This is a genomic window from Thiomicrorhabdus immobilis, assembly GCF_021654855.1.
Lineage (GTDB): Bacteria > Pseudomonadota > Gammaproteobacteria > Thiomicrospirales > Thiomicrospiraceae > Thiomicrorhabdus > Thiomicrorhabdus immobilis.
On sequence record NZ_AP024202.1, the window covers coordinates 57,672 to 115,342 of the forward strand.

43 protein-coding genes (2 of these 43 cut by a window edge) are annotated in these 57,671 nt (G+C 44.0%); 11 read left to right on the forward strand and 32 right to left on the reverse strand.

What is annotated here, in order from left to right:
- The 3 genes from arsJ to L6421_RS00265 form a co-directional block, all read left to right on the forward strand.
- On the forward strand, positions 1-231 hold the final stretch of the coding sequence (arsJ, locus tag L6421_RS00255) for an organoarsenical effux MFS transporter ArsJ (RefSeq protein WP_237261971.1). The gene continues 957 nt to the left of window position 1, outside the view; 231 of the gene's 1,188 nt are visible here — the last part of the coding sequence; its start codon lies beyond the left edge, outside the window; its stop codon occupies positions 229-231.
- A gap of 39 nt (positions 232-270) precedes the next feature.
- A complete protein-coding gene (locus L6421_RS00260) occupies positions 271-690 on the forward strand; it encodes a secondary thiamine-phosphate synthase enzyme YjbQ (protein WP_237261972.1) in 420 nt (139 codons plus the stop codon).
- A 103-nt stretch (positions 691-793) separates the two neighbouring features.
- On the forward strand, positions 794-2,845 hold the full coding sequence (locus L6421_RS00265) for a M3 family metallopeptidase (protein WP_237261973.1): 2,052 nt from the start codon (positions 794-796) through the stop codon (positions 2,843-2,845).
- Between the two features lie 111 nt (positions 2,846-2,956).
- Here the strand turns inward: L6421_RS00265 and L6421_RS00270 are convergent, their stop codons facing one another.
- From L6421_RS00270 to L6421_RS00280, 3 genes are all read right to left on the reverse strand, one after another.
- Complete coding sequence (locus L6421_RS00270; RefSeq protein WP_237261974.1) at positions 2,957-4,324, reverse strand: porin; 1,368 nt, start codon at positions 4,322-4,324, stop codon at positions 2,957-2,959.
- A 62-nt stretch (positions 4,325-4,386) separates the two neighbouring features.
- The gene (locus tag L6421_RS00275) at positions 4,387-4,899 is read right to left on the reverse strand and encodes a DsrE family protein (protein ID WP_237261975.1); all 513 of its coding nucleotides are present in this window, start codon (positions 4,897-4,899) and stop codon (positions 4,387-4,389) included.
- A gap of 28 nt (positions 4,900-4,927) precedes the next feature.
- A complete protein-coding gene (locus L6421_RS00280; protein ID WP_237261976.1) occupies positions 4,928-5,386 on the reverse strand; it encodes a DsrE family protein in 459 nt (152 codons plus the stop codon).
- Positions 5,387-5,595: 209 nt separating this feature from the next.
- On the opposite strand from L6421_RS00280, the gene L6421_RS00285 reads away from it, so the two are divergent.
- The 4 genes from L6421_RS00285 (at position 5,596) to L6421_RS00300 (ending at position 10,534) form a co-directional block, all read left to right on the forward strand.
- Positions 5,596-6,168 (forward strand): RNA polymerase sigma factor, encoded by a 573-nt coding sequence (locus L6421_RS00285; protein WP_237261977.1) that lies wholly within the window; start codon positions 5,596-5,598, stop codon positions 6,166-6,168.
- Positions 6,169-6,170: 2 nt separating this feature from the next.
- Positions 6,171-6,863 carry a zf-HC2 domain-containing protein gene (locus L6421_RS00290; RefSeq protein ID WP_237261978.1) on the forward strand — a complete coding sequence of 231 codons (693 nt, stop codon included), beginning with the start codon at positions 6,171-6,173 and terminating at the stop codon, positions 6,861-6,863.
- Positions 6,864-6,991: 128 nt separating this feature from the next.
- Positions 6,992-8,317 (forward strand): MFS transporter, encoded by a 1,326-nt coding sequence (locus tag L6421_RS00295; protein ID WP_237261979.1) that lies wholly within the window; start codon positions 6,992-6,994, stop codon positions 8,315-8,317.
- A 54-nt stretch (positions 8,318-8,371) separates the two neighbouring features.
- Complete coding sequence (locus tag L6421_RS00300) at positions 8,372-10,534, forward strand: AMP-binding protein (protein WP_237261980.1); 2,163 nt, start codon at positions 8,372-8,374, stop codon at positions 10,532-10,534.
- A 97-nt stretch (positions 10,535-10,631) separates the two neighbouring features.
- Here the strand turns inward: L6421_RS00300 and L6421_RS00305 are convergent, their stop codons facing one another.
- The 11 genes from L6421_RS00305 to L6421_RS00355 form a co-directional block, all read right to left on the reverse strand.
- Entirely contained in the window at positions 10,632-12,407 is a 1,776-nt protein-coding gene (locus L6421_RS00305; protein WP_237261981.1) for a BatD family protein, read from the reverse strand.
- A gap of 5 nt (positions 12,408-12,412) precedes the next feature.
- Positions 12,413-14,509, reverse strand: a complete 2,097-nt coding sequence (locus L6421_RS00310) for a VWA domain-containing protein (RefSeq protein WP_237261982.1) — start codon at positions 14,507-14,509, stop codon at positions 12,413-12,415.
- Positions 14,509-15,534: a VWA domain-containing protein gene (locus tag L6421_RS00315; RefSeq protein WP_237261983.1), complete on the reverse strand. Its 1,026-nt coding sequence runs from the start codon at positions 15,532-15,534 to the stop codon at positions 14,509-14,511. Before L6421_RS00315 ends, L6421_RS00310 begins: the two co-directional genes overlap by 1 nt.
- Positions 15,534-16,043, reverse strand: a complete 510-nt coding sequence (locus tag L6421_RS00320) for a DUF4381 domain-containing protein (protein ID WP_237261984.1) — start codon at positions 16,041-16,043, stop codon at positions 15,534-15,536. The genes L6421_RS00315 and L6421_RS00320 overlap by 1 nt, the downstream gene beginning before the upstream one ends.
- A 13-nt stretch (positions 16,044-16,056) precedes the next feature.
- Positions 16,057-16,992, reverse strand: a complete 936-nt coding sequence (locus L6421_RS00325; protein WP_237261985.1) for a DUF58 domain-containing protein — start codon at positions 16,990-16,992, stop codon at positions 16,057-16,059.
- Between the two features lie 74 nt (positions 16,993-17,066).
- The gene (locus tag L6421_RS00330; RefSeq protein WP_237261986.1) at positions 17,067-18,047 is read right to left on the reverse strand and encodes an AAA family ATPase; all 981 of its coding nucleotides are present in this window, start codon (positions 18,045-18,047) and stop codon (positions 17,067-17,069) included.
- A 210-nt stretch (positions 18,048-18,257) separates the two neighbouring features.
- Positions 18,258-21,263, reverse strand: coding sequence for a methyl-accepting chemotaxis protein (locus L6421_RS00335; protein WP_237261987.1), 3,006 nt, complete (start codon positions 21,261-21,263; stop codon positions 18,258-18,260).
- A 379-nt stretch (positions 21,264-21,642) separates the two neighbouring features.
- Entirely contained in the window at positions 21,643-23,322 is a 1,680-nt protein-coding gene (locus tag L6421_RS00340; protein WP_237261988.1) for a formate--tetrahydrofolate ligase, read from the reverse strand.
- Between the two features lie 205 nt (positions 23,323-23,527).
- Entirely contained in the window at positions 23,528-24,739 is a 1,212-nt protein-coding gene (gene glcF / locus L6421_RS00345) for a glycolate oxidase subunit GlcF (protein ID WP_237261989.1), read from the reverse strand.
- 26 nt (positions 24,740-24,765) lie between these two features.
- On the reverse strand, positions 24,766-25,740 hold the full coding sequence (locus tag L6421_RS00350) for an FAD-binding protein (RefSeq protein WP_237261990.1): 975 nt from the start codon (positions 25,738-25,740) through the stop codon (positions 24,766-24,768).
- Complete coding sequence (locus L6421_RS00355) at positions 25,740-27,176, reverse strand: FAD-linked oxidase C-terminal domain-containing protein (RefSeq protein WP_237261991.1); 1,437 nt, start codon at positions 27,174-27,176, stop codon at positions 25,740-25,742. Before L6421_RS00355 ends, L6421_RS00350 begins: the two co-directional genes overlap by 1 nt.
- Positions 27,177-27,277: 101 nt before the next feature.
- Between L6421_RS00355 and L6421_RS00360 the strand changes: the two genes are divergently transcribed.
- On the forward strand, positions 27,278-28,393 hold the full coding sequence (locus tag L6421_RS00360; RefSeq protein ID WP_237261992.1) for a pyridoxal-phosphate-dependent aminotransferase family protein: 1,116 nt from the start codon (positions 27,278-27,280) through the stop codon (positions 28,391-28,393).
- A gap of 159 nt (positions 28,394-28,552) precedes the next feature.
- Here the strand turns inward: L6421_RS00360 and L6421_RS00365 are convergent, their stop codons facing one another.
- The 3 genes from L6421_RS00365 to L6421_RS00375 all read right to left on the reverse strand — a co-directional run bounded on the left by L6421_RS00365 (position 28,553) and on the right by L6421_RS00375 (position 34,935).
- On the reverse strand, positions 28,553-32,521 hold the full coding sequence (locus tag L6421_RS00365) for an EAL domain-containing protein (RefSeq protein ID WP_237261993.1): 3,969 nt from the start codon (positions 32,519-32,521) through the stop codon (positions 28,553-28,555).
- Between the two features lie 20 nt (positions 32,522-32,541).
- Complete coding sequence (locus L6421_RS00370; protein WP_237261994.1) at positions 32,542-33,474, reverse strand: ABC transporter substrate-binding protein; 933 nt, start codon at positions 33,472-33,474, stop codon at positions 32,542-32,544.
- A 306-nt stretch (positions 33,475-33,780) separates the two neighbouring features.
- Positions 33,781-34,935, reverse strand: a complete 1,155-nt coding sequence (locus tag L6421_RS00375; RefSeq protein ID WP_237261995.1) for a sensor domain-containing diguanylate cyclase — start codon at positions 34,933-34,935, stop codon at positions 33,781-33,783.
- A gap of 223 nt (positions 34,936-35,158) precedes the next feature.
- Between L6421_RS00375 and L6421_RS00380 the strand changes: the two genes are divergently transcribed.
- Positions 35,159-36,256, forward strand: a complete 1,098-nt coding sequence (locus tag L6421_RS00380; RefSeq protein ID WP_237261996.1) for an HD-GYP domain-containing protein — start codon at positions 35,159-35,161, stop codon at positions 36,254-36,256.
- Positions 36,257-36,344: 88 nt separating this feature from the next.
- Here the strand turns inward: L6421_RS00380 and cmoB are convergent, their stop codons facing one another.
- The 6 genes from cmoB to L6421_RS00410 form a co-directional block, all read right to left on the reverse strand.
- Positions 36,345-37,337, reverse strand: a complete 993-nt coding sequence (gene cmoB / locus L6421_RS00385) for a tRNA 5-methoxyuridine(34)/uridine 5-oxyacetic acid(34) synthase CmoB (RefSeq protein ID WP_237261997.1) — start codon at positions 37,335-37,337, stop codon at positions 36,345-36,347.
- Positions 37,338-37,382: 45 nt separating this feature from the next.
- A complete protein-coding gene (gene cmoA / locus L6421_RS00390) occupies positions 37,383-38,120 on the reverse strand; it encodes a carboxy-S-adenosyl-L-methionine synthase CmoA (RefSeq protein ID WP_237264504.1) in 738 nt (245 codons plus the stop codon).
- A gap of 147 nt (positions 38,121-38,267) precedes the next feature.
- Positions 38,268-39,467 carry a murein transglycosylase domain-containing protein gene (locus L6421_RS00395; protein ID WP_237261998.1) on the reverse strand — a complete coding sequence of 400 codons (1,200 nt, stop codon included), beginning with the start codon at positions 39,465-39,467 and terminating at the stop codon, positions 38,268-38,270.
- A complete protein-coding gene (locus tag L6421_RS00400) occupies positions 39,442-40,062 on the reverse strand; it encodes a cation efflux transmembrane domain-containing protein (RefSeq protein ID WP_237261999.1) in 621 nt (206 codons plus the stop codon). The genes L6421_RS00395 and L6421_RS00400 overlap by 26 nt, the downstream gene beginning before the upstream one ends.
- 91 nt (positions 40,063-40,153) lie before the next feature.
- Positions 40,154-41,041, reverse strand: a complete 888-nt coding sequence (locus L6421_RS00405; RefSeq protein ID WP_237262000.1) for a DNA/RNA non-specific endonuclease — start codon at positions 41,039-41,041, stop codon at positions 40,154-40,156.
- Between the two features lie 99 nt (positions 41,042-41,140).
- Positions 41,141-41,971: a methyltransferase domain-containing protein gene (locus L6421_RS00410; RefSeq protein WP_237262001.1), complete on the reverse strand. Its 831-nt coding sequence runs from the start codon at positions 41,969-41,971 to the stop codon at positions 41,141-41,143.
- Between the two features lie 112 nt (positions 41,972-42,083).
- Here L6421_RS00410 and L6421_RS00415 point away from each other — a divergent pair, with 112 nt between their 5' ends.
- Entirely contained in the window at positions 42,084-42,437 is a 354-nt protein-coding gene (locus L6421_RS00415; RefSeq protein WP_237262002.1) for a putative quinol monooxygenase, read from the forward strand.
- A 166-nt stretch (positions 42,438-42,603) separates the two neighbouring features.
- Entirely contained in the window at positions 42,604-43,971 is a 1,368-nt protein-coding gene (locus L6421_RS00420) for an APC family permease (RefSeq protein WP_237262003.1), read from the forward strand.
- Here the strand turns inward: L6421_RS00420 and L6421_RS00425 are convergent.
- The 9 genes from L6421_RS00425 to L6421_RS00470 form a co-directional block, all read right to left on the reverse strand.
- Positions 43,968-47,069 (reverse strand): efflux RND transporter permease subunit, encoded by a 3,102-nt coding sequence (locus L6421_RS00425; RefSeq protein WP_237262004.1) that lies wholly within the window; start codon positions 47,067-47,069, stop codon positions 43,968-43,970. The two genes, L6421_RS00420 and L6421_RS00425, sit on opposite strands and share 4 nt — an antisense overlap.
- A 2-nt stretch (positions 47,070-47,071) precedes the next feature.
- On the reverse strand, positions 47,072-48,178 hold the full coding sequence (locus L6421_RS00430; protein WP_237262005.1) for an efflux RND transporter periplasmic adaptor subunit: 1,107 nt from the start codon (positions 48,176-48,178) through the stop codon (positions 47,072-47,074).
- Between the two features lie 281 nt (positions 48,179-48,459).
- On the reverse strand, positions 48,460-49,206 hold the full coding sequence (locus tag L6421_RS00435) for a copper resistance protein B (protein ID WP_237262006.1): 747 nt from the start codon (positions 49,204-49,206) through the stop codon (positions 48,460-48,462).
- A 28-nt stretch (positions 49,207-49,234) separates the two neighbouring features.
- The gene (locus L6421_RS00445; RefSeq protein WP_311195285.1) at positions 49,235-51,268 is read right to left on the reverse strand and encodes a copper resistance system multicopper oxidase; all 2,034 of its coding nucleotides are present in this window, start codon (positions 51,266-51,268) and stop codon (positions 49,235-49,237) included.
- 64 nt (positions 51,269-51,332) lie between these two features.
- Complete coding sequence (locus L6421_RS00450; RefSeq protein ID WP_237262007.1) at positions 51,333-51,788, reverse strand: hypothetical protein; 456 nt, start codon at positions 51,786-51,788, stop codon at positions 51,333-51,335.
- Positions 51,789-51,929: 141 nt separating this feature from the next.
- Positions 51,930-53,933, reverse strand: coding sequence for a putative bifunctional diguanylate cyclase/phosphodiesterase (locus L6421_RS00455; protein WP_237262008.1), 2,004 nt, complete (start codon positions 53,931-53,933; stop codon positions 51,930-51,932).
- On the reverse strand, positions 53,934-54,830 hold the full coding sequence (locus L6421_RS00460; RefSeq protein ID WP_237262009.1) for an ABC transporter substrate-binding protein: 897 nt from the start codon (positions 54,828-54,830) through the stop codon (positions 53,934-53,936).
- A gap of 68 nt (positions 54,831-54,898) precedes the next feature.
- Positions 54,899-57,283 carry an HD domain-containing phosphohydrolase gene (locus L6421_RS00465; RefSeq protein ID WP_237262010.1) on the reverse strand — a complete coding sequence of 795 codons (2,385 nt, stop codon included), beginning with the start codon at positions 57,281-57,283 and terminating at the stop codon, positions 54,899-54,901.
- Positions 57,284-57,466: 183 nt separating this feature from the next.
- Positions 57,467-57,671, reverse strand: partial view of an ArsR/SmtB family transcription factor gene (locus L6421_RS00470; protein WP_237262011.1) — the end only. 446 nt of this gene lie beyond the right edge of the window; only the last 205 of its 651 coding nucleotides appear in the window; its start codon lies beyond the right edge, outside the window; it ends in the stop codon at positions 57,467-57,469.

Consider the following 57,671-nt stretch of genomic DNA (forward strand, 5'->3'; position numbering starts at 1 on the left):
AATTCAGCGGTACACTCTTATCTGATAGTCTCTGCGGCGACGCATGACGGTACCTCTAAAGATGTCGGTTTTTACTATATGGCCAATGCTGGCGGACGTTTATTGGGCACGGTTTTATCGGGATACATCTATCAAGTGGCCGGAATGGAAGCGTGTTTGGTGGTTGCGGGTGTTTTTGTCTTGATTTCCGCGGTGCTTGTTAATCAAATAACCAAGATAGAACAGGCTTGAATTGTGGCAAAATGCCATTACAACAATGAGGAGTGATTTATGTGGTTGCAGAAAACCATCACCTTGAAACCTAAACCACGAGGTTTTCATTTGATTACCAATGAACTTATGGCGCAGCTACCCGAATTGCGGGACATAAAGATTGGTCTGATGCATGTGTTCATCCAACACACTTCCGCATCTCTCACCATTAACGAGAACGCCGATCCCTCAGTACGGGACGACTTTGAGAGCTTCTTCAATGAGGTGGTCGCTGAGAACAAGCCTTATTTCACCCATACCTATGAAGGCTCTGACGATATGCCCGCACATCTGAAAGGGAGTCTTTTGGGGTTTGAATTGACGCTACCTGTCACTGACGGTTACCCCAATGTAGGTACATGGCAGGGACTGTATTTGTGTGAGCACCGTAATCATGGTGGTGCAAGAAACTTGCTTGTGACCATACAGGGCGAGTAGGTTTGCTGATAATCGCGTTTAAATTCACCAGGCCTGGTTACGTTATAATGTTAGGCATTCAGCAATACAATCAAGTTAATTAAGAAATATAAAAGAAAGAACTATGACAAATACCGCTACAAACCCATTATTGATGGATTCACAATTTCCAAAATTCGACTTGTTTCACGTGGAACATATTGAACCCGCCGTTACCCAATTATTGGCGGACAATCGCCAAATAATCGCCGATTTGGTGGCGGAGACCACCGTACCTACCTGGCAAAATTTTGTGGAACCTTTAGAGGTGATTGATAACCGTTTTGAGAAGGTTTGGGGTCCGGTCGGGCATTTGGATGCGGTCATGAACAGTGATGAATGGCATGAAGCCTATACCAACTGTTTGGAGCAGGTGACGCAGTATTACACTGAAACAGGTCAAAACGCAGGCCTGTATCAAAAGTTTAAAACACTGGCCGAAAGCGAAGAGTATCAAACCTACAGCTTGGCGCAAAAGAAAGTGATCGAGAATGCATTGCGTAATTTCCGTTTAAGCGGAATCGCTTTACCAAGGGATAAACAGGCTGTTTATAAAGAGCTAAAACAGCGTTTGTCGCAGAACACCAGCCAGTTTGGTAATAATGTTCTCAAGTCTACCCAGGCCTGGTCCAAACAGATTGAAGATGAATCAGAGTTGGCTGGTTTGCCAGAATCGGCCATGGGATTGTTGCAGCAATTGGCACAGCAGAAATCATTAGAGGGTTGGTGTGTTACTTTGGATTTTCCATCCTATTTAGCGGTGATGACACATGCGGATAACCGTGATTTACGTGCCGAAGTCTATCGAGCGTTTGCTACACGCGCTTCCGACCAAGCCGACAATACCGGGTTTGATAACAGCGAATTAATTGAAAAGATTCGAGCGGACCGCCACCAGTTGGCGACGTTGTTGGAATTCAATAACTACGCTGAATACTCGTTAGCCACCAAAATGGCTGAAACAACGGATCAGGTATTAGGGTTTTTGCGCGACTTAGCGGCTAAATCAAAACCGCAAGGAGAAAAGGAGCTAGCGACCCTGAAAGCCTTTGCTAAAGATAAGTTAGGGATCGAGGATTTTCAGCCGTGGGATGTGACCTACGCCTCTGAAAAGCTTAAGAATGAAACCTTGTCTTTATCGCAAGAGAAGTTGCGCCCTTATTTTCCTGTTGAAACCGTATTAAGCGGGCTGTTCACGATTACCGAAACCCTGTTCAATATCAAGATTGCGGTTAAACAAGGGGTCGAAACCTGGCATGAAGATGTACGTTTCTTTGAGCTTACCGATGAAAACAACCAGGTGGTGGGGCATTTCTATTTGGATTTATATGCACGTGAAAATAAACGTGGCGGGGCTTGGATGGATTCGGCGATTACCCGATGGAAACATCCGCATGGTGTAATTCAAACGCCGGTAACCTATTTGGTTTGTAATTTCACACCGCCCATTGGAGATAAGGAAGCGTGTCTGACCCATGATGAAGTGACTACTTTGTTCCATGAGTTTGGGCATGGTATTCATCACCTGTTTACCAAAATGGAACAGCTGGATGTTTCTGGCATAAGCGGTGTGCCTTGGGATGCGGTGGAGTTGCCATCACAGTTCATGGAAAATTTCTGCTGGGAACGAGAAGGTTTGAATTTCATCTCATCCCATACTGAAACGGGCGAGCCTTTGCCTGATGCCTTATTTAATGCGCTTAAAAAGGGGCGTGGTTTCCAATCCGCGATGATGATGTTGCGACAATTAGAGTTTGCTTTGGTGGATTTTGAATTGCATGCACATTATGATCCTGCACAACCGCAAGATATCCTTCAGATTGCGCAAAAAATTCGTGATGAAGTGGCGGTGGTTCAGCCGCCAAGTTATAGCCGCCAGCTACATAGTTTTAGCCATATTTTCGCTGGTGGCTATGCGGCCGGTTATTACAGCTACAAGTGGGCGGAAGTATTGTCTGCAGATGCTTTTAGTCTGTTTGAAGAAACGGGAATATTGAACCCGGAAACGGGTATGAAATTTAAGAATACGATTTTAGCGGCGGGTGGTTCTATCGACCCAATGGAACTATTCAAAGCGTTTAGAGGTCGTGAACCTGAAATCGATGCATTGTTGCGTCATAGTGGGATTGCGGCGTAAGCCATTTTTGACATAAAAAAAGCCTTTACCCATAAATGAGTAAAGGCAAGTTGGTTAACGGTTAAGTTAACCAAAACAACGAAAATTCTTTGGCAATGGTTAATTGTGTAATTAGAAAACCATCATTAACTGAGCAGATAGACGGTTATCCAGTACTTTCGCAACCCGTGTTGGGTTTGAACCAGCTAATGCCGTTGGTGCATCCAAATCACGAATTTCATAGTTCAAACGTACAGAGGTCTTTTTATTAAAGAAGTACTGTGCACCTAAAGTTGTAGTCGTAAATACACGCTTTTTATCTATACCAGTACCAGTGTTAGCATCTGATTTAGTCGCGCTATTCAAGACATCGTAACGTGCGTTCAGTTCTATATTTGGTTTAATGCGGTAGCCAAGGTCTAGTTGATAGGCATCCGCTTTTTGATCGGTGAATACGGATAATGGAGTATTTGTTGCACCAGCAACAGGTCCCCCCCAAATCATGCCATCAGCGGTAAAGTACTCTGCGGCTGCTCGGTACTTACCATCAAAATAGGTCATACCTACACCCGCTCGGTCACGTTTATGTTCAGTAGAATCAACAGTACGTTTACCGGTTTGTGACCAAGCATACATTTTCATGCTGTGGCGTCTTGGACCTTGTGAATTATCAAAAACCTTTTCCGCTGAACCATAAAGATATAAATCTTTATTTTTATCATTATCGGTTAAAGCTAAGCCATTACCATTACCAATCATAACGGCATAGCTGTATTCCCAGTCATTGTTTTTGAAGGTATCGAAAATCTGAATACCGGTATCTCTTACCGCAAAGGCAGGATCTGTTCTTGTGCCATAGATGGTATTTTCCTGTCTTGCTGGTGCTGGTACACCATCAGGAAGAGCACCAACAGGAGTTGAGTTATCAACTTTTTTCTCGATCAATAGTCGGTCAGTACCATTGGTGAAGTTGACATAGTTGAATACCGGAATCCCTTTAAATGATTCTTCCGAACCCGGTGTTTTGAATAAACCTACACGGATGCGAGCACCTTTAATATGGTTTAGCGTAATACTGGCATCAGTCAATTGTCCCTGAGAACCACTACCACCTGTAGTGATGCCGTTATTACCCAGTTCCGTCATCAGAAAGTAATTCACATTCTTATCTAAAGGAAAGTTTGCCCCACGGACACCGATACGAGCACGTTTGATATTGAACCCTGACGAGGTGCTTAATTGTGGTGCCATTTGGTTGAATGCTGCAGAGTCTCCTGATAAACCAGCGGCTGCGCCACTAAGAGTGGGTAGTTTTGTATCATCAGTTTGTTGATAATCAATCTGGGCAAAACCCCATACCTTGGCACGTGGTGCTTGATCGGGTTTTTCAGTCCCTTGAATCATCAGCCAGTTTGCGGCTAGCACTGGTTGGGTGGTTATTGCACCGGCCAAGGCGAGTAATAAGGCGCTTTTTTTAAATTTCAGCTTTTTGTTAAACATAAGTATCCTCTTCTCATTTTTTATGAGTTTATATTGTTTTATATTGATTATTTATTTGGGAATTAAGGTCGGATATAGGTAAATCCTTGACCTTGTAGGTGAGCAAGTTCAGCGACACCGCTAGGCACGACATCGTCTTTGGCGGCATCGTATAAATCTTCTTCTAAATTGACGTTTCTGCCTTTTAGGGTATTGGCACAAACATTAAAATGAACACCTTGTAACTTCAAACGGTCTACACGTTGTGTGATCTTATCTACCGCATTTGCAGATTTGAATTTTGGTACTTTTTTCAGTGATTCAGGCTTAAGAAGCAGTGATAAGCCGTCACCATGCAATACCACGTGAATATCCATGTTTTCTGCCCCTACGGCATTGATATGGTTTTGAATATTTCTTAAAGCCCCAAATTGCTTTTTAGCATCGTCATAATTAATGTGGTAAACCACTTTTTGGTGGCCGTATCGGTCAGCATTATCTGACGCGATAGCAAAATTAGGCACTAAAGAAGCTAAACCGAAAAAGACAACTAAGCCAAACATGACTGAGGATAAAAGGTGAGTAATTGTTTTCATAAAAGTCTCGAATTTGATAAATAAGGGATTAAGGCTTTAGAATTTGCCAACCTGCTTTGTTGAGTTGCAATATGCGTCCCGCACCCGCAGGTACAATGCTGACAGCTGGTTGAATTTTTGGCTTGTAACCCAGTTTCTTTGCCATATTGTTAATGGTGTTTTCGCAAGCACTAAAACGAACACCATTGGCGATTAGGTTGTTGATTCGGTCTGTATTGGTATTGCCTTCGAACATCAGACGAACGCCTGGTCCAAAGCCTACGATTTCAATATCAATGTTTTGCGCTTCGTAGTATCTTTGTAGGTTGGCGGCCACATTGAGCACAAGGGTTTGTTTGAAAGGATCTCTATCGCTAATTTGCAGTACCACCTTATTCTCAGCAAAGGTATCGGGTAATGGGGCTTCTGTTTGCGCAGCATAACTGGGTAGGCAAAACAACAGGCCTATCAATAGAGCCAGGTATTTTTGTATGATTAATTTTTGCATTAAGTTTTCCTTTAAAAATGGTTCAAGAATTTTGCGCGCTTACCCTTTAAACGAACGACCCCTGTGATTTATTCCATTTATTTTTCACAAATAAACTTATTGGCCTAACAAGTTTGCTAATATCGTAAATTGCTAATATTTAAAGGGTTTTACAAATCATTGGTTTTGAATTAGTATCGAAAAAAGGCAAATTTTAAAAGACAGGTTCAATGACATTAACCACAAAGGTTGCTAATTTATTTAGCGAGACCAAGAAAAGACGGCAGCTGAATGCCTTATTTGAGAAAAAGTATCGCAATCTATATCGGTTGGCTTATGCTTGGTGTCATCAGGCATTACAAGCAGAAGATTTAGTGCAAGAAACTTTTTTAAAAGCCTTGGAAAGTAATAAAGAACTCGACAGTTTGGAGCATTTGGATGCTTGGCTTGCTAAGATCATGCATAATAAGTTTTTGGATATTATGCGTTTCAATCGCCGTTGGCAGTTGGCGGATGAGACTGAAATCGATAATTTTTATATGCAAGAATGTTCGGAAACAAAGTTGATTGAGCAGCAAACATCGGAATGCCTATGTAAGGCAATGGCACGTTTGTCATTTGAACAACGTGAGGCGATAGCGTTAGTGGATTTACAGGGTTTTAGTTACCAACAGATTTCAGAAATCACGGAAACTCCGATTGGAACCGTGATGAGCCGAATTTCTCGTGGTCGAGAGAATTTGGCAAAAATGATGCAACAGATGGAAAAGGGCAAATCTAAGGTTGTGCCTTTACGGAGATAGAGATGAGTCATTCAATTGAAACTTATCATTTACATGCCTATTTAGACGGCGAATTAAGCCATGATGAGTGTGTGGAAGTTGAAAAAGCACTTGAAAAAGATGCCGATCTACGACAAGAATTTGAAAAATATAAGTTACTAAAAAGCAATATGCTCAAGGCGTATAACGATATTACTGTGCCACCAAAAAATCACCCGAAAGCAAACCAAAAAACACGAAAATCACTATGGAACATCCCTAATACGGCGGTGGCTTCGTTGGTTTTTGGATTGGTTATCGGGGCTGGGCTTTATAAGATTGTTTTGTTTCAGAATCAAGCAATGCCTGCCTTGCAGCAAGCCATGTCTGAGAATTATTTAGTGCATATCGATTCGGATTCACCAGATAAACAAAAACAGGCGGTTAAAGAAATAGAAGCATTGTTGGAAACGGTAGGGGCTAACGCAAAAGTAGATCTGATCTCAAACTATAATGGGGTGCAGCTTTTCGATGTGAACAACCCCAACAGCCCTGAGTTGAGCCGTTTGCTGGAAAAATACGATAATTTGACCTTATTTGCCTGTAAACGTGCCTTGGATAGAGCTCGGAAACTCGGTAAACCGGTTAAACTCATGCCGAATGTCAAACATGAACAGCCGGCGATTGATGCCGTTGTCGAGCGCTTGAATTCTGGCTGGAGTTACATCAAAATCTAGTGTTTTGGAAGATTCTAAGTTATAAAAACCATATTTTATTGGTAGTTGGGTAAACTGCACAGTTTACTTAATTATTTGGCGTTGCCAGAATCAATCTAGGGTTAAATGAGGAGCCCTCATGTGTTTTTATGCAGAATAAAGCGGTGTTAACACAATCCAACTTATTGTTCTCCAAACGGTTTTATCCCATCTTTTGGGTACAGTTTTTAGGGGCGTTCAACGATAATCTATTCAAGAATGCCTTAGTCATGCTGATTACCTTCAGGTTATCCAGTTCCGCTGGCGATACCGGCTTATTGATTACCTTCGCCGCCGGATTATTTATTTTACCTTTCTTTCTGTTCTCCTCTTTAGCAGGGCAAATCGCCGATCATTATCCTAAGCAGCGTCTTATCAAAAAAATTAAATTGGCCGAAATCTTGATTATGGGTCTGGGAGCGATTGCTTTACTCAGTCAGGAGTTGATATTACTGTTCTTAACCCTGTTTTTAATGGGCAGTCAGTCCGCTTTTTTCGGGCCTATCAAATATTCGGTTTTACCGGAAATTCTGCCGGAAAACGAACTTCTAAGAGGTAATGGCTTATTCAGTGGCTCAACCTTTATCGCCATTCTTTTAGGCACCATTTTGGGCGGCATAGGGGTGTTGGCAGAAGAGGGTCTTTGGATTATGTCCTTAGCAATTTTAGTGGTTGCCATTGTCGGTTATCTGTTTAGTTTGAAGGTGGTCAGTGGTACTTCAGCCAATCCACAATTGGCTATAGAGTGGAATCTTTTCAAAAGTACTAAATTGATGGTTTCTGCAAGCGTCAAGCATAAAACCGCTTTCTTCTCGGTATTGGCCATCTCTTGGTTTTGGTTTATCGGTGCGGTTTTATTGAGCCAAATACCCGCTTTGGTCAAATATGATCTGCAGGCTGATGACAATGTGGTGATTGCCTACTTAACCTTGTTTTCGATTGGTATTGCGTTGGGTGCGGGTGTAGTTGGTCGCTTTATGGCCAATCAAGCCCATATTAAGTGGCATTGGTTGATGTTGCTTGGGATGTCCACTGCTTTGGCGGTAACGGTTTTGAGTATAGAGTTTACCGACTTTAGCCAATTGGCCTTGTTGCAAAATGTTTCACATGAAACACTTTTAAACTTTTATGACTTTATGAGCGTTTGGCCTGCTAACAGCTCGTTTATCGCATTAGGGATTCTGTCGGTATTAGGCGGAGCTTTCATTGTGCCCCTGTATACCTTATTGCAAACCCATACACCAAGTGTGGTCCGTGCTAGAATGGTTGCCGTTAATAATATTATGAATGCTTTCTTGATGGTGTTGTCCGCGGTCTTGTTGATGCTCGGCTTCGCTTTAGATTTAAGTTTGCTTAACATGTTGATGGTTTTAGCGCTGATGAACGTGGTGATGGTTGTCGTATTATTTAAAAAACGCTTTATTGCGGTTGAATAAAACAAGACAGTTCACTTAATCCGCGCGGAAAATGGATAAAGAATAGGGTTTTGGATGAAGTGGTTATTTAAACTTGTCGTTAAGGGATTATTTAAATTAGTCTACCGTGTTGAGGTAAGTGGCTTAGAGCATTATCGTAATGCGATAGAGGGTGAACGACCGGTTTTGATAATCGCCAACCACGTTTCATTGCTCGACGGCCCTTTATTGGACCTGTTTCTCCCTGGTGAAACGACTTTTATGGTCGATAAATCCCACACCAAAAAATGGCATGAACGTTTTCTGCTTTCTATGAGCCATTTCTTTACGGTGGATATCCATAGCCCTTATGCCGCCAAACATATGATTGACGAGCTTAAAAAAGGCCGTCAATGTATGATTTTTCCTGAAGGAAGGATTACCACCACGGGTGCCTTGATGAAGGTCTATGAAGGTACCGGTTTGGTTGCCGATAAAACTAACGCGGCTGTTTTACCCGTCCATATTGGCGGGGCGATTTACAGTCGTTTTTCTTACTTGGACGGCACTAGATTCGCTTTTATAAAGCGTCTATGGTTCCCTAAAATCACCCTTAGCATTCAGCCAAGTACCCAGATTAAATTAGATTCGGCCATTAAAGGCACTAAAAAGCACAAGCATTACAAGAGGTTGGTGTTCAACTTATTGCGTGATGCCAGTTTCTATGGCTCGGTTACCCCACAATCCATTTTTGCCAAATTGATAGATGCGAGAGAGACTTATCAATCGAAAGAAATCGTGGTCGAAGACATTAATCACGCGCAATTAAGCCTCAAAAAAATCTCTCAAGCAGCGGTTATTTTGGGTAAAGCGTTGCAAAACCAGCTGAAAGATGAAAAACGGGTTGGTTTGATGTTACCCAACGTGTCTGGTATGCCGGTTAGCTTTTTTGCGTTACAGGCTTATGGTTATGTACCGGCAATGATTAACTTTACGGCTGGACAAGGGGCGATTCAGTCGGCCTGTGAAACGGCTGAAGTGCAAACCATCGTGACCTCTAAAAAGTTCGTTGAAGCTTTTGAAATCCAACCTTTGGTAGACGCTCTTTCTGAAAAAGTAAGATTCATTTATCTGGAAGAGGTTCGTGAACAAATCGCTTTATTTGATAAGTTGGCAGGCCTGGTAACTTCTACCAAAAGTTTGCCTGGTTACAAAATAGCGGCTGAAAATGAAGCGGTTGTCTTGTTTACCTCAGGCTCGGAAGGGGTGCCAAAAGGGGTAGTGCTATCGCACAACAACCTGGTAAGCAATATCGAACAAATCAATGCGATGCTGAACCTTTTGCCAACCGAAAAGATTTTTAACGCTTTGCCCACCTTCCACTGTTTTGGATTGACCGCAGGCATGCTTTGGCCGCTTTTAAAAGGGGCTAAGCTGTTCATGTATCCGTCACCGGTGCATTATGGAATCGTACCGGAGATGGTTTATCAAACCAATTCACATTATGTGTTCGGAACCGATACTTTCTTTAGCGGTTATGCACGTAAAGCCGATAGTTTCGATTTTTATAGCATCCGCGCCTTAATTGCCGGTGCGGAACGTTTACGTCCTGAAACTCGTGAGATGTATGCCAATAAGTACCATCAGCCTATTTTTGAGGGGTATGGGGTTACTGAAACCACGCCGGTTTTGGCGGTGAATATTCCAACCGCTTTCAAGCATGGTTCGGTGGGTCAATTCGTTCCGGGTGTTGAATATCGCCTAGAACCGGTACCCGGTATCGAAGAGGGCGGCCGTCTATATGTGAAAGGGCCAAATATCATGCTGGGTTACCTTATGCCGAATCAACCGGGCGTTTTGCAACCACCGCTTGACGGTTGGCATGATACCGGTGATATCGTCGATGTCGATAAAGACGGCTACGTCTGGATTAAAGGTCGTGCAAAACGTTTTGCTAAGATAGGTGGCGAGATGGTTTCTTTAACCGCCGTTGAAAACTACATCAACCAAGCAAGCCCTGAAGGTCACCATGTGGTGGTGGCCGTGCCAGATGAACGTAAAGGCGAGCAATTGGTGTTGGTGACAGATGATGTCACCCTAAGTCGTCAAACGGTCACAGATGCCGCTAAAGCCGCTCTGGTTTCAGAATTGATGATTCCTAAAACCGTTATCCTGGTCGAAAAAGTTCCTGTGTTAGGAACCGGAAAAACCAATTATCCAGAAGTTCAAAAAATTGCGGAAAGGCATTTTAAAAGTTAACTCTAATTGAGCTTTGACTCAAAACAGAAAGGCGTTCAATTGAACGCCTTTTTTATTGCTGGAAAACGACCAGGCCTGGTCGTTTTGTACAACGCGGTTATTTATTGTTATATAACTCGCTTAACTCACCTTTGTTTTTGAGTTTTTCATGCGGTTCGCTGAAAAGGGATGCCCAATTGTCACAGATGATTTGTTTGGTATCGTCATTGAGTTGTTCTCCGGCAAAAAGGTGCGCTTCAAGTTGGAAGATGGCCTTCTTTAGCGGTTCATTTGGAATCGAATCGACGTTTTTGATATTGATGTCATCATGTAGCTGTCTTAATAAATCTTTGTAGAACTCGGTTGGCGGCATGTCGCACCATTTATTTTTCAGAACGGAAGCCGTTACCGCATTTTCTTTAGCATCATGCAAGCTGTCACCAGCCTGTTTTATCAAGCTGAGTTGTTTACGTGTGTGTAACAACAGCCAGAGGGTAATGAGCCATAAGACGATAAACAAACCAGCAATAATCCAAACCCAGAATGGGCTGGTAGCTTGGCTATTTTTAGCTTGTTTTTGGTTATCAACCGCTGGGTTGTATGTGTCCTCTTGCTGGCCATTGAGCGGATTTTCAACAGGGTTTTTCAGCGTTTTGTTATCTGCTTGGTCAGCCGATTGAGTGCCAATCTGGGATTCAGGATGAACAGCGGATGTAGCTGTTGGCTCTGCCGGCAGAATGGTCAATGGCTTGCTTTTCAAAACACGGGTTTCAAAGCGGTTGGTTGCCGTGTTCCACCAGGTGATTTTTTCATCCGGTAGTGTCAAGGTTCCAGCTTGGGTCGGTACAATCGCCTGAGATATTAGTTTGCTACTGTGCACCCCTTTTTCCGATAGGGTTTGTTTGTTGACCGCTTCATCGGCATACACCTTATAGTGATCGCCATTATGAGAGGTCATGTTAGGTAATTGGCTATCTTTCAAGCCATCCACTTCCAAAGTGATAATCCGGCGTAAACTATCGCCGACCCGAATTTTATCCGGAAGGTTTTGCCATTGTTGGCTAAGAGATAATGAGGTGGCAGGCAACCAGTAAGCCGCCTCTCCCTTAACGGCAGGTCGAACCTGTATTAAGGTATCTTTTGCGATGGATTGCACCCCTTTCTGTTTACCCTTTAGATGCAGAATACCGGTAAAAGAGGGGCCGGAAACTTTGAGCTCGCCGCTTGATTGCGGAAATAGCGCATATTGCCATTCATAGACGGTGTATTGCTGACCGTTGATGGTTTTGCCATATACGGATTGCTCTTTTAGCGATTCAACCAGCGCACTGTCGAATTTGGGTGGGCGGATATTGCCGCTAATCAAACTACCCTTATGGTAAAAACGTAAAGTGTAAATCAGCTGTTCTTGTACATAAACCTGGCTCTTATCTACTTCAGCCTCTAGGAAGTAAGGTCTATTCGCATCGGTGTATTGAGCCACCTTAACCGTAATCGGGTAAGGTTGGCTTTTGACGCCGTTGATTTCAAAAGGGGGTATGACCAGTTTTCCAGCTTGTTTTGGTAAGATTTGGATTCGCCAAATGGTATGAGAGTTATAGTGACCGTTAACGATTGAGATTTGGTTGCTCTGCTGTTTATTCAAGACATCGAACTGTTGTTCTAAAAGGCTTAAATCCAACTTGCTGTCGGTTGTTTGAAAATCGGTTTCAATCGCTAAGGTGATGATATCGCCCATTTCGACGTTTTGGCGGTCGGTTTCCACGGTAATGGAATCGGCCAAAACCCGATTGGAGCCGAGCATCAGCAACAATAAAAACAGTAGCGTCAACAATAGGCCTGTTGATTTACGGAATTTGGCGTGACTTCGAAGGGGTAAAAGGTGCTGTGTCATGATGGCTACCACTGTTTTTCTGCTGGTTTATCGTTACGCGGATTTTGTTGAAATTGATATTCAAACTTACGTTTTAAGAACAGGCCTGGTTGATCCGGAATCTGCTTCAACCAGTTCTGTCTGGCCTGTTCGTCTTCAGTCAATTTAGGCTGATTTCCGGTACCATCTGCATTGACGGATTGCTGATCCGGGTTGTTTGGAGAATCAGAATTTAACTTAGAAGGCGCGGCATTTTTCTGTTCTTTAGCGGACTGATCCGTGTGGTTCTCATCCTGATTTGAAGATTGACCATCTTCCGCCAGCGCCGGCTGGTTTAAATCATTGTCAGCGGTATTTGAGTGATTGGCTTGAGTTGCCTGATTATGCTTTTTGCCGTCTTGATTATCCTTTGAAAGGTTATTGTCGGCTTTGCCATTACCGTTGGGTTGATTGCTGTTCTTGCCATTCATTGATGGCTCGGAGTTCACATCCTTTTTACCCTGCTCGGACTGCGAAGCTTGGTCTGTATTTTGTTGTTTGGAGGCGTTTTCCTGGTTGTTTCCCGTATTGTAAGAGGGGGAGGATTGTTGGTTTTGTTTGTCCGAAACGGTGTTTTTTTGTGGTTCGCCAGGTTGTTTGTCTTGGGTGTTGTCAGCTTTTTCATTTTGTTGACCTTGCTGGTTTTGCCCGTTATTTTGAGGTGATTGTTGGTTCAACAAGTTGTTCACCACGGCTAGATTACTCTGCGCTTCCTTAAAATCAGGGTCAAGCTGCAGGGCTTTTTCATAGGCTTTTGCTGCCTCTTGTAGGTTTCCAGAAAGTGCCAAAGCATTCCCTTGATTGTAGTGACCAACCGGGGATTTATCCAAAGCAAACAGTTTAGCCGCTTCAGCATATTTTCCCTGGCGGTAGAGTGCACTGGCACGCCATTGGGCGTTTTCAAACAAGGCACTGGCCGCTTCATATTTTTTCTCCTCCCAGGCATCGTAACCCTGTTGATCGGGCGATTTGAACATTGATGATAAGGCCGGCAATTCAGAGAGCCACTCTTTCGCATAACTCGGTTGAGGGGTGAATAAGGAGGCGGGGGTGACCACGATTAAGGTTAAGCTCAGTAAAGTACCGCGTCTGAAAATAAAAGCCACCAGTGGAATAATAATAAACAAGAAATAAGCACCGATATCTAGAGGGTGTTTTACCTCTTTTTTGTGCTGGTCATCGGCACTATCTTCCGTGCTTGCCAGTTTGGGAGGCAGTAACGCTTGCACATCCTGCTCACCGGGAATCAACCTTACCCATTTGATGTTGGTTTCTTGGCTGAGTTTTTCAAAACGTTGTATCGGTAGCTTAGGCATAATCAGCTTATTTTCATTGTCTTTCAACAAGCCATAGTTAGGTATTTGGACAACGCCACCGGTATCGGTGCCGACAGTCATTACGGTCATGCTATAAGAGTGGGATTTGACCCAGTCGCTGACCTGGGTGATTTCATCCTCCTCAATATCATCCGTAATCCACAGAATGTGGCCTTGGGTGATATTCGCACCTTTGAAGAGTTTAGAGGCCTGTTCAAAGCCCAAAATCGGTTTAGCACCGTAATTGGGCATCATCACCGGATTAAGGCTGGGTAGCAGGCCTAACAGGGTTTTGTTGTCTTCTGAAATCGGGCTTATGGTATGTGCAGAACCGGCATAAGCGACCATGCCGGTGGCATATTCGGGATGCTGTTTGAGCAAGTCGGTTATTTTGTATTTGACACGAGAGATACGGTTGGGGCTTAGGTCGTCGGCCAACATGGAGAGCGACAAATCCAATACGATCACCACACCTTGTTGGTTTTTTTGAGCCGGAACCTCAATCGACTTGATCCACGGGCCGGATAGCGCCAGAATGGCAAAAATCCAAGCGATGCTCAAACCGATGTATCCCATTTTTTCATTGAAGGAAGGTTCTGTACTGCTATTCTCACCAAGCAATAAACTACGGAATTTAGGGTCAATGACCTTGTGCCATGCGCCTTGTTTACGATTGGCTTGCCAGGCACGTAAAATAATCCAAGCAATGGGTAGAAGCGCCAAAAACCACCAAGGGCGTAAAAAGTGAATGCTGTTCAATACTTCCATTAAGCACCCACCTTTCTAAGTTGTGACCATGCCAGCAACAGGCTTAAAAGAAAAGCCAACGACAGTGGCCATGGATAAAACTCGGTACGTAGTCGGTAGCTGAATATCTCATGTTCCACCGATTCCAGTTGATTGATGTGCTGGTAAATCTGGGCGAGTTGTTCGGTGTCATTCGCCAAGAAGAACTGGCCGCCGGTTTGGTCTGAAATTTTGGTCAAGGTATCGATATCCATATCGGATTTATTGGTCATGAAGATATCGAGACCGGTACGGCTTTTTACTCGGCCGACACCGACGGTATAGATTTTCAATCCCATTTGTTGGGCTTTCTGAGCCGCATCCAAAGGATTTACATTGCCTGCGGTATTGGAACCATCGGTAAGTAAAATCAGCACGGCATTATGGCCGCTGTTGGTTTCGTAAAGGTGTTTCAGGGTTAGACCGATGGCATCACCAATGGCGGTGTTATTGCCGGCCATACCTATTTCCGCTTCATCAAGCAGGGTGTTAACGGTTTTCAGGTCGTAAGTCAGCGGGCTTTGTAAAAAGGCTTGGGTGCCAAAGACGATTAACCCCATTCGGTCACCCTGGCGGCGGTTGATGAATTCCGATACCACCGATTTTACCGCCACTAAACGGTTTACCTCATCACCTTTTAAATACATATCCGCTTTTTGCATGCTGCCGGATAAATCCACCGCCAGGATAATCTCTTTACCACTGGCCTGAAAGGGGGTGGTATCCAAATAAAGAACCGGACGGGTGGCGGCAACAATCAAACTCAGCCACAGCAATATGGCCAGCAACGGAATACGTTTTGTCGTCTGGCTGGCTTCAATCAAGTTTTCGGTAGGTAGTTGGTCCTCAATACGTGCAATGATTTGCGGAGCGAGCAACGGCGAATGTTGTTTATGTAGCGGTTTGATGGTGCGCCGAATAATCCAAGGTAAAGGCAAGAATGCAAGCATCCAAGGCCAAACAAAGCTTAGATTGGCGAGCGTTTCTAGAAGGTTTCCTAAATGCATTATTGGTGGTGTCCTTTAATCCATTTTTTGGCGTAGTCCTGCCAAATCTCAACGGCTTGTACAGATGAAAGTTGTATTGGGTTAGGCTCAGTGCTATCAGCATGTTCAGGTTGATAGGCCAATTTTAAGATTTCTAGCAGGTTTTCTGGTTGCGGAATATAGCTTGCTGTAGCAGATAAAAAATCCAACCAGGCCTGGTCATATAACGCCGCAGTACTTGAGCGTCCGTAAGCGGTAACCGCAACCCGTTTCAAAATGGCGTTAATCTCAGAGATTTTATGGGTATCGCCGCTATCGGCTTTTAATAAGATGGCGTCTATCTGCTTCAAGGCCGAACGTCGGTAGATATTGCGGCGTCTTAAATCGAGGTAATACCAGATGGCGCCGGCTATGATCGCAACAATACTGAACAGTAAAATCCACCAGCTAAACGCCAAAGGCCACCAACCTATGGGGTCCGGTAGTTGAATGTCTTTAAGTTGTTCTAGTAAGGGGTTATTTGTTTGCATGGAGGGTTACCAACTACTGAATCAATTTTTGCTGTATTAGTGTCATCAGCGGTTCTTGATGTGTGCCAATTTCAATCAATGGAATATTCAATTTGGAAAACACCTCCCGGGTTGCATGCCACTGTTCCTGGTAAAGCGTATGGTAAGAGTGGCGTGTTTTCGCCCTAAAGCTATCCAATTTAACCAGTTTGTCGCTCGATAGATTTTGGGTCATGCTCAACCAACCCAATTTAGGTAGCTCTCGTTCCAGTTTGTCATAGATATGAATCGCCGTGATATCGGTATTGTGTTTGAGTTTATACAGTTGTGCGCTGGCATGGCTTGCCAGTTGCATCATATCGCCAATTAAAAATACCTGGTTACCGGGTTTATTGACTTTCAAAAGCTGTTGCAAGGTTTCTACCCAGACCTGGCTATCCGGTGCCATCGGGCGCTTAATCTGCTGTTGCAGTTCTATGCCTTTTTGCAATAGCTGTAATACGGTATTTGGGCTTCTTTTAGGGGGAATCCATTGGCTATGCAAGTGGTTGAAGGTGATGCCGCCTACTCGCTCGTTATGGGTCAGTGAGACCCACGCCAAAATAGCGGCAACATTCAACGCTTGAGCGGTTTTTAAGCGCACTTTGGAGCCAAAAAACAGGTGCGGTGTCTGCTCGGTGATTAACAGAGTAGGGCGTTCATGCTCTTCCACAAAGACTTTGGTGTGGGTTTTTTGGGTACGGGCGGTGACTCGCCAGTCAATATGGCGAATATCATCGCCAGGCTGATATTGGCGTACTTCGCTAAAGGTCATTCCCCGGCCTTTACGGATTGCCAGATGGTCACCGCTATTGGCCGCTAAGAGGTTCTGCTGGTGATTGAGCTTTTTTTGTTTCACGTGAAACCGAAAAGCGACCAACTCAGCCAGTTCACTGTAGAGGGAGTCGGATTGGGTTGATTGATCAGACATAAGCAAAAACTTTGGTATTTTGATTTTTGACCATTTGAGTAAACTTCATCACGCTAATGACCGGTAACCCAAAATCAAGTCACAGGAACAAAATTGAGGATTTGGTCGATGATGTCGTCTGCTGTCACCCCTTGAGCTTCAGCTTCAAAACCTAAAATCAAGCGATGACGGAAGACATCATGGATCACGGCTTGAACATCATCAGGGCTGACAAAGTTCTTGCCGCTTAACCAGGCGTGGCTACGTGCACAACGCGATAGAGCGATGGTAGCACGAGGGCTGACGCCGACACTGATGCTATTGTCTAACGCTTCGCTATAACGCTGTGGTTGGCGGGTTGCCATGACCAATTCAACAATATAGGTTTTGATGGATTCTGCCATGTGTAAATCGAGAATCGCGTCACGCGCGGCGAATAGGTCCGCTTGGGTCAATGCATTGAAAACCGGTTTTTGGTTGGCTTGGCGTGCTTCGTTTTCAACCAGCTCTAAAATCTTGTGCTCGCTTTGTGCATCTGGGTAATCGACGTTAACGTGCATCATGAAACGATCAAGCTGCGCTTCCGGGAGGGGGTAGGTTCCCTCTTGTTCAAGCGGGTTTTGGGTCGCCATGACCATAAACAGTTTTTCCATTGGCAAACTACGTTTACCGATACTGACTTGGCCTTCACCCATTGCCTCAAGCAAAGCCGCCTGTACTTTAGCTGGCGCACGGTTTATTTCATCGGCAAGAATCAGGTTGTGGAAGATGGGGCCGGATTGAAAGACAAATTCGCCTGTTTCTGGACGGTAAATATCGGTGCCGGTAATGTCAGAAGGTAATAAATCGGGGGTGAACTGGATGCGGTGAAAAGTCCCTTCCAGCATGTCAGATAACACTTTGATCGCTTTGGTTTTTGCCAGGCCTGGTGGACCTTCGACCAGTAAATGTCCATCCGATAACAGCGCAAGCAATAGGCGCTCGGTTAAGTGGGTTTGACCAATGATGTGTTGATTGATATGGGTTTTTAAAGCCTGGAATCGCTCTGACAACTGGGATTGAACTGTTTCTGACACAAAATCATCCTCTAACCTGAAATATTGACTTGATAAAGGCCGTTAGAATATCCGTAAGCCTTGATAAATCATCGTTTTTTAAAAACAATCCAAGCATTATACTGAATGAAATTTAAAAATTGCGAATTCGATTAAGCATCAATCCTATTGTCAGGATTCATGCTTAAGTTTAGAGGTTGTGGAGATGGATGATGTTAAACCAGCCGTCCGTTAAGCATGACTGCCTTCATGGTCGATCAGTTGATTTAACAGGGCGACCACCTTATCACTTTGTTGGTCCATTTTTGACATAGAAGTTTCCAAAGTTTCGTAATCATCCACTTGGAAAGCATCCATAATGATTTTAATCTGCTGGTGCATCTCCATATGCTCATCACCAAGCTGTTTCATTAAAGGTAGATGCATAAGTTGCTGTCCACCACCCTGGTAATACCATTTACCTAAAGCACAAGCGGTGTGGTCGATAGCCACCTCATAGGTAACGCCGATATCGGCACCATCGATAAATTTACGGATTTTTTGTTTCCATCCCATGTGCGCTTGAATCATCTCTGAATATTGTTTGGCGATGGCTGATTTTTCAATGATTTTGTTACGAGTGGCAACGATATTCTCTGAGTTATGCAGATTCGGTTTTACATTGTGGTTACTGAGTTTAGTGACCATATCATCAAGATTAAGCGGTTTTTTGACGATGTCATTCATACCCGCCTGTTCAATGATGGCTAAATAATTATCAGAGTGCCCGGTATAAGCCAGGATTGGCTTGTTATAACCTTTGCTTCTAAGCTCTTTAGTGGCTTGTAGACCATCCATTCCCGGCATTTCAATATCCATTAAAATCGCATTCGGTTTATAGCGGCCACATTGTAAAATCGCCTCTCTACCATTCGCGGCGGTTTTGGTTTCATAACCGGCCTTTTTAAGGAACATGGTCGCCACTTTCAAGTTAGAGATATTGTCATCTACTACTAGAACCAACTCTGAATTGCTGTTTTTACCCGATTCTTTGGAATGTGCTTCTGTACAGTCGCCTAGTTCAAACGCACCGACCAGTTGATCCATATTATCCGCAACATCGCTTAAATAATCGGCCAGTGATGAGTTTTCCATGACCAGGGTCGCATTGTGTTCGGCGGCTTGGTTTAGCTTTTGAATGGTGTCGTTTACTTCATCGATTTGACTGGACTGCGATTGGGCATTATTGGCAATGCCTGAGATGTTTTCAGACATTTGGTGAACTTGTTGGATAATCTCTTGTAAAGACTGTCCGGTGTTTTGTACCTTTTCCGTTCCATCGCTAATTTTTCGTGCGGTCGTTTCAATCAAGCCTTTGATGTCTTTAGCGGCCTCGGCTGATTTTTGCGCTAGGTTTCGCACTTCACCGGCGACCACGGCAAAACCTCGGCCGTGTTCACCGGCTCTAGCGGCTTCAACCGCGGCATTGAGTGCCAACAGGTTGGTTTGGAAGGCGATACTATCAATTAAGGTGACAATTCCGGTAATTTGCTCACTGACTTGATTAATCTCATGCATGGCCTGAATCGTTTCATTCATGCTTTGATTACCTTGTTCGACATTTTTTTGAGTCTGCAGTGCGAGCTCATTAGAAGTGTTTGCCTGCTGTGCGGTTTCATTGACTTTTTCAGTCAGCAAACGCATGGCCGAAGAGGTGGCATGAAGTTGGTGCCCCTGCTGTTTAATGGATTCAGCCAGGTCTTTGTTACTTTTAGAAACGTGTTCTGCCGACTGGGTCACTTCGGTTGCTTGGTTATTTACTCTGCAAAATGAAGCTTTTAGTGACTCAATCCCAGCGACTAAATTTTTAATTGTCCAGCCATATTGTCCTGTATGTTGATTTTCTGGCTGAACGGTTAAATCTTTAGTAGATAAGCCGCCAATTAAACTTGAGATTTCTTTTAAGGTGGTTTGTAAACTATTCATCAGTGTATTGATATCATCCGCTAAGGTTTTATAAAACCCATCAAGTTGTTCGGTGTCGACACGTGAGTGAAGGCGACCATGACAGGCATCATCAACCAGTTTAGCAATGCTGTCCTGTACAAATTTTTCTTGGAAAATATCCTGCCATTCAATTACCACACCAAGTGGATGACCTTTGGCATCAGCAATAGGGGTTAAAAGAAGTTGTAATTGTGCACCAAAAAACTCGAACTTAAAGGTTTCGGCCTCTTTCATGGAAATCAGTTTTTCCATAATATGCGGGTTTTTCTCAAATAAACACGCCACACTTTTACCCAATAAATTATTCAGATTGAAATCTGGAATCTCTTCCTGAATCTTCGGCTCCAACTCTTTTAAATAGGACTTTAAAGAGTCGTTGAAGTAAGTGATGGTACCGGTTTGGTCGGCCAACATAATATTGGTGTTCAGGTTGTCTAATCCCGCCTCTAAACGGGTAGAGCGTCTTGCCGTGGTGATGACATCATTCTTTTGCGCACCTAGTCGAATCTGCAAGGTTTTAATGCGTCGATTAATGGTTCCTGAGGTATTTGAACCATGAGTATTGATCTGGCCATTGAGGTTTTCATTGGCGATTTCATCCACCGCGCGAATCGAATCATTGATACGTTTTAAGTAGTAGATGACATGGATCGTGGAAAGTAGTGTTAAAAAAATGACAGCATCGTTTAAAAATCCAGGGCGGTACCCATAAATCAATGAGTATATTTCTGTACTGATCGCCAACAACGTTGCCGGAATTAATGTCACCAATGGTGGCCAGTGCGCAAGAGGGTTGAAACGACGCCAAAAAGTATCGACTTCACCGTGACGGAGTTTGATTTTTTTATCCGCAACCGCCTGGTAAGCCGCTTCTGCCGCTTGAATTTGTGCATCCGACGCAGGGGTACGCACACTCATATAGCCAGTGATTTGATTGTTTTCGATTATTGGTGTGGCATTCGCTTCAACCCAGTAGTGGTCGCCGTTTTTACGACGGTTTTTAACAATTTGATGCCACGGACGCCCGGCTTGAATAGTGTCCCAAAAATCAGCAAAGACTTGCTCCGGCACATCCGGGTGACGTAATAGATTGTGCGGTTGCCCCATTAACTCTTCATAAGTGAAACCACTCGCTTCGACAAAAGCTTCGTTGGCATAGATGATCGTACCTTTTAAATCTGTATGAGAGACAAGTAGAGTATCCGGTTTAAGTCGGTGAGCTCTTTGGGTAACGGGTTGATTGTTGCGCATAATCACAATCCTATTTCGTGTAATCAGTAGTAATTTTGTACTAATGAATGTTAGCTTTTAAAAAAATTAAAACTAGCATAGCAAGCAAAGTGCCATTTGTTAACTTAACTTTATGAGAAGTAAGATGAATTTAATTTATGACCTTTAGAAGGAAGATTAATCGCTATGATTTTAACAGTGATTTAATTCGCTAACTAAGTCATTTGATGGGATTGACGAGATAACAAGATTTAGAAACAAAAAAAGGGCTAAAAGCCCTTCAAAGTAAACTGACCAGGCCTGGTCAGTTTATGATGGTTGATAAAAGATAATGCTTTTTAATGCGGTTTAATGAATTTTAATTGCTGTTTGAGTCATTAAGACCATAATCGAAACAGGCTTAGAACAATCCAGTAATCACTCCGGCATCATCAATATCAATGCGTTCAGCAGTAGGTACTTTAGGCAATCCTGGCATGGTCATCATATCGCCGGCAATCGCCACAATAAAACCGGCACCGTTTTCCAGTTTGATATCGCTGATTTCAACAATATGGCCACTTGGAGCACCTTTTGCCGTAGGATCGGTTGAGAATGACATCTGCGTTTTTGCCATACAAATCGGTAAATTGCCATACTGAGGTTGGATACGGGCAATTTCGGCCTTGACTTTCGCACTCGCGCTAATGGATTTTGCACCATACATTCTTGTGGCGATGGTTTCAATCTTGTCCCATAAAGGCATGTCGGTATCGTAAAGATATTCAAAACCAGGCTCACGACTTTCTGCAATCTCTACCACGGCATGGGCAAGTTCTTCCGCTCCCGCACCACCTTCGGCCCAGTGTTTGGAGATAATGCATTTCACACCTAACGCTTCCACTTTCTTAACCAGTAAAGCGGTTTCGTCATCCGAGTCATAGGTGAAGTGGTTGACACAAACCACCGCAGGAAGTTTGAAGTTTTCGGTGACGTTATAGAGGTGGCGTTCTAGGTTCTCGAAACCGTTTTCCAGCGCTTCTAAGTTCTCTTGGTTTAGATGGTCACGCTCAACCCCTCCGTGGAATTTTAAAGCACGTACTGTGGCAACAATGACCACCGCTGATGGGGCTAATTTGGCCGAACGACATTTGATGTTTAAGAACTTCTCAGCACCTAAATCCGCTCCAAATCCCGCTTCGGTAACGGCATAATCGGCCAGTTTTAAGGCCGTTTGGGTTGCGGTAACCGAGTTACAACCGTGGGCGATATTGGCAAATGGGCCACCGTGAACGATGGCGATATTGTTTTCTAATGTTTGCACAATATTCGGTTTAATGGCATCTTTCAAAAGCGCCGCCATAGCACCATGTGCTTTTAAGTCACTGGCATAGACCGGAGTGACACGGTCGGTTTTATAACCGATGATAATGCGCCCCAAACGCTCTTTTAAATCGGCGCGGTTGGTCGCTAGACAAAGAATCGCCATGACTTCTGATGCCACTACGATATCGTAACCATCTTCACGCAGATAACCGTTTGCTGGGCCACCTTGCCCGATGGTGATGTTACGAAGTGCACGGTCGTTCATATCGACCACTCGTTTCCATTTGATGCGGCGCGGGTCGATATCCAAAGCGTTGCCGTGATTGATGTGGTTGTCAATCATCGCAGAAAGCAGGTTGTGCGCGACACCAATGGCGTGGAAATCACCGGTGAAGTGGAGGTTGATGTCTTCCATTGGAACCACCTGTGCGTAACCGCCACCAGCCGCTCCGCCTTTCATGCCGAAACAAGGGCCCAAAGAAGGCTCACGCAGACACATAATGGTTTTTTTACCGATACGATTTAAAGCATCGCCCAAGCCAACGGTGGTGGTGGTTTTACCTTCCCCTGCAGGAGTCGGGCTGATGGCGGTAACCAAAATCAATTTACCTTCGCCATTGTGCTGGTGGGAGAGGCTATCGACATACTCTAATGAAAGTTTGGCTTTATAGTGACCGTATGGATCCAAATGCTCAGCTGGAATCCCGAATTTTTCCTCTGCTAGGTTAATGATGGGTTTCATCTTGGCATTTTGTGCAATTTCAATGTCAGACATTATCGAGCTTCCTTTCGTTTTGTAGCCGCGCTTACTGGATAAAAGCCTTGCGGTCGTTTTGACTGGTGCAAAGCTTTCCTCGTAATTTAATGCTATGTAGTTTATAGCGAAGGCAGTGCGGTTGGTTTACATCTATTTATGATGTTTATATTTAATATTTATATTCAAGACCGCCACTTTAAAATGAGCAACGATCCCTGGTAACTTAAGAGTGGGTTGAAAGCAGTTCAATCCAGTGTTTCACCGGTACTTCAGTGCCTTTCTGCAAATGCATCAAGCAACCGATATTAGCGGTAACGATGATTTTAGGATTGGAATCCAATAAGTTCGTCAGCTTATTTTTACGCAGTTGTTTAGAGAGTTTGGGCTGAAAAATCGAATAGGTTCCCGCTGATCCGCAACATAAGTGCGCATCGTTGACGTGACTGATTCGATAACCTAAACGGCGTAAGATATCTTCCACCAGGCCTGGTAACTTCTGACCGTGCTGTAAAGTACAGGGTGAGTGGAAGGTGACCTTTTGGTTTTTGTAGTGGGTGAAGATAGACAAATCTTGCTTGCTTAAAAACTCGGCAATATCAAAGGTATGTTCCGCGATTCGTTTGGCTTTTTTGGCGTATTCGGCGTCTTCACGCATTAAATGCGGGTAGTCTTTGACCATCACACCACAGCCGCTAGCGTTGGAGATAATCGCCTTGACCCCTTGGTTCAAATAAGCCGTCCAAGCATCAATATTGGTTTTGATTTTGGCGATGGCGTCCGCATTACCTGAAAGGTGGTGGTCAACCGCTCCGCAACATTGTTCTTGCGGGGTTTCCAATACATTTAACCCCAAACGGTTTAAAACCTTGATACTAGCCTGGTTGATATTAGGCGCTAAAGCAGGTTGCACGCAGCCTGAAATCAACAGAACACTGGATTTAAGCGCTTCTTGCTGGTCTTGCAGTTTTTGCTGTAAGGCTAATTCGTCAACCGTGAACTGCACGGCGGTCGAGTGGCGTAGAAACGGCATGGCTTTGATGACCAAGTTAAAAAACCACGGGGTGGTTAAACTTTTACGTACGCCATAGCGAATCAAGCGTTGCAGAGGGTTGCGAGCGCTTTTCTCTTCCGCCATCTCGCGGCCGATATCCAAAAGATGTCCATATTCCACGCCAGAAGGACAGGTGGTTTCACAAGAACGGCAGGTCAAGCAGCGATCAAGATGGCTCAAGGTGTCTTGGGTGACTTCATTCCCCTCTAAGACACTTTTAATCAGATAGATGCGTCCACGTGGCGAGTCGAGTTCATCGCCTAACAGCCCGTAGGTTGGACAGGCGGAGAGACAAAAACCGCAATGTACACATGAGCGTAAAATTTTATCGGCGGTTTGACCGGTTTCGGTCGCTAATAGGTCTTTTGGTAGTTGGGTCTGCATAAATAAATTTCGACTAGAGGCTTGGGTTATAAATCTTTAAAGATATGATGTGGGTCAAACACGTCTTTTAAACCAGCTTTAATACGCTGAACACACGGTTTATCGTTATTACGTGGTGCAAAACGCGATTGCCAAAGGGTCACATAAGGGTGATTCGGCTTGTTTTTACTGGCCACCCAGCGACGTGTCCCGCCCATTCCAACGGCAATGGTGTTTTCAATGGCGGGGTTGGTGCTTTCCACATCCAAACGCCATAGTTTTTCCCCTTCCGCCAACTTAGGCTGGAAAGGATTGAGGGTTTTCCACACATCATTGGAACAGGCGGTCACTTCCACACGATTGTCTTGGGTAGGGTGTTCGCCGGCAACACGGTAATAGAATTTGCCTTCAAAATAGGCGCAGCCGGTCAGCGGCAAAGAGGTGCCTTGCATTTTATTCATCAATAGAATCGCTTCACCTTCGGGCATCGGAATACTGTAGGTTTGTTCTTCCAATAGAGGTAAAACTTTCAAACTCAACTCGGTGACCAGTGCAAGCGAGCCTTTTGAGCCGCATAACATACGTGACACGTCATAGCCGGCGACGTTTTTGAGCATTTTACCGCCAAAGCGCATTTCACGGCCTTGGCCATCAATCAGTTGTGTGCCTAAAACAAAGTCACGTAATCCGCCTCTAAAAGGGCGTGATGGCCCTGTTAAGGCGCAAGCGTAAGTACCACCGATGGTGGAATCGCCATATTCAGGTGGTTCAAACCCGAGCATTTGGTTGTTTTCCGCTAAGGCGGCGCTTAAATCAGAGAGTTTTGTTCCGGCTTTGACGGTGACCACCAATTCGGCGGGGTCGTAACTGACAATACCGGTATGGTCGGCAATCGACAGCAGTTGTGCATCTTCATATAGAGGTACTTTGCTTTGATTACCGGCAATCTGTAGCAGTTGTTTATCCACTACAGCTTGTTTGATTTGATCAGAATAATGCGAAATTGAGCTTTGCATCGACATTAAAAACGCTCCAACTCAGGGTGAGGTAATTGATTATTATGCACGTGCATGTGGCCGAGTTCGGCACAGCGATGCAGGGTTGGAATGGCTTTACCTGGATTAAGCAAGCCCGAGCTATCAAACACATTTTTGATGCCGTGAAAAATCTCTAATTCCGCTTGCGGGTACTGATGGCACATGGAGTCGAGCTTTTCGACACCGACACCATGCTCGCCGGTGATAGTGCCACCGACATCCACGCAGAGTTTGAGAATCTCCTGGCCAAATTTCTCGGTCTCTTCCAACTCTCCGGGTTTGTTTGCATCGTACAGAATCAACGGGTGCAAGTTACCGTCACCGGCGTGAAAGACATTGGCCACTTTTAAACCATATTTTTCCGACAGCTTGTCGATTTCATCCAACACATACGCCAACTTGCTTCGAGGAATGGTGCCATCCATGCAGTAGTAATCAGGGGAGTAACGACCCACGGCAGGAAAGGCGTTTTTGCGCCCTTGCCAGAGTTCAATACGCTCTTTCTCATTTTGCGATACGCGGATTTCATAAGCGCCGTTTTGGGTGAGAATATCCGCGACACGCTGCGCATCCACTTTCACTTGGTCGTGACTGCCATCCACTTCACACAATAACAAGGCGGCGGCTTCAACCGGGTAACCCACCTTGGCAAAATCTTCAGCCGCTTGGATAGAGAACTTATCCATCATCTCCAAACCGGCCGGTACAATCCCTTGTTTTAAAACGCTGGTCACCGCATCGGCGCAGGCTTTAACGGAGTTGAAGGCGGCCATGACCAACTGGGCGGCTTCGGGTTTGGGGATGAGCTTGAGTTTGATTTCGACAATCACCCCCAACAGTCCTTCTGAACCGTTCAGCAGGGCTAATAAGTCGATGCCATCGTCTTTTTCATCAAACCGGATAATCTCGCCGTCCATATCCAATACGGTCAATGAGGTGACATTATGCACCGTTAAACCATATTTTAAACAGTGCACGCCACCGGAATTTTCGGCCACGTTGCCGCCTATCGAGCAGGCCACCTGTGAAGAGGGATCGGGCGCATAATAAAGCCCATATTTGGCCGCTGCGTCGGAAACCTGGATATTGCGCACACCTGGTTGGACGATGGCGGTTCTTTGTAAAGGATCTATTTGCAGAATTTTGTTGAGTTTTGATAAGCCAAGAATTACGCTGTTCTCTAAAGGCAAGGTGCCGCCGGCCAATCCGGTACCAGAACCGCGGGTAATCACCGGGGTATTATGAGCTTTGCAGATTCTGAGCACTTGCTTAACCTGTTCAACATCTTCAGGCAGAGCAACCGCTAAAGGTTTTTGACGATAGGCGGAAAGCCCATCACACTCATAGGGTCGGCAAGCTTCTTCGCTTGAAAGGATACAGTTTTTGTTTAAGGCTTCTTCTAAAGCTTGGATAACATCCATTTTTAACCTTGTATATCACAGCTGTTTAACACTATAATTGTGAAAAACTTGATTTAAATCAATTTTATTTAAACCCTTATTATTAAAAAAAGGCACCCAATATGCAATCTTTTAATCCACCAATTCGTACATTGATGGGTCCAGGACCATCAGATATTCACCCAAGAGTGCTTGCAGCCATGGCTCGTCCAACTATCGGTCACCTTGACCCAGCGTTTGTCGGCATGATGGATGAAATCAAAGAACTACTAAAATACGCTTTTCAGACAGAAAATGCACTAACTATGCCTGTTTCTGCTCCAGGTTCTGCTGGTATGGAAACGTGTTTTGTAAACTTAGTTGAGCCGGGCGATAAAGTCATCGTTTGTATCAATGGGGTTTTTGGCGGACGCATGAAAGAGAACATCGAGCGTTTTGGTGGTGAAGCGATTGTGGTTGAAGATGAGTGGGGTACTGCGGTTACACCATCTAAGGTTGAAGACGCGTGTAAAGCGCATCCTGATGCTAAGATTGTCGCGTTTGTTCACGCTGAAACTTCAACCGGTGCACTGTCTGATGCAAAAACCATTTGTAAAATCGCTCAAGACCACGATTGTTTAACGATCGTTGATGCGGTTACCTCTTTAGGGGGTGTTGAACTGAAAGTGGATGAGTGGGGAATTGATGCGATTTATTCCGGTACTCAGAAGTGTCTTTCTTGTGTTCCTGGTTTATCGCCAGTCAGCTTCAGTGAAAAAGCGCTGGATAAGGTGCGTAACCGTGCAACTCGAGTTCCAAGCTGGTTTATGGATTTGAACCTGGTTATGGGGTATTGGGGACAGGGTGCAAAACGTGCTTACCACCATACCGCGCCAGTAAACACTTTATATGCGTTGCATGAATCTTTGGTTATGCTAAAAGAAGAAGGTTTAGAAGCTTCTCATGCACGTCATGCTAAAGTCCATCAGCAGCTTAAAGCGGGCTTAGAGCCGATGGGAATCAGTTTTGTGGTGCCAGAAGATCAGCGTTTACCTCAGCTTAACTCAATTGTGATTCCTGAAGGATTTGACGACGCGGAAGTACGCGGCAGACTGTTAAACGAATACAACCTTGAGATTGGTGCCGGTTTAGGTGCTTTAGCTGGTAAGGTTTGGCGTATCGGTCTAATGGGCGATAGCGCAAGACCAGAAAAAGTTTTATTCTGTTTAGCGGCACTTAAAGAAGTGCTTGGTAAATAATTCATAAAGCTAGAAGCGTTTGTGGTGAGTTCATCACCTAAACGCGATATCAAAAACGCCCTATATTCGAGATGAACATAGGGCGTTTTTTGTCTCTAAAATAAAGTCACCAGGCCTGGTGACTTTAAAAATGGTATGAAATCTTATTGTATGTGGCAGTTATTTTTGCAAGGTACTGTCTCTAAGGTAATCACAGAACGCGACACTTTTGCCTTTTAAAACAGCAAGCACTCGTTGAGCTTCGGCTTTGTCATCCAGTTCAAGAGATTGAATCGCTTGGTGAGCGATACTATGAATTTCTTGATGCAGGATATTGATCTGCTCAAACACGCTCTTATTTTTGATTATCTGTGAACCCTTGGAATGCAGCCATAACCCAAATTCACATTGGGTATGGGATAAGTCATTGATGCTCTCGATATCTAAATTACCGGTGACAACCGATTCGATTCTATCAATCCAGGCAGAATGGGCTAATTGAGCCTTTAAAATGCGCTTTTCTAAACCGTTTATCTCGATGATCGTTTGCCATTTTGGATTGATATTTGGATTGTTTAACCACTCAAATACTTGTTCTTGATTCATCGGTTTGGCAATGGCGTAACCTTGGATGGATTCAATGCCCAATTGCAGAAGAAGTTCAATGTGTTTTTCGGTTTCAGCACCTTCAGCCACCACGGTTAAATTAAATGCTTCAGCCATGGATTTAATCGCTTCAATAATACTCAAACTGTTGGTTTCGGAGAAAATCTCACGAATAAACTCTTGGTCTATTTTGACTTCATCTACCGGTAAGTTCTTTAAATAGTTCAGTGACGCGTGACCTGTTCCAAAATCATCGATGGCAAACTTAAAACCTTCGGTTTGCAGTTGTGTTATCTGTCTGGCAATCTTGTGAACGTCTTCCAGCGCTGAGCTTTCCAGTAGTTCTAAAGTCAGCTGTTCAGGAAGGACATCAGGGTTGTCGGCAAAGAGTTGTAAGAGTTTATTACGAAAGCTTTGGTTCAACAGAATTGAACCTTCGATATTTAAACTCACACCAAGTTGATAGCCTTTTGCATTGATTTTCTTCAATGATTGAACACCCTGCTCAAGCACATATTCGCTAAAGGTATCCATTAAATCGAATTGTTGGATCTTATTAAGAAAATCAATCGGAGGTATCAGGCCGTGCTGCGGGTGAATCCAGCGAATGAGTCCTTCTAAAGAGAGGGTTTGACCCGTTTTACAATTCACTTTCGGCTGATAATACAGCTCAAATTCTTTATTGAGCATCGCCGATAACAGTTCTTGTTTGCCATCTAGGTTATTCCACTCATAGTGAACGACTCTGTTCTTGCCCTGCTGTTTAGCTTCATACATCGTTTGGTCGGCATAGCGTAACAGCTGCTCTGAACCGATTTTATCAGGGTAGTTGTGGTTGTAGTAAACCACACCGATACTGCACGAAACCTGTAGCGAATGGTTTTCGTATGAAACTTCATCTGATGCGTTTGCAAGTAATCGTGCTTCAATACCCTGGAACTCATGTTGATATTTATTTCCGGTTACCAGGATGACAAATTCATCTCCGCCAATGCGCGATACCGTGTCACTTTCGCGAATGGTGTCCAAGAATCGGTTGGCGATGGTTTTCAGTAAAAAGTCGCCAGCCTGGTGACCGTAGTTGTCATTGATCTGTTTAAAACCATCCAGGTCTATAAACATCAAGGCAATCATCTCTTCGCTACGCTGGATATTGGCAATCGCTTGGGTGATGCGATCGGAGAGTAAAAAGCGATTAGGGAGCTCGGTAAGGGCATCATAATGCGCCATTTTTTCCAGCTGGAGTTGATGTTCCTTTTCGTAGGTGATATCCGAAAGCAAGGCTATATAGTATTCGGGTTGGTTTTGGGAATCGAAAACTGTACTTATTTTTAAGCTTTGTGGATAGACGTCACCATTTTTACGGCGATTCCATATTTCGCCCTCCCAAATACCTTGTGTTGATAAAGAGTTCCACAGGGATTTGTAAAAATCGTCATCTTGTTGGCCGGAATTGAAGATATTAGGGTCTTTTCCTAAAAGTTCCTCCTCTTGGTAGCCGGTTATCTCCGTGACTCTTTTATTCGCCCTTAATATTTGATTGTTTTTATCACAAATAAGAATACCTTCATTGGCGGATTCAAAGACCGTGGCGGCTTGTTTAAGGTGTTTTTCTGAAGCAACTTGTTGGGTGATATCGGTGACTAGACCGTCAATTGAGATCAGTTCCCCCTCTTGATGGACACCATGTTGCTGAATCAAAATGGTTTTTAATTGTTGGCTTTTGGGGGTGATGAAATGGAGCACTAAACTGTTGTTAGGTTCTTCACCGGTAATGATCTTTTCAACAGATTTCTTCCCTTCCTGGATAGAGCTTGGTAGCCAGTTGATCTTTTCAAACCATGGTCTATGTAAAATTTCGTCAATGGATATTTCAAAAATATCAACAACCCCGGCTGAAACATAATTCAGTATGCCTTCCGCGCCATTGTGTGAGTAAACCAAATGGTTATTTCCCAAGTCATCGAGTAACCGTTCAAACTGGGTTTTTTGCGACTCGATTTTATGCAAGGAGCGGCGTTCTTTAATCAAATGCCAAAGTTCATTACAAATCAGTTGGCAAGTGTCGCTATCTTGCTGGCTGTAGTCGGATTTTTTATTACCTATACCTGCCAATAGAACCACCTGGTCTTTTTCCAATACAGGCAGAGAAATCATACGGTTTAAAGGAGCGTGACCTTCTGGAAGGCCTTGTTTGTGTTGATAAGTGACATAATCATTAATCATAACCACCTTTTTTTGGCGTGCCGCCTCAGCCCAAACGCCGGCCTCACTTATCGGGTAGTGCGAATCATAGTTGGCGACATGACAGTAATTTTTTAAGGTGTTGTGGGACCAAGCCACCAGGTTTATCTCTTGTTTAGCTTCGTCTATAAAGTGAATAAAACTGATTTCACTGTCGGTTAACTCTTCGATGCGTTCCATGGCATACTGCATTAAATCAGGTTCAGTATGTTCTTCGGCAAATTTTGGAAGTGTTAAAAGCACCTCATCGATTTGGTTTTGACGATTGAGAGTGTGTTGTTGTCGCTGGATGGTTCTCAATCGTTTGTGAGAAACGGTTAACAAAATAATAAAAATCAAAATGGCGATAGTAATGCCTATGATTAAAAGATGGTACTGCTGCCATAACTCTTCAAAGGTGATTTTGTCTTGAATATCATAAGGTGGTAACTTTAGTTCCCTTAAGAGGTCTTCAAGGGGTTTATAGTCTAAGGGTGCGACAAAACCCGCGATTCCGGCTTGTTTTGCGGCAGGGCTATCCGCTTTCAACGAGAACAACGCGACGGTAATATCTCTTTTAAGATCATCATCTAAACCTGGCAGAATGATAAACGGCCATTCCGGGTAGAGACTGGTCGAAAGCAGTTGTGGAAAAGCACGATCGGTTTTTTGGTTGATAATCCGTAATTGATCTAGCTTGAGTTTGCCTGCTGCAACCCACTTTTCAATGATGCCGGTGCGCACAAACCCAGCATCGGCTTTATTACTCAAAACGGCTTCTATGACCGCATCGTTATTACCCATCTCATTAAAATGGATTTGTTTATAGTCGATGCCTTGTTTAAATATCTCATAGATAGGAACTCGATAAGCGCCGGTATTGTTTAAGGTCGGGATGGCGATATTTTTACCTGGCAAATCGTTTAATGTTTGAATAGTCGACGCATTGTTTCTTGTAAAAATAACGCCCCCCAGGCTATCTAAAGCCTGGTTGTTGAAGAGAGTTTGTTGGGTAGCGGTGATGCCATTCAGTAGCACTTCGGTTCTTAATATCTCGAACGAATTGGGATTGGTAAGTACTAAATCGACCTGCTTTCTGCGCGCTGCCTCTATAAGGGCTTCAGAGCTGTATACTTTAAGTTCGACTTGGTGGTTAGGCAGAGTGTCGGAAAGGTAATCGGCCAAAGCCTGGTATTGGTTTTGCACTGATTCTATCGATTGATATTGGTACACACCAAGTACTAGCTTTTGAGAAGCACTGACCGCTTGTGTAAAAACAGGAGCTAGAATTAGAATGAGTAGTGTCACGAAATATTTCATTGAGAGTCTATCTTGCCTGTCTATTTAATACATTGGTTACTGAATAAATTGGTTAAATCATCCTGGTTTTTAAGCATATTGGCCTGTTGCATCAACTGTAATAAATTGTTTGACAGTTCTGCAAAACCGCTTTGCTCTTTTAAAAGATGATAATTCGCCCCAGAAGAAGGAATGGTTATGCCATTCAGGCTCTGCTCCACTTCTTGGGCTGAAGCATTAAGCCGTTGCGCCAATTGATACTTGGAATCTTCATAATTCTTTTTAAGGTAGTCTACGCCCTTGAGATGAATTTGCACAGAACTACAGATTGCCGACCGTTTTTCCTTAAATACCGACTCTCTAACGGCTAATACATCCAGTATGGTTTCGGGTATTTCCGAACTATCAAAAAGTTCATTTGCCCCCATTTTTAATAGATTGTTGGCATAAGGGAAATAGGTGATGATAATGTCGATTTCATTGTCTTGAAAGGCTTTGGGCTTATCTTCTTCACGGATATCGTGCAGTGTTACATCGGCTGGGGTAAGTCGATACTTTTCTAAAAAGTGGTAAAGTATGATTTCACTTAAGGCATTTTTTTCATAGCCAATGACTTTGCCCTTGATATCTGCGGCCGTTTGGATACCGGGTTGAGCCAATACAATATCCGCACCGGCTGAAATATCACTGACCAACACCACTTTTAAATCAACCCCTTGATCACGCATTTGCAACACTTGGTCTAAGGTTAAATAACCCGCATCCACTTGCTTGTTTTTAAGAAGTTGCATGGTGTGAGAAGCGTTTTGGGTTTTGATGTACTCAACTTGAGGATAACGATCAACCTCACCTGAGATAAAAGGCATTTCATAACCCACCCAAGAAAAGTGTGCGATTTTCGCTGGTTCAGGGTTGAAACAGCCATTCAATAGCAGTAAAGCCGTAAAAATCACCCAAAACTTGATTAGTTTCATTAACAAAGTCACTTTCCATTAAGGTTGTTCAGATTCGAGTATAAACTCAAACCCCGACAATTAAAAATGTGAGCGATGGAAACTTCGTTAAGTCGGCAAAAAACATGTTTTAAATCAAGAGTAAAGCTGATTGGAATGATGCCTGGAGCCACCAGGCCTGGTAACGGCGGAAATATGCATATAAGTGGTATTAGATTGATATTTGTCAGAAATTGGAATACGGGTAATTATCGGTCAGAGTTTGTGCTTGCCTGAAGGGAATCAAAAGGGTGGCTGCAACTGGGCTGTCCGTCGGGATATTGAGCGTTATTTAGCCATACATCCGTTGTATAAAACGGTTCTATTTCTTCCAAGTTGTTTCGCCTCATAAAGGGCTTTATCCGCACCCTCAATTAGGGCTTGATAAGAACGGCATCGCTGTTCAGCATCGCAACCATTGATCCCTATCGATACGGTTACCTGTAAAGCAATGCTAGAATTTTTATGCGGAATCGCCAGGCGCTCGATATCGTCATGGATTTTTTGGGCAATCGAGAAAGCTTCTGTTCTGGTTACACCTGAAAGAATGATTAAGAATTCTTCGCCACCGTAACGTGCGGCCATATCGTTGGTGCGTTTGACGCTTGATTGCAAGACTTTAGCCACCTGTTTTAGACACTCATCTCCTTTGATGTGGCCGTAGAGGTCATTGAATTGTTTAAAGAAGTCGATATCCACCATTAGCACACTTATTGAGGTTTGGTTGCGTTCCCAATGCCCCCACTCTTGAATTAAATGTTCATCCAGTGCTCGGCGGTTATGCAGTCCGGTAAGGCCGTCTCTTAAAGTAAGTTGTTTGAGTCTTTTGTTGGAGTGTTCCAGCGCATTCTCCATCTCTTTTAGCTGGCTAATATCCGTATGGGTGCCGGTAAATCTAATTGGTTGGTTGTCCGCGTCACGTTCAATGATTTGACCGCGGTCAAGGATATAAACCCAATGACCGTCTTTGTGCTTCATTCGGTGTATATTGCTGTAAAAAGAGGTTTCGCCGTCTATATGGCGTTTTATGTCTGCATAGCACTGTTCTAGGTCTTTTGGGTGTACACGGCTTTGCCAGCTCTCGAATGCGGGTTCAATCTCATCTAGCTGATAACCTAGTAAACGACACCATTGCTCGTCAAAAATAACGACATTGGTTTTTGGAAACCAGTCCCATAGGCCTGTTTGAGTGCCTTCTAAAACCAGCTTTAAGCGGTTATGACTTTCTTCAGCCTCTTTTTTTGCCTCGGAGAGTTTATTGAACCAGGTGGCGATGAAAAACCCCGATAAACCACCCACGATACTGGGGACAAAATAGGCCGTAGGTTTGATTACACCAAATAGCACAATGAATTGCAGCGTAGCAAAACTACAGACGATTAAGATCCCTAAAATGACTCCAAAAAGCTTAATTTTTGTGCTGCTATTCAAGTGTAATGACATAAAAACCATTATCCTTTAAATGAGATTTCTTTAAGATACCAAATACTTATTCAAAAAAGTAGTTATATTTTGTAGTCAAATTTCAGTTGAGGTCAATCAACTGAGTTAAAGGGGTTTTTTGGTTGCTTAGTTAAAGCTACCGGTTGTAATAATGCTTAGATAATGCTGATGTTTCATGTTATAAAGGCGTTATTATTTTTAACGGTTAATGCGAGGTTGGGGTTTGAAATATTATTTTCGTTCAATCACTGAAGAGCTTTTCCAGCTCCATGATAAACTTCGTAAACAGTGGCCAGGCCTGTCTAGAATCGCGGTGGCCATTTATGATAATGAAACCGATATTCTGCATACCTTTATCAAATCTTCCCCAGATGAAGAGCTTCTTAATCACTATTCCGTTCAGCTCAAAGATGTGCCTTCTTTGGTGGAGTTGGCAAACAGTGGTGAATGTCGAATCATGCAAGATTTAATGGTGTTGCAACAGAATGATTCAGTGCACTCTAAAGTGATAAGCCAGCATTTTAAATCCAGTTATACCGAGCCATTTTATGTGGCTGGAGATTTGCTGGGTTTTGTCTTTTATGACGCGGATGAATGTGGTTATTTCACGGATGAATTGATAGATCATCTTCAAACCTATTCACGTCTGATTGAGTCTTTGATAGTTTCAGAGATATTACCTATCAAAACCCTGGTGGCTTTAATGAATGTCACCCAGGAGATCACCAATTTACGTGATTCTGAAACGGGTAAACACCTTATCCGTATGGCGCATTATATGGAGTTGATTGCGATAGAGTTGGCAGAAGAATATGGTTTTACCGACGAGCAGATTGAGTATATTTGGTGTTATGCGCCGCTCCACGATATTGGGAAAATCGCTATTTCAGATAGTATTCTTTTAAAGCCCGGAAGGCATACTGCGGAAGAAACCAAAATTATGCGAACTCATGTTGTTGAAGGGTTGAAAATGGTAGATAGGATGTTGCAGAATTTTAGCTTCCAGCAATTCCATCATATCGACATATTGAAAGATATTATCGGTTCGCATCATGAGTGGTACGATGGTAGCGGCTATCCAAATGGACTGAAGGGTGACGAGATACCGATTGTTGGACGTATCGCTGCGGTAGCGGATGTTTTTGATGCATTGATTTCTAATCGAGTATATCGTGCGGGTTGGTCATTTGATGAGGTAGTGGACTACCTAAAGGCGGGTAAAGGGAAGCAGTTTGACCCCAAGTGTGTCGATGCCCTTATCAGGAATGAAGATAAAATCAAAGAGATTAATAATAACTTCCAGGACATCTATAACGTATAGGGGTTATTTCAACTAGGCTTGGCAGGATTTAGACATGGGTCTATCTTCTAGGTTAACTAGCTAATGAGCTTAGACCACAAGCCATAGGTTATTGCGGTTTATTGCAAACCATTACGGCTCTTAAAGGAGCGGGGTAGCCTTCTATGGTTTTATTATGATCTTCCGGGTCTAAGAAGGTTTCTAACGAGTTCCAGGTCATCCAATCGGTGGTACGCTGTTCTTGAATACTGGTTTGGTCGATATCCACACAGCGTACATTCAAGAAACCACAGCGCTCTAGCCAGTGAGTCAACTCTTTAACCGATGGCAAAAACCACACATTTCGCATCTGCGCATAACGCTCTCCTGGCACCAACAACTGACCATATTCTTCAGGCACAACAATCGTTTCCAGCACCAATTCGCCGCCTGGCAATAGTTGGTTTTTAAGTTCGTAGATATGATCAATCGGCGAGCGGCGATGGTACAACACTCCCATTGAGAATACCGTATCGAAAGCGCCGCCTTTTTTGGAAACCGGCAGTTGTTCTAAGGTGAGAGGTAGGAAGTAAGCCGGTACGGTTTCGCCAATAAAGTGTTTTAGTACCAAAAACTGATTCATAAACAGCAGGCTTGGATCAACGCCAACCGCCAGCTCAGTGCCTTCACCCGCCATACGCCAAAGGTGGTAACCGCTACCGCAGCCAATATCCAATACCTTGCGGCCTTTTAAATTGGCTAAATGGGGGCGGACTCTGTCCCACTTCCAGTCGGAGTGCCATTCGGTATCGATATAGATATTATGGATTTCAAACGGACCTTTACGCCACGGATGAAAAACACGCAGGGCATCTTCAAGTTCCACTTTTTGTTCGGCCGTTAAGTCGCTATTTTGGGCTACGGTAATCGCGGATCGATTCAAGTCGAATTCCGTGTTGCCGGCAAAGCCACGAATCCGCTCTAAACCTTCTAACCAACGTGGCAAATTACCGTTACCTTCAGGGTGCAACGCCTCGTCGATGAGTTGCGGCAACTGTTGTTTCCACTCATTAAAACGTTCGTCTTCAAGTTTTTCCCAAAATGTATCGTAATGTTGCTTCACGTGAAACCTTGTTTGTTAATGGCCAATGCAGTGTTGTTTTTAGTGTTATTTAATCGCTAAAAATGAGGCGAAATTATACGCTTGAAACCAAATTCCGGCTGAATTAAATCCGGCGTTATTCAATCGTTGCAGATGTTCGGCTTCGGTGTCGCTAATCAGAACATTTTCCAGTGAACTGCGTTTTTGACTGATTTCCAATTCAGAGTAACCATTGGCGCGTTTAAATTGCAGGTGCATATGTTCAATCGCGTTTTGCAAAGCCTGGTTTTCAAAATGAATCTTTTCAGAAAGAATCAAAATACCTCCAGGTTTGAGGTTTTGATAGATACGCTTGACCAGATCATCACGCTGTTCAGGGTCAATAAACTGCAGAGTAAAATTAATCACCACCACCGAAGCGTTTTCAATTGGAATTTCGGTCATGTCGGCACACTGCAGATTAACGGGAATATCTGAGTGATAAGCATGCAGATACTCTTCGGCACGTTTAATCATCGCTTCCGAGTTGTCGATGGCAATGATTTCACAACCGTCAACGCTAATATTACGTCGCATGGTTAAGGTCGCCGCACCTAAAGAGCAACCCAAGTCATAAAGATTACTGTTGGCTTGGGCATACTGTTTTGTCAATTCGCCAATGCCGGTCAAAATGGTTTGATAGCCTGGCACAGAACGCTGAATCATATCCGGAAAAACCGCTACAACCGATTCATCAAATTGAAAAGCCCCTATCGCTTCGTGGGCTTGGGCGTAGATGGTGTCTTTTTGACTGTTTTTAAGCATAGTAACTCGCAGATTAACCAGGCCTTGTATGACCAATAGATGGCTTTTGATTGGTGTATTCACCGATAAAAAGCACTAAAACGTCTATTTTATTGAATTTTTTCTGTTTTTACGAACATAATCCGCTTAACCAGGCAATCAAAGACTTCACACGTATTTTTGTTTGTTGCGCGTGACCTTTTGTAGATAGTTGCGCGCTTCACTGCTGCCCAGTCGGGTAATCAAATGTTGATAGACTTGTTGACTCGATAAACGGTTTATCTTTTGAACTGCGCGACTACGGTTGTTATCAAACGCTTCCAAGACATTGCCGCTACCCGTATTGTACGCGGCGATGACACAATACTCCTGAGCTTTTGGGTTGTGGATACCGCTTAGATAACGATTAAATAAAATCGAAAGGTAAGCGGTGCCATATTCGATATTGCGTGCTGGAATAAACAGAAGGTTTTGGCTAGGAGTGCCGTCTCGTCGGTTAAGTAAACGGTAGGCATCACGACCGGCGGTAGTGGGGACAATCTGCATCAAGCCATAAGCCGGAGCAGAACTCACCGCATAAGGGTTAAAAGCGCTTTCGGTTTCGATAATGCCGTATATCAAGGCGCTCTCTATCCTAAATCTTTTACTCTGTTTAAGGACTTCAATATGGTAACGGTTTTTCTGTTGGTTTTGATAGTCATTGACCATATTGAAGGTCACTGAGTGACGGATTTTATCCTGGTCGGCCTGGCTACGGTAACGGCTTTTGATCAGGTATTCGGCATAACGGTTGGCTCGCCAAGCATAACGAATATTTTTGTTTTCCTGGTCTTTAACCAGTTCAAATAAAAAGGGTGTTGTGCCGGTTTTCGGGGTTTGTGCACTGAACAGGTCCACCTGGCTTGGGTCTTCCGGGGAAAGCAAGGTTTGCACAATGGCTTTTTTTAACGCCGTTTTTGGATTGTTGCTGGCAATGGTTTCTACCTGAATCAAGCCACTGGAAAAATCAATAATCGCGCGGCTTTGGTAGTGGTCTGTGTATTTCACATAGGCTTTTGGGCTAGCGGTTTTTTTATCTGACCAATTGGCGGCGATTTCGTCCAAAAACCTGGCAAACTGCTGGCGCACCAAACCGTCAATTTCCGGAATACCCACACCAGGAACTTGGGCTGAAATCGCTTGCGATACATTGCCATTATAAAGCTGGTGGGTGGTGCTGATGCTTCGTCTAATCTCGGAAGCGGTGCAACCGTTTAAGCTGGCTAGACCAGCTGATGAGAGCGCACTCCAGGCGGAAAATCTTAAGAATTGTCTTCGATTGAAATTCGGTTTTAGCATCGAGTTATGGTTGGCCGCTGTTTTGTTCAATGAGTTTTAGCTCAGATTTGGCATCTCTAATAATATAGAAAGCCCCGAATAACAGTAGCACGGTAATGCCTGCGCCAATGATTAAATCCGGCCATCTTGAATCTAACCAAAAGACCAGGATCCCACTGATAACCACCGCCAAATTAGCTAAAACATCATTGGTGGAAAAAATCCAACTGGCCCGCATATGGACTTCACCGTTACGATGTTGATGGATGAGTTTTAAGCAGTAACCATTGGCGATAAGGGCAAGGGTACCCATTACAATCATCAATATGGATATCGGTTCGCTACCAAAAATGTAGCGACGTACAACTTCCAAACCAATCAAGATTGCCAGGGTCATCTGAAAATAACCGCTCAGCAAGGCCGCATTGGCCTTAATCGACGCCGCGCGGCCAATCGCATAGATGGCCACGCCATAAATCAAGGCATCGGCGAGCATGTCGAGTGAATCCGCAATCAAACCGGTGGATTCGGCATACCAGCCTATGCCGAGTTCAAAAACGAAAAACGCTATATTGATACTCAGCAATACCGTTAACAGTTTCTTTTGCGAAGCATCGGTTACTTCCACATTGCAATTACAGGCCATGATTTTCCGCCATTTGAGTCTTTGTTTCTATCATACTGTGATTTGTATTGGATGCAAATCCGCCAGCATGCCCTGACTAGCTTGAATAAAATTAGTAACGTGACGGGCGATTGGCCACTTCCTGTAAACGCCACGCCTCCGGGGTTTTTCTTGACTCTAGACGATCTTCAAAATCGTCTTCGAGCTCGCTAAAAAAGTCGATTCCGGTTTGCGCTTCAATTTCATCAATGGTGCTCACAAAACTCATCAAACTGGCATTGGCTTTGGCGTTTTGTGGAAACACAAAGGCCAGAGCGGTGGCAGGGCGTTCCGGTGTCGTGGGTTTGATTAAAATCTTATAAAACGCCTTTGGAATTTTTACGCCACTGTTTTTAAGGGTTTTAGGTTGTCCATCAAAAATAGGGCCTGTCACCACCCAGAATTCGCCCTGCCATTCAGAAAAATCGTTGGCAATCACTTCTTCCAAACGCTGCCAAGACTTTTGATTAAGATTGGGCTTTTGTGGGGTGATATTGGTCATTAAAAAGGTCTCTAATTGAGCGGAACGCCCGTAACGACTGGCAATCACATAATTGGGTGCCATGTGACCACGGTCGTAGCCCGAGCCGGTGTAATCGTCATGCCCAATACTGGCAATGGAGCGCCAGTCTCTCGAAAAACCGCTTGGACGTTTACCCGACGAGTACTTTTTTTTGCCAACCTTATAAGTTACCCAAAGAGGGTTCTTCAAGGTTTCCGAGTATTCCAACATATAACCCTGGTTACGTAAGATATGTGAAAACCCGGTCATAATGCCTGTTTGCGGTGGCGCGGCATTGACTTGTGGCACTCCCATATAGGTCATGGCAGGGCGTGCAACCATAACCTCATAGCCATACCAAAGCCCGCCAACTAACGGAACGATAATTAAAAATTTTGGGTTTTTAATCAGTAAGTTTAAAAGGGGTCTGATGATTTGGGTTAATGCGGATTGTCTCATTCAAGGTCTCTAGTTTTACAATGTTTCTCCCTATAAAAGGGAGGTATTAATGGCATGTTAGCCCGGTTCAATAAATTGTTTTTTCAGTAAGCATGGGGATTAAAGCGCCCGTTTTTTCGCCAGAATATGGATGTATCGAGCCATATTCCGGTAAGTCGGTTCACGGCAGTAGCGGTATTCTAAGGCCATTAATTCATCGAGATTGGTTTGTTGTAACGCTTCGGGAGTCATATAGTCATGAAACACTCTGATGCCGGTATGCACCTCGATTTCAAACCCCCAATCCTCTAACCATTGGCAAACCTCTTCGGGGATTTGTGGATTGGGCGGTGTGAGTTTTTTACCTTTGCCCATGTAATCGTCGGTTAGCAGGCCGGGTAGCCGCCAAGCGCCTTTCAAGGTGTTGCGAATCACCACCGAATTGCGGTTATAAAACAACAAAGACAAACTGCCTCCAGGCTTTACCTTGTTAGCTACCGCTTGTAAGGTCTCTTTAGGTTGCGCTAGCCATTCCAATACGGCATGAAACAGCACCACATCAAATTGTGGCAGGCCAACGGCAACTTCTTGTGCCGGCCCTTCGATAAAGGTCGCTTTAAGTTGATGGTCGGCAAAATTCTGTTTGGCGCGCCTTAACATTTGATGCGATAAATCACATAAGGTAAGTTCATGCCCCGCTTCGGCAAACCATTGGCTTATTTGCGCAAAACCACAGCCCGCATCCCAAACGCTTAGGTGTGAACCCTTTGAATCTACTGGGCTTACCAGGCTCGGTAGGTCACTATCTTGTTTTCGATTCCGTAGCGAATCCAAGTCTTCTTTAAGCAGCTTTAATCGCCATTCACCTTTAAAGGTGTCATAGACTTTGGCTTCAAATTTATCGACCAACTTGTCGAAGTTACGGTCTTGTAGAGGGTGAGGTTTTTTCATGCGGTTATTTTATAAGAGTTAGCCGCTGAACCCTACTGTTAAATGTGATTTGATTGACGTCTTGGGTCAGCATGCCTAAACTGGACTTTTAATTTTCTACGAGTGTCTCGCCATGTCTTCAAAAGTTTACTGTTTAGCCCAATTTCAACCTAAGCCTGGCAAAGCGTCCGAGCTGTTTAAGGTTTTGCAAAGTTTAGAGCCGAATACCTTGAGAGAAGATGGTTGTTTGCAATATCGTGTCACTCGCCATATTTCCAGCCCATTTGCAGAAGGGAGCAGTTTTCCGATTGTTTTTAATGAAATCTGGGCGGATATGACTGCGTTTGAGGCACATTGTCAACGTCAGGAGATTGTGGACTTTTTCAATGATTATTGTTTAGCTGAAGATGGCTTGGCGGCCGATTGGAATGTCTGTGTCTATAGCGATGAGCCAGAAAATTATGATGCGCCTAAGTCAACGAGCTAATCGCTACAGTGGCTTGTTTGGCGACCAAGCTTGAAACGCCTTTCTTGAGCCGAGATATCGAGTGTATCGGGGTAAAAATAAAACCATGACCGTTCTTACCTGCTGAAACATAGACCAACGGCTATGAATTCAGTTTCAAGTAGCTTAACCATCAAGAGCACTGACTATGTCTGAAATTTCTCAACTAGCAACTCCGCAGATACATCGCAAACGTAACAAGGATTTAGGCGTTCTTGAACTGGTTGCCATCGCCTTAGGTGGGATGGTCGGCGGTGGTATCTTTACCATTTTAGGGGTTTCGGTGTCGATGATTGGTGTCTACACGCCTATTGCCATCTCATTGGGCGGATTGCTCGCCGCTTTGGCCGCCTACTCTTATATCAAACTTGGGGTTTATTACAAAGACGAAGGGGCGACCTACTCATTTTACAAAAAGACCTTTCCCAATTCCGCCTTTGCGGCCTCCTTGGTTGGCTGGTGGGTGGTTTTCGGTTATATCAGCACCCTAGCGCTATACGCTTATACCTTTGCCTCTTATGCGATCAGTAGCTTTGAATTTGCCAATAATGAATGGGTGCGTAAAGCGGTGGCAGGCCTGGTCATTCTGGTGTTTACCCTGATTAATATCTGGAGTGTAAAAGGCATGGGAAAAATCGAAGATTTGATGGTCTATACCAAGCTACTGATTTTGGCGATTATCTCCTTTGTCTTAATCAATAACAGCCAGACTTCTTTGCCTGTGTTGGTTTCCCAAGAGCAAGATATCAGCGTGTTATCGATTGTGATTGTTGCCTCGATTACTTTTGTGGCTTATGAAGGTTTTCAACTGGTGATAAATGCGGTAAACGAAATGGATGAACCCGATAAGAGCATTCCTAAAGCCATCTATTTGGCTTTATTTCTGGCCATGCTCATTTACATTGTGTTGTCGATTGGCGCCATTTTAGCGATTCCGTTTGCCGATATCATTCAAAATAAAGAGTACGCCTTAGCGGCGGGAACGGGCAATGTCTTAGGGCACTGGGGAACGGATTTAGTCATTTTGGGAGCGCTATTGGCAACCAGTAGTGCAATCAGTGGCACGGTGTTTGGCGCTTCTCGACAAATGGCGGTCATTGCCCAAGATGGCTACTTTCCATCCGTTTTAGCTAAACGTAATTTGCGAACACCGGTCAATGCCATTATCACCATGGCAAGTCTGGCGTTTTTATTGGTATTGGCGGGCAGCTTAGAAGTGATTTTGGAGTTTGGTAGCGTTACCTTTTTATTGGTCTCACTATTGATGGCTTACGCCAACTTTTGCATGCGAAAGCTAACCAAATCATCGGCATGGATAACCGCTTTAGCCCTGATAGGTTTGTTGATGGCCACCTTTTTTATCCTGTTTTATGAACTCAACAATCAACCCGAGCAGATGCTGTTTATTCTCATCATCTATGTACTGCTCACCATGGGTTCATGGTTTTATTCAAGGCATAGACAATCATCCAGAGTGGAAAACTTAGATGAATCTAAGCCAGATAAATTGGCTTAGATTTTCTGTTTTAAAGCTTTTTCCAGTTTATGGGTAGAGGCCAGTGGTGAACCGCTGTTTTTGGCGATTAGGGCGTAGGCGCTTGGAATGATGAATAGGCTTAATAGGGTAGAGAAAGCCACGCCAAAAAACAGCACGATACCTAAAATATAGCGGGTTTCTGCTCCGGCACCACTTGATAAAATCAGAGGGATGGTGCCGGCGATGGTGGTAATGGCGGTCATTAAAATCGGTCTTAAACGCAGTTGGGTGGCGCTGACCAGGGCGTGATAGGTTGTGAGTCCTTGGTCACGCAGTTGGTTGGTGAACTCGACGATTAAAATCCCGTTTTTGGTGGCTAGACCGAGTAACAACACCAGGGCGATTTGGCTGTAGATATTCAAGCTCAGGTTAAAGGCCAATAATGCTATTAACCCGCCCGCCAACGCCAAGGGCACGGTAAAGAGGATGACCAGCGGGTGTATAAAGCTTTCAAATTGTGCGGCCAACACTAAAAATACCACTAAGATGCCGAGCAAGAACACAAAATAGAATGAATTGGTGCTGTTTTTAAAGTCGCGAGACTGGCCCTTAAAGTCAATAATGGCTTCTGGCGGCAGGGTGGCACGGGTTAAGGCGGTAAGGTCGTTCAAGGCTTGATCGAGCGAGTAGCCGTCTTCCAGTTTGGCGGATAAGGTCATGGAGCGCACACGGTTATAGCGGTTTAGGCTAGAGGCTTCACCGGAGGTGCTGAAATGGGTGACTTCCGACAGTGGAATCATCTCTTTGGTGGTATCCGAACGCAGATAGATTTGCTGTAAGTCTTCAGCGGATTGGAACCACTGATGGTCGGCTTTGACCAGGATATCGATCTCTTCACCTTGGTTTTGGTAGGTGGTGATTTTTTTACTGCCCAATAGAACCTGTAGGGTTTCGGTTAAGCCTTGATGTGAAATGCCCAGAGCGGCCGCTTTGGCATAATCCACCTGTAAACGCAGTTGCGGTTTATTGGGTTCGTAATCCCAATCTAAACCTACCAGGCCTGGGTTATCGGCCTGAATCGCTTGGTTCATCATCTCTTGCCACTGCTCGAGTTCTTCATAACTTGAACCGCCAATCACGAACTGCACCGGTTTTTGAATGCGTCCACCAATGGGCGAACGCATCACCGGGCTGGCTTTTACGCCGCTTAAATCGGCAAGTTTTTTCTTGACCTCCGCCATGATTGTGTAGGCATTACGGCGCTTTGACCAGTCTTCCAACACCACGATGACAAAGCCGGTATTGAAGATTTCGGTGCTGCTGAAAGAGCGGGGCGCACGTATCAGTAAACGTTTGGCTTCACCATTGTCCACCAGTGGCATGAGGCGCTCTTCGATTTCATTCATGTAGCTTTGCATGTATTCAAAAGTGGCGCCTTCTGGCCCTTTGACCATCACAAAAAACGCGCCGCGGTCTTCTTTGGGTACGTATTCCTTAGGCACGTCTTGAACATAAAACAGGCTGGCAGCAATCACGCCAAAAAACACCAGAATGCTCAACCAGGCATGGCGTAAATTCTTAACCAATAGTTTTTTAAAGAAGTGGGACGGGGTTTTTTTAGGTTTTTTTTCAGAGGCATGTTCTTGGGTTTGAACTGCACGGCCCTTTAACAAGATGGAGGCTAAGGCGGGTGATAAGGTGAGAGCCACCCAGCTTGAGAAAATCACCGCCACTGCGAGGGTGATGGAAAACTCGGAGAACAATCGGCCAATTTGGCCTTCCAGAAAGGCGATGGGCAGGAAAACCGCAATCAGTGTCAAGGTGGTGGCAACCACCGCAAACCCGACCTGACGAGTGCCCAAAAACGCCGCCGCAATCGGTTTATGCCCCATATCGATATGACGTTGGGTATTTTCTAACACCACAATGGCATCATCCACCACCAAGCCAATCGCCAGCACTAACGCGAGCAAGGTCAGCAGGTTGATGGAAAAATCCAAACTCCAGAGAACGCCAAAAGTGGCAATCAGCGATACCGGTAAGGTCACCATCGGCACTAGGGCAACCCGCCAGCTTTTCAAGAAAGCCAATATGACCAACGAAACCAAACCAAGAGAGATGAACAGTGTTTTATACACTTCATTCACCGCTTGTTGCACAAATACCGAGGAATCATAACTGTCGTTGAGTGTCAGGCCTTCAGGCAGCGATTGATTGACTATGGCTTTACGTTCACGTGCCAATTGAGCCACCGTTAAGGTATTGGCGGTGGATTGCTTGATAATACCAACACCCACCATCGGCACACCATTGCCTTTAAACAGGCGACGTTTCTCGATGGCACCGAGTTTGACCTCGGCCACATCCGCGAGGGTGAGTTGGCCGACTTGTAGGTCTTGTTTGATGATCAGGTTTTTAAAGTCATCTATCGAACTGAGCGGTTTGTCGGCCTGAATGGTAAACAGAATATGTTCCCCTTGCAGGGAACCCACCGGCAACTCAACGTTGGCGGCGCGTAATTGGCTTTCGATATCTTGCGTGCTCACCCCATACAAAGCCATTTTTTGTGGGTTTAACCAAATGCGTAAGGCGTAGGATTGACCTCCGCCCACTCGTACCCTTGCCACGCCGTCCAACACCGAAAATCGGTCTACTAGATAACGTTCGGCATAGTCGGTCAGTTGCGGCACGGTCATTTGGTCGCTGGCCAGGTTAAACCACAGAATGACGTTTTCATCGCCGTCCACTTTCTCCACTTCGGGGGCGGTGGCTTGTTCAGGGAGGTTGTCGGCTATGCGCGCCACACGGTCACGAATGTCATTGGCGGCATCATCAATATCGCGTTCAATCGAGAATTCGACTTTGATGCGTGAGCGACCATCACTCGAGGTGGATTCAATATATTGAATACCGGAAACCCCAGAGATGCGGTTTTCAATCAGTTTGGTAATGCGGTTTTCAACCACCTTGGCGGAGGCACCCAAGTAGGTGGTATCGATGGTGACAATCGGAGCGTCCACATTGGGGTATTCACGCAGGCTCATGCGGTCAAAGGCCATCAAGCCAAACGCCAACAACAGCAATGAGGCCACGGTGGCCAATACAGGTCGTTTTACAGAAGTATCAGATAGCCACATGGTTACGGGTTCTTTACGGGTGGTTGAGTTGATTGTTTGGCTTTTTTGCTAGGTTGTAGCAACTGTTCTTGTGAGGTGTGGTTTTCCATGCCTTTAATCGCTACCGGCGTTTTACGATTGACCCGCATCACCCCTTGGCTGACCACGATATCGCCAGCATTCAAACCGCTTAGAATCTCGGTGCGGCTGGCTCCAATCTCACCACTTTCCACCAAAACTTTTTCGGCTTTATAAAGATTATCTTTATCGGCCGTCAAACGGTAGACAAACTCTTTATCACCCAACATCAGCAGGGCGGTATTGGGGATGGTGAGCTGTTGCTTATCCTCTAATTGTATTTGCGCTTGCGCCATCATATTGGCTTTAAGTTGTTGATTAGAATTGGGTATGGTCGCTTGAATTTGCAATAAGCGTGTACTGGCTTGCAACCGAGGTGAGATGGCACTGACATGCCCATGAAAAACCTGTTTGCCAAAGGCGGAGGTGGTGAGTGTCACGGGTTGGCCTATTTTCAACTCGGTTAAATAGCGATTGGGGATATACATGTCGAGCTTCATGCTGTTGATGTCGTCAAGGCTAACAATGGCCTCTCCTTCCGAGACATTGGTACCGACGGTATAGGTCGAAAACCCAAGCTGACCGCTAAATGGAGCGACGATTTTACGGTCATTCAGGCTGGCTTGGATGATTTTTCTTTGCGCTATGGCGGTTAGCCATTCACGGTATTTTTCGTCAACCAAAGACTGGGTGACCGTATTGGTTTTTACCGCACGTTTCACTCGTTGGTATTGCGCAAGAGCCTCTTGTTCTAGAGCTTGAGCCTCTTGCAGCGCGGCAAGTTCTTCTGCGTTTTTGAGTTCAAGCAGTAAATCGCCTTGTTTGACCATCTGCCCTGATTGAAAATGGATGGCTTTGATGGTGTCAGCCGCATTGGCAGAGAGTTGGGTGGAGTGGCTGGCTTGCAACACGCCCAGAGATTTGATGATTTGAGGATTGGATTCAATGCTGGCTTGATAGGCGATGACTTCAACCGCCGGTTTGGCATAGGCGAGATTGAGTGGTAAGCAACCCGCTAAAAAAGCCGCTAGATAAAATGAAAACTGACGCATTGCATTCAAACCATTAATTTATAAAGTTAACTGAATTTTATGCGCTATTAGGTAGATTGCAAAGTCATTTGATGGGCAATGTATTGAGTAATGTTGGATTTGCTGGATTGGCAAGGCATTGAAATGCGATTTGTATTGAAGACAAACATAATTTTGTTAAAGCATGGAACCACAAGTCACAAAAGCACTATGAGTTTACGTTTTTACAAATTTTATAAACCTACCAGGCCTGGTAGGTTTAGTTTTAAGCTTTTTAAAAACATTTAGATGGTTTTATTTCTCTAAAACCAAAAACGCAAACCCGCCACTAAAGCGCTCTCAAAATCTTCTTTATGATAGTCTGCGGTTTGACCATAGGTTTTATGAAACTCCACGCCAATATAGGGTGCAAATTCACGTTTGATTTCATAACGTAGCCTGAGCCCTAACGCAATCGAAGACAGACCAGACCCGAGTTGCAGTTCTGGAATATCATCGCTATAAGCATTGGCCTCAAGTTCGGAAGAGAGGATTAATCTTTGGGTGAACAAGGTGTCATACTCGGTGGCGAGACGTAACCCTAAAGTACCGTCAGAATCGACTAGGGCATAAGCATTGGTTTCAAAAAAATAGGGTGCCATACCGGATAGACCAATTACTCCCCAGTTATGAGTGTCATTTTCGTGAGTGTCATAACCTAATCCCAGCTGAATATCCCAATAAGGGGCGATACCGTGTCCATATAACAGCATATTTTCGCTGGAAGTTTCACCATCGACACTTTCCCCCTTGGATTTTAAGACCAAACGTTGGATGTCCTTCATGACCCAAGCGTTTAACGCCCATACTTTGGGGTTATGATTGGCGTTGGTGATTTCAAATTTATTCATGGCGACCTTGGTGACAACCGGTTCATCCATCATGCCCGCGTTGGCTATGTTAGAAAACGTAGTGGCACTTATCATCAAGCTATAGAGAATCACACCTCGCAATTGGGTATACAGGCCTGGTTGTTTTGTAAAATGGTTTGTATTTGAATTTGTGTTCATGTTATTTCTCCTTATCTGTTTTAACTGATTACGCCACAATGACTTTTCTAAACATGCCCGCCATGTGATACAGCATGTGGCAGTGATAAGCCCAAACCCCTTTGGCATCCACCGTTACTCGGTAACTGATACGAGCACCCGGCTGAACCACAATGGTGTGTTTTCTGGGTAGATAATTCAGGTCACCGGTTTCCAAATCACTCCACATACCGTGTAAATGCATGGGGTGATTCATCATGGTGTTGTTGATAAAGGTAATACGAATTCGTTCGCCAAATTTAAAATGCATCGGCTCCGCTTTAGAGTAGGGAACCCCGTCAATTGACCACATATAACGTTCCATATTTCCCGTTAAGTTAAGAACAATTTCGCGGTCAGGCTTGGGTTCTAAATTGGTCGGGTAAAGGTTGCGTAAATCGGCATAGGTCAATACTTTACGGCCGTTATTACGCAAACCCACGCCAGGGTCACTTAAACGGTATTGCGCATCTTCAGCCCGCATATTGGTATGTGGCCCCCATTTGATCTTGGCTTGCTCAACAGGCCAGTCGGCCACTTCTAGATTGGCATTCGGTTGCAACCTTTGTTTCAGTGCAGGCGTGTCATGCTCCATAGCGTGATTCATGCTTTGATGTTGCGAGTGATCCATTGCGGACATATCGGGCGTGTTTTGGTTCATCTCTTGGTGTTGAGAGTGATCCATTGCGGACATATCGGGTGTATCGTGGTTCATCTCTTGGTGTTGAGAGTGATCCATTGCGGACATATCGGGTGTATCGTGGTTCATCTCTTGGTGTTGAGAGTGTTCCATTGACGGCATCACCTTCATGTCATGCATATCGTGATGCATGCCCGGCATGGAGTGATCCATCTTACTCATATCCATTGCCATATCGCTATGTCCTAAGATGGGTAACGGGTCTAGCTCTGGTGTGTCGGCAATAAGGTTGGCATCGGTGGTTAAACTCCCTATTGCGTAACCAGAACGGTCTAACGCTTGAGCGAAGACCGCATAGGCCTGCTCATGTTGCGGCTCAACTAACACGTCGTAGGTTTCCGCCACCCCAATTCGTAATTGATCGACTTCAACAGGTTGTACTAAGTTGCCGTCAGAGGCGATGACGGTCATTTTTAGCCCAGGGATATGAATATCAAAAAAGGTCATTGCCGAACTATTGATAAAACGCAAACGTACCTTTTCACCTGGCTTAAACACGCCACGCCAATGGGTAGACGGGTTAGCTCCATTCATCAAGTAGGTGTAAGTGGCTCCGGTTACGTCAGAGAGGTCTCGGTCCATCATCGACATTTCATTCCACATCTTGCGGTTGTTAAACGCAGTCATAAAACCGTTTTCTTGGACTTCGCTAAAAAAGTCACCAAGGGTTCGTTGCTGGTAATTGTAGTAATCCGGCATGCGTTTCAGGTTTTTCACCACATCATGGGGATCTTCATCGGTCCAGTCCGAAAGTTGAATGACATGGTCATGCTGGTAGTGATAGGGATCTTTCTGCTTTGGCAGAATAACGATGGAACCGTACATGCCGTTTTGTTCTTGAAAGCCTGAATGGCTGTGATACCAGTAACTACCGTGTTGCTGGACCTTAAATTTATAGGTAAAGGTTTCGCCAGGCTTAATGCCATCGAAGGTGAGCCCTGGCACGCCATCCATTTCAAAAGGCAAAATAATGCCGTGCCAGTGAATGGAAGTCATTTCATCTAAATGATTGGTCACATGCAGTGTGACTTCATCACCTTCACGCCAAATTAAGGTAGGGCTTGGCAACATATTGTTTATCGTGGTGGCAAGCTGCGGTGTACCGGTGAAGTTGACGATAGAGGTGCCAATATCCAGATGAAATTCGGTGCCGGAAAGTACTTTGGTGTTTTGCACGTGGGATTGATTTTGTATCCCACCTGGCGTGCTGGCAAGTAGCTGGGTGGGATTAAACCCGACTCCGGCCATAGTGCTACTCATGACCGCACCCTTAATAAAAGTACGGCGAGTGAGGCTATTCGGTTGTGAATCATTGGAACGAATAGAAAGATTTTGAGTGTTCATGGTTAACTCCTAAATTTTAAATACAGTGAGCCACAGTCAATTAAGCTGTGAATGTGTTTAAAAATTAAGCGTTAAAGAGAGGCGGTCGAAGTTCGGGGGAGGTCGTTCGGCTAATGAACTGGGTTTTTGGAGTATCGGTTTTGCTGGATTGTTCTAGAGCGATTAATTCAATCGAAGAGGTTACGGTCAAAGCGGAAACGGCCGCGATACCCAAACAACTGCTGTCATGACAGTTCAAATCACACAGGTGAATACCTGGTTCGCAACAGGGCATAGGAGATGCGTTTTGTGGCATATTTGCTGAAAAGTCGTCTTGCATGAAATCAACCATAGACGGATTCATGTCTGGACTCATGGCATGTATATCCATCGCTGAATTGCCGTGCATCATCTGTTTCATGTGCATTTCGTGAGAATGATTTGCAGAACCTTGATACACCATCAAACCTTCGGCAAAGACTGGCCGAATCATTAGCGAGAGAGCTAATAACAACAGTAGATAAGGTTTAATGGATTTCATAATGACTGATATTTCATGCAGTTAATTCTGGTTAATTCCTTACTAATCTACTCAAGTATTGGTTTTTTTGCAAATTAAAATGGGTAAAAATTGAATGACCAGGCCTGGTCATTCAATTTTAGGTAAATAGAGCGGTTAGGGTTAAGTCGCGAGCGGTTTGTTGGTTCTGTTGACCAAATCGATAAAGTCTTTGTTGGGTAGGGGCTTGCTACATAGATAACCTTGATAAACCTCGCAATCAAGCACTTTTAGAAACTCTAATTGCTCCGGTCTTTCGACCCCTTCGGCGACCACGTTGATCTTTAGGTTGTGGGCCATATTGACAATGGTCTGTATGAAAACCGAGCCGGAGTGTGAGGCGTAGTCATCTAAAAACGATTTATCGATTTTTAAGGTATTGATCGGGAAGTTTTTCAAATAGGCTAAAGAGGAGTAGCCAGTACCAAAATCATCTAGAGAGGTAGTAATGCCAGTACCACGAATTTTTTTCAGTAGGGTCAGGTGCTCTTCGGTGTTTTGCATTAATACCGACTCGGTCACTTCAATATCAAGATATTGAGGGTTGAAATCCGATTTATAGATAAGGTCTCTTAACTTTTGAAAAAAGTGTGGATGACTAAATTGCATCGCAGAAACATTGACGGAAACAGGAATTTGAAACTGGTGCTCTTTTTGCCATTCCATTTGCTGCTGAATCGCCTGCTGCAGTATCCAGTCGCCAAGGGGAATGATCAGGCCGGTTTGTTCAGCGAGAGGGATGAATTCTAATGGAGATACCATTCCTTTAGTTGGATGGTTCCAACGGATAAGGCTCTCGGCACCAACCACTTTGCCTGATTTGATTTCCACTTTAGGTTGATAGTAGAGTTCAAATTCTTGATTTTGTAAGGCGGTGCGGAGCTGATTTTCCATCTCCACTTCAAACAAAATTTTGTTGTTAAGCGTTTCTGTGAAGTAGTGAACCTGATTTTTCCCCAGTTTTTTGGCTTCATACATGGCGATATCAGCGTTCTTCATCAAAGATTGGGCGTTCTCACCATCTTTAGGGTAAAACGCCACGCCGATACTGGCAGAAACATTGATGGCGTGATTTCTGATGATTTGTTCTTGCGCGAGTTTGTCTAGCACCCTTTGGATAATGTGATTCAATTCAATATGGCTGGCATATTGATTGATCACCATCACAAATTCATCGCCGCCAAAACGGGCAATAATGTCGTAACCTCGCAATGAAGATTCCATGATATCGGCAATCTTTATGAGCAATTCATCACCCGCATCATGGCCTAGGGTGTCATTGATATTTTTAAAGTTATCGATATCGACAAACAGATAAGCGAACTCGGTTTCATTCCTTGAAGCCTCCTCAATTAACCAAGTTAAGCGTTCATTAAGTTGTTGTCTATTGGGTAAACCACTCAGTTCATCGGTTCTTGCGGAGTGATATAGCGCTCTAGATTCTTCGCCCAAGCGTTGAAAGGTTTGCAGCATTGAACTTCTTATGGTTTCAAGCTCTCGGATTTTGAGTTTTTCGGGAACTCGATCATGGTAGTAAGCAAATTTGCGAAGCTTTTCTAAAGGGTTAATCAGGCGGATTCGAAAAATCCAATAGAGTATTACGGCAATGATGAAAGTCGGTAAAACAGAATAAATCAGATATTTACTCGAGGTTTCAGAGAAATAATTTTGCAGTGCATATTGGTTGGGATAAAGATAAATCGTCAATTCTATCTGTTCATTTTGCTTATAGTAATCAAACTTCTGACTATGCGTTTTATAGGAGCTGGAAATGTCTACCTTCGCTAAGTTTAGATTGGAATGCGTATGGTTTTTAGCAGGAATGTTTTTAATCGCAGGATCGGTTGTCAGTAGGATTTGATCCTGTTTGGCAACAATAATCGCTTTAATCAAGTTGTTTTGAGCGACCTTACGGTTAAACAGTGATTTAAAGTGGGCGATTGCTTGAATGTTTTTCAGCTCGGTAGAAAGAATGTAGCTGGTTTCATTCAGGATCTGGTGGTAATTTTCTGTAATCAGTTCGGCTTTAGTGTTTTGTTCCTTTACATAGTATATAGCGAACGAGCTATATAAACCGATGAGGACAAGAACGAAAAGGCCTGCTAAAAAGCGGTTTATAGACAGCATCTATAATAGATCCTGTATTGGGAAATTGGTTTTTTGCATTCTCTGTTGCAGGGCTTTTGGTAAAGATTTATTTAGCCACTCTATTTGTTTTAAACCGGCATTGAATTCCTCAAAACTGGTGTTTTCTAGGTAAGGTTTGACTGTTTCATAATAGGCTTTAGGGTCTTCATTGAGCGCATTAACGGCTTGATTGATGCGCTCTTTAAGCTTTATATAAGTTTGTTGGTTTTTATGGAGGCTTTCTTTGGTGGTGTATAAAGCATCCAACACTAACAAATCAGCAATTTCTTTGGTTGAACCCAAGGTTTGAAAACCAATCTTGGTTAAATCAAAGTTATAAGGGATATAGGTGGTCACAATGCTAGCGCGACTAGGCACTGACTGTTTTAATTCAGTGACAATTTTGAGTTGGTCTTTGTTGATAAAGTTGAATTGTTGGTTTTGTAAGTCGTGTAATTCAATAAATTGCTGAAAAACAAGTGAGTTGATGGAGTTTATCTCTAGATACACATCAATAGGTTGCTGGCTTGCTTTCAGCTCATCGATGGAACGATTGCCCATCACCATATCCCCACCCATTGAGCGGTCAAACATCAAAATAGGGGTCAGTTTATAGTGTTTTTCTTTGAGTTTTTGGTACTCATATTGTGTTCCCACCAATCCATCAAAATGGCCGGTATGAAAGGTCATCATGCTTTCGCCTAGAGAAACTACGGTAGAGATTTCAATATTCAGTTCTTGTAGCCAACCTTTTTCTTTGGCGTAAAACAATGGGGAATAACCAATCCAGGAATTTACCAAAATTTTAATTGGTGCATTATTGTGATGGCTACAACTCATGACAGAGAGAATCATCACCAGTAATAGTGATTTAAATAAAAAACCGATTTTTGGCATATCAACACCTTCTCTCTAAAATGAACCAGAACTTTTATAAAATCGTATCTGCTTAGCCATAAATATTTTTAATTCAATTCTAGAATAATATCATCAAGTTGAGTAGGGCTTAAATACGTATTAAAGTTTTTATATGTCCCGCTTTCGTAAAAGAATTTCAACAGGGTTTTGTCAATTTGCCCTGCGTTGGCCATTGAACATAAAATTTTAGCAATTTGTGAGAGTGTGTTTGGCTCTTTATATGGGCGATCTTTGGATGAAAGCGCCTCATAGAGGTCGGCTAAAATCAAGATTCGATCTTCTAAACGAATGTCTTTAGCGGTTAAACCTCTAGGGTAACCACTGCCGTCTAATTTTTCATGGTGATTGGCGGCAATATTGACAACACGCTCATATTTTTTAGGGAATGGTAGGGTTTTCAAGATTTCCAAAGAAACTCGAGCATGATCCATGATTTTGTCACGTTCTTGGTTGTTTAAGGTTCCAGCTCGGATGCTTAAATTGATTTTTTCATCTTCATTGATTACCGCCATGGTTTCGCCAGCTACTTGATAACGGTATTGGCTTAACTCAGCGATGCGTTTTAAATCCTCGTCTTGTAGATATGGGCTGCCTTGATTGGTGGTTTTGATAAACTGAAACAGTTCATCCAACTCATCGATTTTCGTGAGATATTCGGGGGAGTTCTGTACACGGTCCGCTACCGGCTGTCCAAGTTCGGCTTTCAGGTGCTGGATGAGTAGGTCGCGTTTCACTATTTCAATGCGGTCTTGTATTGCATTGATCCGATCGTAGACTTTTTCGAGTTTAGTCGACTTTTGCATAATGAACTCAGGGGTCGCAATCTTACCCACATCATGTAATAGGGCGGCAATGTTAATGGCATGAAGTTCCTCTGCTGTGTAATTCACCTCTTTATAAACGGTTTGATCTTCAGAGATGCCTTGGGCGATGATTTGCGAGAGTTCGGCCACCAAACGGACGTGACCGCTGGTAAACGAGCATTTCTCATCAAATGCTTTGGTCATTGTGCCAATCACCGATTCAAACAAGGTTTCTAGCTCTTTGATGAGCAGTGCGTTGGTCAGCGAGATAGCGGCTTGAGAGGCTAAAGCGGCGCTGTTTTGCTCATCATCTGCTTCAAAGGCGATGCTTTTTCCAGAGGAATCGGTTTTATTGATGAGTTGTAACACCCCTAGAAGTTCTTGGTGGGTATTCAGTAACGGTATCACCAACATCGAATGCGATTGATACCCTGTGGAGCGATCGAATTTTTTGGTACCTTCAAAGTTGAAATTTTGATTTTCATAGACATTGTCTATATTGATAACCTGTTTATTCAAAGCGCAATAATTGGCCACCATCTGTTCATTAGGTTGACCATTTTCTAGATAAAGCGGCAGATTGTCCCAGCTAATGGGTTGTGCGCTACCTCCCATATGAATATCTAAACTGCGGTTTTGTACTACGGTAAAAACCAACTCTTCTTTATTATCGGCCAAACGATATAGGGTTCCGGCATCGGCATTTGCAAAGTCCATGGCGTGTTGTAAGATCATCTCTAACAGTCTATCCAGATTTGTCTCTGAAGAAAGTGCTTGAGCGGTTGTCAGCAGTGACTGTAATTGCTTTGCATTGGCATTTGAATGTTGCATGCTGTTATGGGTGATTTGAGTTCTATTGTCTACGAGCTCAAAAGAATCACCACTTTCCAGAATGTTTTGAATGTTCCCTTTAAAGCGGAGTTGTTTTAATTCTGTGGTTACATCCTTTTCATATGCCGGTTTTACATGATAAGGAAAAACGTCAATCGGTCGTTGAATCTCATCCAAGACTTTTTGTAACAGCGTTGTCGTCAAGTGTTTGCTTGCCAGAGCCAGCTCTTCTAAATAAGAGGGAAAAGAGGTGTCGATTATCAAGCTTTGAATCGTCGAATCCTGATTGATGGTTTGAGCGATTGCAGGGTTTAAATAGGTGTCACCGGTTATCAGACAACCAATACCATTCTGTTTGACAATAAAACCACAAGCACCATCGGTATGATTGGCATCGACCACTTTAATGATCGAGTCGCCGCAGGTAATTTGTTCACCGATGGCAAGTTCTTCAAAAGAGAGCAAGGGAAGCTTCAAGGTGGGGTGTTCTATGTTTTGGAATCTCGGCCAGACAATATCATTGAAAATATGGCTTTCTAACGTCGCGATAGTCTGTTTAAGCGCATAAACTTTCAAGGGATTTGTACGTTTGGCAAAATGGGTTTCAATCAAAAAAGGTAAATCCACCAAGTGGTCAAAATGGGCATGGGTCAGAAAGACATTCTCGATTAGATTGCTTTTCTCGCCTAATGCACGCATCACGTTCCCGGCATCAATGATTGTTGTTTCATTGATTTGAAAGGATATGCAGGCCTTGTCTTTATCTAATGAGCCTGATGCACCGAGTACCTTAATCATGTTTTGCTCCAATCTAAAACGCTGGAAATGGGTTATGTTTGATTTAACTGGCAAACTACTAATAGCGAGAAAATTGAGTGCCTGTTGCTGTAGTCAACTATAGAGCTAAGAGGGGCTAATGTAAACGGCCAAGTATTTGAAAGGTATTATGAAAGTGCGCTAAAGATGAAATGGGTTTTGAGCTTACTCTTTATCAAACTGAAGCCATTCGGGATAACCTTCGGCCATTCTGCTTGCTTGGAGCTTGTGCTTGTTTAGATGTTCCACCGCTTCATAAGACCATAAGCAATAAGGCCCTCGGCAATAGACTATGATGGGTTTTTGCGGGTTGAGTTCCGGAGTTTTTTCAGCGAGTTGGTGGATGGGGATATTGATTGCCCCTTCAACG

What these genes read in the sequence shown, in the direction of transcription:
- L6421_RS00355 (WP_237261991.1), bottom strand. Translation starts at nt 27,176, where the DNA reads ATGGATGTTATCCAAGCTTTAGAAGAAGCCTTAAACAAAAACTGTATC.
- L6421_RS00340 (WP_237261988.1), bottom strand. Translation starts at nt 23,322, where the DNA reads ATGTCTGACATTGAAATTGCACAAAATGCCAAGATGAAACCCATCATT.
- L6421_RS00260 (WP_237261972.1), top strand. Translation starts at nt 271, where the DNA reads ATGTGGTTGCAGAAAACCATCACCTTGAAACCTAAACCACGAGGTTTT.
- L6421_RS00430 (WP_237262005.1), bottom strand. Translation starts at nt 48,178, where the DNA reads ATGCGTCAGTTTTCATTTTATCTAGCGGCTTTTTTAGCGGGTTGCTTA.
- L6421_RS00370 (WP_237261994.1), bottom strand. Translation starts at nt 33,474, where the DNA reads ATGAAACTAATCAAGTTTTGGGTGATTTTTACGGCTTTACTGCTATTG.
- L6421_RS00335 (WP_237261987.1), bottom strand. Translation starts at nt 21,263, where the DNA reads ATGCGCAACAATCAACCCGTTACCCAAAGAGCTCACCGACTTAAACCG.
- L6421_RS00290 (WP_237261978.1), top strand. Translation starts at nt 6,171, where the DNA reads ATGAGTCATTCAATTGAAACTTATCATTTACATGCCTATTTAGACGGC.
- L6421_RS00400 (WP_237261999.1), bottom strand. Translation starts at nt 40,062, where the DNA reads ATGGCCTGTAATTGCAATGTGGAAGTAACCGATGCTTCGCAAAAGAAA.
- L6421_RS00360 (WP_237261992.1), top strand. Translation starts at nt 27,278, where the DNA reads ATGCAATCTTTTAATCCACCAATTCGTACATTGATGGGTCCAGGACCA.
- L6421_RS00455 (WP_237262008.1), bottom strand. Translation starts at nt 53,933, where the DNA reads ATGCTGTCTATAAACCGCTTTTTAGCAGGCCTTTTCGTTCTTGTCCTC.
- L6421_RS00460 (WP_237262009.1), bottom strand. Translation starts at nt 54,830, where the DNA reads ATGCCAAAAATCGGTTTTTTATTTAAATCACTATTACTGGTGATGATT.
- L6421_RS00350 (WP_237261990.1), bottom strand. Translation starts at nt 25,740, where the DNA reads ATGTCGATGCAAAGCTCAATTTCGCATTATTCTGATCAAATCAAACAA.
- L6421_RS00410 (WP_237262001.1), bottom strand. Translation starts at nt 41,971, where the DNA reads ATGAAAAAACCTCACCCTCTACAAGACCGTAACTTCGACAAGTTGGTC.
- L6421_RS00325 (WP_237261985.1), bottom strand. Translation starts at nt 16,992, where the DNA reads ATGTCTGATCAATCAACCCAATCCGACTCCCTCTACAGTGAACTGGCT.
- L6421_RS00285 (WP_237261977.1), top strand. Translation starts at nt 5,596, where the DNA reads ATGACATTAACCACAAAGGTTGCTAATTTATTTAGCGAGACCAAGAAA.
- L6421_RS00295 (WP_237261979.1), top strand. Translation starts at nt 6,992, where the DNA reads ATGCAGAATAAAGCGGTGTTAACACAATCCAACTTATTGTTCTCCAAA.
- L6421_RS00300 (WP_237261980.1), top strand. Translation starts at nt 8,372, where the DNA reads ATGAAGTGGTTATTTAAACTTGTCGTTAAGGGATTATTTAAATTAGTC.
- L6421_RS00405 (WP_237262000.1), bottom strand. Translation starts at nt 41,041, where the DNA reads ATGAGACAATCCGCATTAACCCAAATCATCAGACCCCTTTTAAACTTA.
- L6421_RS00415 (WP_237262002.1), top strand. Translation starts at nt 42,084, where the DNA reads ATGTCTTCAAAAGTTTACTGTTTAGCCCAATTTCAACCTAAGCCTGGC.
- L6421_RS00435 (WP_237262006.1), bottom strand. Translation starts at nt 49,206, where the DNA reads ATGAACACAAATTCAAATACAAACCATTTTACAAAACAACCAGGCCTG.
- L6421_RS00310 (WP_237261982.1), bottom strand. Translation starts at nt 14,509, where the DNA reads ATGGAAGTATTGAACAGCATTCACTTTTTACGCCCTTGGTGGTTTTTG.
- L6421_RS00305 (WP_237261981.1), bottom strand. Translation starts at nt 12,407, where the DNA reads ATGACACAGCACCTTTTACCCCTTCGAAGTCACGCCAAATTCCGTAAA.
- glcF (WP_237261989.1), bottom strand. Translation starts at nt 24,739, where the DNA reads ATGCAGACCCAACTACCAAAAGACCTATTAGCGACCGAAACCGGTCAA.
- L6421_RS00265 (WP_237261973.1), top strand. Translation starts at nt 794, where the DNA reads ATGACAAATACCGCTACAAACCCATTATTGATGGATTCACAATTTCCA.
- L6421_RS00375 (WP_237261995.1), bottom strand. Translation starts at nt 34,935, where the DNA reads ATGTCATTACACTTGAATAGCAGCACAAAAATTAAGCTTTTTGGAGTC.
- L6421_RS00465 (WP_237262010.1), bottom strand. Translation starts at nt 57,283, where the DNA reads ATGATTAAGGTACTCGGTGCATCAGGCTCATTAGATAAAGACAAGGCC.
- L6421_RS00450 (WP_237262007.1), bottom strand. Translation starts at nt 51,788, where the DNA reads ATGAAATCCATTAAACCTTATCTACTGTTGTTATTAGCTCTCTCGCTA.
- cmoA (WP_237264504.1), bottom strand. Translation starts at nt 38,120, where the DNA reads ATGCTTAAAAACAGTCAAAAAGACACCATCTACGCCCAAGCCCACGAA.
- L6421_RS00270 (WP_237261974.1), bottom strand. Translation starts at nt 4,324, where the DNA reads ATGTTTAACAAAAAGCTGAAATTTAAAAAAAGCGCCTTATTACTCGCC.
- L6421_RS00420 (WP_237262003.1), top strand. Translation starts at nt 42,604, where the DNA reads ATGTCTGAAATTTCTCAACTAGCAACTCCGCAGATACATCGCAAACGT.
- L6421_RS00365 (WP_237261993.1), bottom strand. Translation starts at nt 32,521, where the DNA reads ATGAAATATTTCGTGACACTACTCATTCTAATTCTAGCTCCTGTTTTT.
- L6421_RS00320 (WP_237261984.1), bottom strand. Translation starts at nt 16,043, where the DNA reads ATGCAAACAAATAACCCCTTACTAGAACAACTTAAAGACATTCAACTA.
- L6421_RS00445 (WP_311195285.1), bottom strand. Translation starts at nt 51,268, where the DNA reads ATGAACACTCAAAATCTTTCTATTCGTTCCAATGATTCACAACCGAAT.
- L6421_RS00275 (WP_237261975.1), bottom strand. Translation starts at nt 4,899, where the DNA reads ATGAAAACAATTACTCACCTTTTATCCTCAGTCATGTTTGGCTTAGTT.
- L6421_RS00315 (WP_237261983.1), bottom strand. Translation starts at nt 15,534, where the DNA reads ATGCATTTAGGAAACCTTCTAGAAACGCTCGCCAATCTAAGCTTTGTT.
- L6421_RS00425 (WP_237262004.1), bottom strand. Translation starts at nt 47,069, where the DNA reads ATGTGGCTATCTGATACTTCTGTAAAACGACCTGTATTGGCCACCGTG.
- L6421_RS00280 (WP_237261976.1), bottom strand. Translation starts at nt 5,386, where the DNA reads ATGCAAAAATTAATCATACAAAAATACCTGGCTCTATTGATAGGCCTG.